This window comes from Burkholderia torrens (genome assembly GCF_984668525.1).
Genome location: NZ_OZ480212.1, coordinates 572043 through 629713, shown reverse-complemented (window position 1 = coordinate 629713; position 57671 = coordinate 572043). Strand labels below are relative to the sequence as shown.

Below are 57671 nucleotides of genomic sequence, written 5' to 3'. Positions count from 1 at the left end.
GCAGGTGGTTGTCGGTACCGCCCGTGACGAGATCGACGCCGCCGGCCTTCAGCACTTCGCCGAGCGCCTGCGCGTTCGCGAGCACGTTGTCGATGTAGGTCTTGAAGTCCGCATGCAGCACTTCGCCGAACGCGACGGCCTTGCCGGCGATCACGTGCATCAGCGGGCCGCCCTGCAGGCCGGGGAACACGGCCGAGTTGATCTTCTTCGCGATGTCCTCGTCGTTGGTCAGCACGAAGCCGCCGCGCGGGCCGCGCAGCGTCTTGTGCGTGGTCGAGGTGACGACGTGTGCGTGCTCGACCGGGTTCGCGTGGCGGCCCGCGGCGATCACGCCGGCGATGTGCGCCATGTCGACCATCAGCTTCGCGCCGACGCTGTCGGCGATCGCGCGGAAGCGCGCGAAGTCGAGCGCGCGCGGGTACGCCGAGAAACCGGCGATGATCAGGTTCGGCTTGTGTTCATGGGCCAGCGCCTCGACCTGGTCGTAGTCGATCCGCATCGTGTCGCGGTTCACGCCGTACTGGACCGCGTTGAACCACTTGCCCGACAGTGCCGGCTTCGCACCGTGCGTCAGGTGGCCGCCGGCATCCAGCGACATGCCGAGCACCGTGTCGCCCGGCTTGGCCAGCGCGAGCATCACCGAGCCGTTCGCCTGCGCGCCCGAGTGCGGCTGCACGTTCGCATAGCCGGCGTTGAAGATCTGCTTCACGCGCTCGATCGCCAGCGCCTCGACTTCATCGGCGAATTCACAGCCGCCGTAGTAGCGCTTGCCGGGATAGCCTTCCGCGTACTTGTTCGTCAGTACCGAGCCCTGCGCCTCGAGCACGGCGCGTGACACGATGTTTTCCGACGCGATCAGCTCGACCTGCGACTGCTGACGCTCGAGTTCCTTCAGGATGGCGCTGCGCACCGGCGCGTCGCGCTCGGCAAGGGGCTGCGAGAAGAAAGGCTGGGTATTCGACATAGTGCGTCCGTGACGAAGAATAAAGGGCTGCAACCAAAGCTCAAGGCCCGCCCTGCCTGGGTTTCCCGCTGCGCCAGTGCAAGGTTGCCGACGGCTCTATTCTTGTCGTTCGGATTTTCGGCGGATTGATGAATTTAGACGCGTTCTTTGCCTTTTCCGCCATGCGCGTCCGTTTTATACAAGTGACCGGTCGTGCTTTTTCGGATGACCCACCAAAACGGTGTCGGCTGTTCACCTATGGACACGCACACCGGCAGTGCGTTTGCCGCGCGTTCGGAGTGCGGCGTCTCCCGGATACGGTGCAATGCAACATCGACCCTGGGCCCAGACAACGTATGGAGCTAGGGTTTAGCCGTATGGCACGCTTGTTGCGCTCGCTCACACAATACCGCAGCCCGATCCGTGCCCCCGGGCGTATAGCTATTAGAGATTCTAGGAACGCTCCCCATGTCGCCCGACCGCACAGCGTCGCTGTCCCACTTCGCGTTCATGCCATTACCGAATTTCACGATGATCGCGTTCACCAATGCGATCGAGGTGCTTCGGATGGCGAACTACCTGAGCGGCCAGCCGCTGTACCGCTGGTCGGTGATCAGCCCGGACGGCGGCCCGGTCACGGCGAGCAACGGTCTGACGGTCGATACGGGCCCGGCCGAATGCGCGGGGCAGCCGGACATCGTGTTCGTGTGCGGCGGCGTCGACGTGCAGCGTGCGACCACGCCGGCCCATCTGTCGACCCTGCGCCGCTTCGCGCGCTCGGGCATCCCGCTGGGCAGCCTGTGCACGGGCACCTATGCGCTTGCGAAATCGGGGTTGCTCGCCGGCTACGCGTGCGCGATCCACTGGGAAAACATGTCGGCGCTGAAGGAAGAGTTTCCGGACACGCGCTTCCTGAAGGAACTGTTCGTGATCGACCGCGACCGCATCACGTGCACGGGCGGCGTCGCGCCGCTCGACATGATGCTGAACCTGATCGCCGCGCGCGTGGGCACCGCGCGCGTCACGCAGATCGCCGAGCAGTTCATCGTCGAACACGTGCGCGACACGAGCGCGCAGCAGCGCATGCCGCTCGTCGCGCGCCTCGGCTCGGCGAACAAGTCGCTGTTCGAAGTGATCTCGCTGATGGAGAACAACATCGAGGAGCCGCTGTCGCGCGAGGAGCTCGCGCGGCTCGCGAACATGTCGCAGCGGCAACTGCAGCGCCTGTTCCGCGAACACCTCGGGATGACGCCGACGCATTACTACCTGACGCTGCGGCTGCGCCGCGCACGCGAGCTGCTGCTGCAGACCGACATGTCGATCATGCATATCACGATGGCGTGCGGCTTCCAGTCGGCGTGCCACTTCAGCAAGAGCTACCGCGACGCGTTCGGCGTCGCGCCGACGCGTGAGCGCCGCAAGCAGGTCGCGCCGCTCGCGCAGGGTGCGGCGAGCGCGGCCAGCCCCGTATTTCCTGCTCATGTGCTGCATGCGTGAACCACGCTGCGCGTGACGCATGAAAAAAAAGCGGCCGAGGCCGCTTTTTCTTTGCACTTTGACCCGTCCTGAAATAGGTTGACACTTTTTCGCCGAAGCGAAGAGGTGCCAAGTGGAGCAAGGGATCAAGCGAACGCAGCGAGACTACAGCCTGGCTTTTAAATTGTCGGTGGTAGCGCAGGTTGAAAAAGGCGAACTGACGTACAGAGAGGCGCAGCAGCGCTACGGTATCCAGGGACGCTCGACCGTGCTGGTATGGTTACGTAAGCACGGCTTGCAGGATTGGGCCGATCCATCCGGCCGTGCGCGATCGGGTTCCACCATGCCAAAGCCAGACTCAAAGCCACTCACACCGGAGCAGCGCATCAAGGAGTTGGAGGTGCAGTTGCGCGAGGCGCAGGAGAAAGCGGCGCTGTTCGAAGCCGTACTCGACGTGATGCGCAAGGACTACGGGATCACCGTAAAAAAGCCTTCGGGCAGGTCGTCGCGCAAAGGCGGATCGAAAAGCTGAGCGTCGAGCGAGCCTGCCGCTACATGGGCATCAGCCGCCAAGCGTATTACAAGCGATGTCGCAGCGAGAAACGCCGCTGTTCGCAAGCCGAGACTGTGACGGCACTGGTACGCGACGTCCGTTTGCGCCAGCCCAGGCTTGGGACGCGCAAACTGCATCATCTGCTTGGGCCGGCGTTGGTCGAGCGCGGCATTAAGCTGGGGCGAGATGGGCTGTTCGAGATGCTGCGCGCGGCGCGGCTGCTGGTCGTGCCGCACCGGGCGTATCACAAGACGACGCAAAGCCACCATCACTACCGGCGTCATCCAAATCTGCTGAAACGCGGGCCTGAGCAAATCGTACCCACCGGTCCCGAACAAGTGTGGGTAGCCGACATCACATACCTGCCGACGGCGGGCCGGTTTGTGTATTTGAGCCTCGTCACGGATGCGTTCTCGCGCAAGATCGTCGGACATCACGTCCACGACAGCCTGCAGACCGAGCAGGTCAGTCAGGCGCTGAAGAAGGCGTTGCGCAAGCGCCAGACCTGTCAGCCACTGATCCATCACTCCGATCGTGGGATCCAGTACTGCTCGACCTACTATCAGGACATCCACCGACGTCACGGCCTGCGCTGTTCAATGACGGACGGCTACGACTGCTATCAGAACGCGCTGGCCGAACGGGTCAACGGCATCCTCAAGGGGGAGTTCCTGCTGCAGCGTCCCGCGGACCTTGAGCAGGCTGCCAAGATGGTTGAACAGTCGGTACGCATCTACAACCATGAGCGGCCACATACCGCCCTGAAATACAAAACGCCCGATGCGGTGCATCGGGCGTTCTAGCGTCTGGATACTGTCAACCTATTCCAGGACTTGACACTTACGATCCCCACACCTGCATTTCATCGAGCGAATACCCCCACTGCGTCGCCCGCTTCGTGCCGAGCATCCGCACGTAGCGGCCGTGCCCGTTCAGGTTCGGCAGCGTCACGTGGCCGTACGACACGCCGTTGCTCGTCGAGTAGATCGTCGACCAGTTCGCGTTGTCGTTCGACGTCTGGATCTGGTAGACGAGCGCGCCCGCGTCCCAGTACAGGTCGATGCTGCTGATGGTCTTCGTCGCACCGAGATCCACGGAAATCCATTGCGGATCGACGCCCACGCCTTCCGGCGAATCCCAGCGCGTGCTCGTCGTGTTGCCGTCGAACGCCTTGTCCGGCGTAAGCGATGCGTTGTAGCTCGCCGACGCGGCGGCCGGGCGCCCTTGCGACAGCAGCGTCGGCTGCGCGACGGCCGGGCCGCCGTAGTAGCTCGACCCGAGCTTCGCCTTCGTCGTGTCGGCATTCACGCCGAACTGCGACAGGCTCCAGCGCTGGCCGGTCGTCACGTCGCCCACGTACAGCTGATAGCCGCCCGCCGTCGTCGACGAGAAGAACAGGTAGTTCGTGCCGTTCACCGGCGCCGGATCCGAGTTGTTGCTCACGCAGTCGTTGAGCGCCAGCGCGCTCGGCGTCGAGGCCGGGTCGGCCGTCTTCGCATAGATCTGGTCGGCCCCGCCGCTGTCCTTCCAGCGCGCGTAGTACACCATGCCGTCCGCACGCACGATCGGGTAGTAGGTCTGCAGCCCGGCCGGATGATCGAACACGGCGGTCGCGCCGGTCGCGATCGTGCGCTTCATCAGCCCCATGTTCGAGCCGGTGCCGGTCGCGTAGTACACGGCGCTCGCGTCCGGCGCGAGGAACGGCATCGAATATTCGGCACCGGACGGCGCATTCGTCAGGCTCACGACTGACGTGAACGTCGGGCCCGCGCTCGTGTACGACAGCGTTGCCTGCTTGACGTCGCCGTTCTGCTTGAACACGAGCGACTTGCCGTCCGCGCTGAACTTCGGATCCTCGTTGCGCGTCGCGCCCGTGCTGTTCGTCATGTTGACGGGCGGCGTGCCGGCACCGAGCTGCAGCATGAACACGTTCCATGCGCCGTTGCTGATGCCCATGAACGCGAGCCACTTGCCGTCGGGGCTGAACACGCCGTTCATCGGATCGGTAATGCCCCACGTGCTCTTGCTCAGTTGCGTCAGCGTGTGGGCCGAGAAGTCGTAGAGGAACAGCTGGCTCGTGCCGTCGCCGTATTTGACGTAGCTGTGATAGACGAGCTTGCCGGTCAGTGCGGCGGGAAACGTCGCGTTCGGCTGGGCCGCCGGATTGTTGATGCAGGCCGCGGCTGCAACGCCGCTGAACAGGTTGAGTGCGATGCCGGCCACGAGGCCGGCGGTGAGAATCTTCAATTTCACGCTGGTTGCTTCCGGATAGGGTCAGGACGCCTTAGACCGCAACCCATGCGACACGCGCGTGGGGCACGGAGCCGCCGCCATTCGGCGAGGATTCCGTCTCGGTCGGGCGCCGGGAATGAAACGTGCTAGAGGATGCCCGCTCGTCAGACGAAATAACAGCATCAGAGCAGTCAAAAAACATACGGATCAGCGAATGGGGGCGCGCTTGCACGCGACGGGTGCCGTGCCCTACTCTTTTTGTCAGCGAGGCTTCGAGCGGCCGGGAGGCAGGCATGAAGCGATATGCGGCGCTGGCACAGACGATCGCCGACGCGATCCGGCGCGGCGACCTGGCGGCCGGCGCGCGTATCCCCACCGTGCGCGCCGCGTGCCGCGCGTATGGCGTGAGCCCGTCCACCGTGTTTCGCGCGTACTACGCGCTCGAAAGCGAGGGTCTGATCGTCGCGCGAGCACGATCCGGATATTTCGTTGCGAACCTCGAAGACAAGCGCGTGCGGTTCGGTCACGATCCCCCGCGCAAGCCGGCCGCCGCGCCGGCCGGCGACGACGATACGCTGCTGCGCCTGCTCGATTCCCTCAAATGCGAGGACATCGTGCCGCTCGGCTCGGCATTCGCCAGCTATTCGCTGTTCCCGATGAGCAGCCTGTGGCGCTACGCGGCGTCGGCGGCCCGCAACATGGACCGCACGAAACTGCTGTCGGGATTGCCGCCGGGCAATGACGCGTTACGCCGCCAGATCGCGCTGCGCTATCTCACCGCGGGCGCTGCGTTGCCGATGGACGAGATCGTCATCACGACCGGCGCGCTCGAAGCGCTGACACTCTGCCTGCAGGCGCTGACACGCCCAGGCGACATCGTCGCGATCGAACGTCCCGCATTCCACGCCGTGCTGCACGCCGTGCAGCGCCTGCACCTGAAAGCCGTCGAGATCCCGGTCGACCCGCGCACGGGCCTCGATCTCGACGCGCTCGCGCAGGCGCTCGACACGCATCCGGTGCGCGCGTGCTGGTTCATGACGTCGTTCCACAACCCGACCGGCGCGACGTTGACCGACGAACGCAAGCGCGCGCTGATCGACCTGCTTGCGTCGCGCGGCGTGCCGCTGATCGAAGACGATGTGTATAACGAATTGCATTTCGGCACGGCGCCCACGCACCCCGCGAAACTGTATGACGACAGCGGGCTCGTCCTGCATTGCGGGTCGTTCTCGAAATGTCTCGCGCCGGGGTTCCGGATCGGCTGGGTCGCGGCCGGGCGCTACGTGCAGCAGATCCGGCAGGCGACGGGCGCGAGCGCGCCGGCCGCCGACGTACCCGCGCAGCTGGCGATTTCGAGCTACCTGAGCGACGGTGCGTACGACCGCTTCCTGCGCAAGCTGCGGCGCAATCTCGCCGCGCACCAGGCGCAGATGCTCGCGGCCGTGCGCGCGTATTTTCCGACGGATACCGAAGTATTCGCGCCGCGCGGCGGGTATTTTCTGTGGATCGAACTGCCGCCGCGCATCGATGCGATGCACCTGTTCGACGCCGCGATGGACAGCGGCGTCAGCATCGCGCCGGGGCCGATCTTTTCCGCGACCGGCGGATTCCGCCGCTTTCTGCGGCTCAACTACGGTCGGCCGTGGACGCCGGCCGTCGAGCACGCGATGGAGACCATCGGAACGCTCGCGGCCCGGCAGCGGCACGACAGGTAGTACGAAACACGCGGGTCGCGACGTTCGACATGCACCTTGCGTTTCACGCGCAAGCGACAAAGAATGAAGCGGTAGGCAGCGGCGGACGAAGGGGTTCCACGCGTCCGATGTTATGGAGAATCGCATGAACACCGAACGCGAACGACAGTCGACGTGTGCTCAGTCGATGGCGCCGGCCCGCCGCTGACGATGCGCGTCCTGCCCAACCGGAATGTTCGCATGCGCGATGCATGGCGCGCCGTGTTGAACGCGCGCGCCGAATCGCGGCACGCCACGCGCTGCTGCTGCAAGGAATGCGGATTCGTCGCGCCCCGCGCACTCGAGCGTTGCCCGGCCTGCGGCCAGTGGGACTGGCCGTTCGATCCGATTCGTCATACGCCCGCCCCTGCGCACGGCGCATACGCACCGCGTGCCGTCCGTTCGCGGTCGTCGCGCGTCGCGCGCTCGCTGCGCGACGCGGCGTTCCGGCGGCCGAGCGCATCGAGCGCGCCGATCCTGAGCCTCCTGACGCTCGTGCTGATGGTCGGCGGCTATGTGTTGGTCGACCGTACATGCAGGGCCGATCCTGTCTGTCGCGGTTCCGGTACGCCGGCAGCCGCCGCGACCGAACCCGGCCTGCCTGCCGTGAACGAGCCGATGCTGCCGGTATTGCCGACGCCCGTTTTTCCGTTTCATTCGCCCGACGGAACGCCGCAACTGGCAGCCGTCCCGCCGCACGGCGACGCGAACGCCAGCCCACCTGCAGGCGAGACGCAGGTTGCGCAAGCCGCACCGTCGATGCGCGCACCCGACCGGACACGCGCCGGCGTGGTTCGCGTGGCGGACTGGAAAGGCAGGCACGATGCCGCACATCGCACGCACCCGACTCGACGCGTGAGCCTCCATACGCGCCACCGGCGGTACACCGCGTCCGGCAACGCCGAGGCTGCGAGACTCTATCGCGGCCACTGAGCGCGGTCCGCGCCGTCCCATCCGGCGATGCGTGTTACTGAACTGCCCGTTAAGTAGCCCCGCTTGTATCGCGACGAAAGCATGCGTCACCACCGTCACCCCACCCGCAACGAAAACGGGCGGCCCGTTTCCTGAGCCGCCCGTTTCCTTCAGCGCATGGCGAACGAGCGCCGGCGCATCATGCCGCCAGCAACCCGTGCGGGTCGATGACGAATTTGCGCGGCGCGCCGCCGTCGAACTTCTTGTAGCCTTCCGGCGCCTGGTCGAGCGAAATCACCTCGACGTTGACGATCTTCGCGATCGGCAGCCGATCGAACAGGATCGCCTGCATCAAGTTGCGGTTGTACTTCAGCACCGGCGTCTGGCCCGTGAAGAACGAGTGCGACTTCGCCCAGCCGAGGCCGAAGCGGATGCTCAGGCTGCCGTGCTGCGCAGCCTTGTCCTTCGCGCCCGGGTCGTCCGTCACGTACAGGCCCGGGATGCCGATCGCGCCGGCCGGGCGCGTGATTTCCATCAGCGAGTTCAGCACCGTCGCGGGCGCTTCCTCCGAATGGCCCGACGAGCCGTGGCCATGCGCCTCGAAGCCGACGCAGTCGACCGCGCAGTCGATCTCAGGCACGCCGAGGATCTGCTCGATCTGCTCGCCGAGCGATGCGTCCTTCGACAGGTCGACCGTCTCGAAGCCCATCGCCCGCGCATGCGCGAGACGTTCCGCGTTCATGTCGCCGACGATCGTGACGGCCGCGCCGAGCAGGCGCGCCGATGCGGCGGCCGCCATGCCGACCGGGCCCGCGCCCGCGATGTAGACCGTCGAGCCCGGTTTCACGCCCGCGCTCACCGCGCCGTGATAACCGGTCGGCAGAATGTCGGACAGGCAGGTCAGGTCGCGGATCTTCGACATCGCCTGGTCGCGGTCCGGGAATTTCAGCAGGTTGAAGTCGGCGTACGGCACGAGCACGTATTCGGCCTGGCCGCCGATCCAGCCGCCCATGTCGACGTAGCCGTACGCGCCGCCGGCACGCGACGGGTTCACGTTCAGGCACACACCCGTATGGGTGTCCTTGCACATCGCGCAGCGGCCGCAGGCGACGTTGAACGGCACCGACACGAGATCGCCGATCTTCAGCGTCTCGACGTCGCGGCCCACCTCGACCACTTCGCCGGTGATCTCGTGACCAAGCACGAGGCCGACCGGTGCGGTCGTGCGGCCGCGCACCATGTGCTGGTCGGAACCGCAGATGTTCGTGCTGACCACTTTCAGGATCACGCCGTGGCCGATCGCGCGGCCGCTCGGGTCGACCATCTTCGGATAATCGATTTTCTGGACTTCGACCTGGCCCGGCCCAAGATAGACGACACCTCGATTGCTGCTCATCGTATTGTCTCCATGTCTCGTTGGATGGCGCCGCGGCGCGCCGGCCCATGCGGCGCACGCGCAACGCGCTGTTCGAGAGTAGTCCCGGAGGCAGGGGCGCCGATGTCTCAAACGCGACATGCGTTTGATCGGCGCCGACATCGATGGCGGAAATACGAAGGTCGGGCGGGAAGCGACGGGGAAGTCCGGATAGGACGCGCTGGGGGCGGACTGCCCCTCGCGGCCGGCCCTGCCCTTCTCCGACGGGCGTTACCCGCCCTGATTCTCGCGAACGATCGCGGCAGCGGCCGCTTCCGCGTCGCTCGCGACGCCGTCGTGCACGCGCGTGCTGACGGCCGGCGTCGGCGGCTCGCTGTCGAGCGCGTGGCCGTTGCGGTCGTGCGTGTCGACGGTTGCGCGCATCGACAGCCCGACGCGCAGCGGATGCGCGGCGAGATCGCGCGAATCGAGCGCGATCACGACCGGCACGCGTTGCACGACCTTGATCCAGTTGCCGGCCGCGTTCTGCGACGGCAGCATCGAGAACGCGCTGCCCGTGCCGGCAGAGAAGCCCTGCACGCGGCCGCGATAGGCCACGCGCGAACCATAGAGATCCGACACGACCTCGACCGGCTGCCCGATGCGCATGTGACGAATCTGCCCTTCCTTGAAATTCGCCTCGATCCACAGCCGGTTGAGCTGCACGACCGACATTAGCGGGACGCCGGGCCCGACCTGCTGGCCGACCTGCACCGAGCGCTGCCCGATCGTGCCATCGACGGGCGCGACGATCGTGGTGCGCTTCAGGTTCCGGTATGCGAGCTTGAACTGCGCGGCCGCCTGCACGACGGCCGGGCTTTCGTCGACGGGCAGCTTGCTACCGAGCGCGCGCGCCGCGTCGAGCTGGGCCTGCGCGGCAGCGAGCTTCGCCTGCGCGCCGGCCACCGCCGCACGCGCTCGCGCCAGTTCCTCCGGCGCGACGATCTCGACCGACGCGCCGGAGCGCGCGGCAAGTGCGCGCTGCGCGAGCAACAGGTCGGCACGCCGCGCATTCACGGCCTCGACGTACATCGTGTTCGAGATCCTGGCGTTCGCGACCTGCCGTACGGCTTGCGCGAGCTGCGCCTTCGCCTGCGCGAACGCGACGGACGCCTCGGTATCGTCGAGCTTCACGAGCGTCTGGCCGGCGCGCACGGCTTGCGTGTCGGCCACCAGTACGTCGGTCACGGCACCGGGGATCTGCGCGGCGACCTGCACGATGCTGCCCGCGACGTACGCGTCGTCGGTATCTTCGTAGTAACGGTCGCTCAACAGCCAGTATGCGATCCACGCGATCGCGGCCAGCAGCACGATCGCGAAGAACACGGTGAAGCGCCTGCGGCGCGTCGCGCGGCGCGCGTCGAGTGCCGGATCGGTGTGGGCGGCCGGCGGCGCGGCGGTATGAAGGTTGTCGTGGTGCATCAGTCGCTTTGCGTAACGATCAGTCGATCGTGCTGGAACAGGGGGATCGGCTGGGTGACCGCCGCGGCCGGCGCCGCAATCGCCGCGTCCGTACGTGCGAGAACGGGCGTGCCGCGGGATGCCGCGCCGGAGGCAGTCGCACCGGCCGTCGACGGGCGCGCCGCACCGTCACGCCGCGCAAGCGCAGGTAAGGGCGCTGGTACGGGTGCGGCTGCGACACTCGCCGTGGCTGCGGCCGGTGACATGGCCGCATTTCCCGCACGCGCATCGATCGACTGCCCAGCCGCAACTGCGCGGTTCGCCGACACGGAAGCCTCCGAAGCCGACGCCCCACGCCTTGCCGCCCCGCTGCGCGCGCGATGCATGGCCGGCGTCTGCGCCTGCGCCACCGTTGCGCCCGCATCGAACCCGCCGCCGAGCGCGCCGATCAGTCCCACGCGCAGCGTCCGCTGTCGGCCGAGCAACGCGATCATCTGCGTACGCTCGTCGATCAGCGTGAGATCCGCGACATCGACATCCTTCTGCATCAGCACGCCGCGCCGGTGACGGTCGGCCGCGATCTGCACGATCTTCTGCGCGGCCGCGACCGCGTCCTGCTGCTGCGTCACGAGCGTCTGTGACGTCTGCAGCGACGTGACGAGCTGCGCGACCTGCCCGAGCGCGTCGTCGACGGTCTTGTTGTACAGCCCGATCGCGACGTCGGCCTGCGCGACATCCGCGCCGAGCTTCGCCTTCAGCCGGCCGCGATCGAAGATCGGCAGCGAGATCGCCGGGCCGACGGAGCCGGCAAGCGAATCGCGCGAGAACAGCGACGCGGGCGTCAGCGCAAACACGCCGCCGAGCGCGACGAGGTTCACGTCCGGATAGAACTGCGCGCGCGTCGAATCGGCGTTCGCGAACGCGGCTTCGACACGCAACCGCGCGGCGACGATATCGGGCCGGCGGCCGAGAAGATCGGCCGGCAGCCGCGCGGGCACGGCGCCGCCCGCGAACGCGCCGACGCGCGGCCGCTGCAGCGCGAGCCCGCGCTCGGGGCCGCGGCCCGACAGCACGCCGAGCTGCAGTTGCGCGAGCTTGATCTGCTCTTCGTTCAGCGCGATCTGTTCGAGCAGGCGGCTGCGCTTGATCGATGCGTCGCTCGCGTCGTACGCGTTGTCGAGGCCGCGCGCGGTGCGCTCGCGCAGCACGGCCGTCACACGCTGGCTGATCTTCAGCTTCTGTTGCAACAGGTCGCGCACCGCATACGCCTGGTCGAGCTGGCAGTACACGGTGACGATCGCGACGGCGAGCGTCAGCCGCACCTGTTCGGCCTCGACGCCCGCCGCGTCGCGCAGCGACATCAGGCTCTTCGTCGCCGCACGGTTCCTGCCCCACAGGTCCAGCTGGTAGTTCAGCCCGACGAAGATCGACGACGGCGAAACGTTCGGATCGCCGAAGATCTGCACCGGCACGCGATAGCCGCCGGCCGTGACGTCGGCGATGTCGCCGGGCTTCGGCATCCGCGCGCGGCTGACCGTCGCGCCGGCCGTGCCCGTCAGCCCGGTCAGAGAATCGAACTGCTGAAGCTGCGCCTGCGCGATCCGCAAACGCGCCTGTGCGACCTGCACATCGGGACTGTTCTGCGACGCCTCGGCCACCAGGTCGTCGAGCTGCGGATCCTGGAGCTGTTTCACCCAGTCCGGTGCCGGCCACGCGCCGTTCGCGCCGGGGCCGGCCGTATGTGCAAGCGCGTCGACGGCCGGCGCGCGCAGCGACAGCGACGGCAGGAAGCCCGACGGCACGCAGCCGCCCAATGCGAACAGCACGGCCACCGCCGCGATCGTCGAGCCGCCCTTCACGCCGCGCGCCGAACCCGCCGCTTTCCTCGATCGCCGCATCGTCACCCCTGCTGAACGCGCTGCGCACGCGCGGCCAGACGCGGCCGCGTGCGCTCGAGCGGGCCGAGCCGGCCGAACAGCCCGTCCGCGACGCCGAACAGGATGCCGGCGAGCTTCGCGCGCTTGTCGCGCTCGACGAGCGCGATCTGCACGACCTGCCACACGGTCAGCAGGTTCGGCACGATCGCCACCGGAAAGCGCAGCCCGTACTGCATCCCGAGCTGCACTGCGTTGCGTGCGCTGTAGTAGCGCCGTTGCCACGAATGATTCATCGACGTCATTTCGAAAGGGCCGATCGCGTGCCGCTGCTTCGCGCCGATCCGGTGCTGCAGCACCAGCGACGGCACGACATAGAGCGGCACGTTGCGCGACAGTGCGCGGAAGCTGTACTCGGTGTCGACGTGATCGATGAACAGCGTCTCGTCGAAGCGGCCGAGCAGGTCGAACGCGTCGCGCGACACGACGCAGCCCGACGAGATCAGGAATGCGCAGCGCTGCAGCGGCGCGCCCGGCTCGATGCGCAAGCGGCGCAGCCCGATGCCGTTGGTGGCGAGTTCGGGCAGGAAGCTGCGCGCGTTCTCGTCGAAGATGCGCGGGCCGGCCAGGAACGCGCGCCCCGCGAGCCCCGCGCAGACGTCGCGCATCACCGGGAAATACGCGGCCGGCACCGACGAATCCTGGTCGAACAGCGCGACCGCGTCGACACGGTCGCGAAACAGCGCCGCGAGCCCCGCGTTGTACGCACCCGCGATGCCGCCGCGATTGCCGTGATGCAGCAGCGCGATGCCTTCCCTGTCGCACAGCGCGCGCGCCTGCGCATCGGGTTGCGGCGTGTTGTCGACCACGAGCAACGCGTCGCACGCATGCCGCCACGCGCGGAGCGCGTCGAGCTGCGCATCGCTCGGGTGATACAGGATCACGAGTGCGCCGAGTGTCGTCATGGTCTTCTCCTCAATGTCCGAACGACGCGGCCGCACCGCGCTTCGGCCGCGTCAGCCACATCATCGCCGCGAGTGCGAGACACGTCATGCTCGCCATCCAGAACATATCGTTGGTCGCCATCATGTACGCCTGCTGCATCACGACCTGATGCAGCGTGGACAGCTCGCGCACGCCGTCCACGCCCATCGCGTTCAGCGAATGCACGAAACGCTGCGTGTTCGCCGATGCGTGCGTGACCGATTGCGACACGACGTTGTAGTGATAGGTCGCGCGGTTTTCCCACAGCGTCACGCTCATCGCGGTGCCGAACGCGGCGGACAGCGTGCGCAGGAAGTTCGACAGGCTCGATGCGGCGGCGAGCCGGTCGTCGGGAATGCGCGACAGCGTCGCGGCGGTCAGCGGAATGAAGAAGCACGGCAGCCCGATCCCCTGGATCAGACCCGGCGCGGCGATCTGCGCGAACGTCATCTTCAGTGTGAAATTCGCATCCCACGCGAGCACGGCCGCGAACACGAGGAAGCCGAACGTCGCGAGCACGCGCGCGTCGAAACGGTGCGCGTGAATCCCGACGAGAATCGAGAACACGAGCGCGAGCACGCCGAGCGACGCAGTCGCGAGCCCCGCATGAAACGCGTTGTAGCCCATCACCGCCTGCATCCACAGCGGGAACACGACGCCGACCACCGAGAAGCTCATCATCCCGAGCGAGATGATCAGCACGCAGAACGAGAACGTGCGGTCGCGAAACAGGCTGAGATCGATGACGGGATGCGCCTCGCCGGCCTCCCAGATCAGCAGCGACACGATCGCGAGCGTCGCGACCACCGCGAGCGTGACGATCAGCGGCGAGCCGAACCAGCCGCGATCGTGGCCGAGGTCGAGCATCGCCTGCAGCGAGCCGACGCCGATCACGAGCAGCACGATGCCCGGCACGTCTACCGGGCCGGCTGCGCCGCGCTGCGCGTCGGGGCGCAGCATCGCGGTGCATACCGCGAACGAGAACAGCCCGATCGGCAAGTTGATCAGGAAAATCCACGGCCACGAGAAGTTGTCGACGATCCAGCCGCCGACCACCGGCCCGAAGATCGGCGCGAGCAGCACCGTCATCGCCCACAGCGCGAGCGCGATCGTGCGCTTGTCCGGCGGAAAGGTACGCAGCAGGATCGTCTGCGACAGCGGCACCATCGGCCCCGAGCACAGCCCCTGCAGCGCGCGGCAGATCACCAGCACGTGCAGGTCGCGCGCGAGCCCGCAGAGCAGCGACGTCAGCGTGAACAGCAGCACCGCGCCGACGAACAGCCGCAGCTCGCCGACGCGGCGCGCGAGCCAGCCCGTCAGCGGCACCGCGATCGCGGCCGCGACCGAGTACGAGCTGATCACCCACGTGCCCTGGCTGTTCGATACGCCGAGGCTGCCGGAGATCGCCGGCACCGCGACGTTCGTCACGGTCGAGTCGAGCACCTCGATGAAGGTCGCGAGCGACAGCGCGAACGTCAGCAGCGCGAGCCGGATACCGCGCACCGGCTGCGCGGCAGGCGCGGGCGCCGGCACGTCGAATGCGGACGGCGCGACGGGCCCGTCGTGAAGCGGCGATGCGGTGCTCATGCGCCGGCCGCCGCGAAATCGGCCCGTGCGGCCACGCGCCCGCGCACCGGCACGAACCGTTCGATGAAATCGGCGGCCGCCTCGCAGCCGTCCGGCGCGGCCGCGAGCAGCGCGCGCGTGCGCTCCGCATGCACCGCGAACGCCGGTTCGTCGAGCACGTGTGCGAGCGCCGCGCCGAGCCGTGCGCCGTCGACCGGGCCGTCGACGCGCACGCCGCAGCCGTTCGCGACGACGCGTTGCGCGTTGTCGAACTGGTCGTGCGCGAACGGCGTGACGACCTGCACGATCCCGGCTTCGCACGCGAGCGCCGCGGTGCCGATCCCGCCGTGATGCACGAGCGCGCGGCAACGCGGCAGCAAGGTGCGCATCGGCACGAAGCGGCGCACGAGCAGCCGGCCATCGTCCGGCGTCGCATCATGCGGCGTCAGCAGGATCCCGCGCGCGCCGGTCGCGCGCAGCGCGTGCGCCACCGCGCGCGCGTATGCCGCGTGATCGACGCGTGTCGAACCGGCCGTGAACACGACCGGGGGCTCACCGGCCGCGAGAAACGCATCGAGTGCCACATCATCGTCAGGTGTCGCAATATCGTTGAACAGCGGAAAGCCGCTTTGCAGATGGTTCGACGGCCAGTCGGGCTGCGGCGGCGCGAACCAGCCGGGAAACAGGCACAGCACGCCGTCGGTCGAATGCAGCCAGCGGCCGAGCACGCGCCGCGCGGGCGCAAGCCCGAGATCACGGCGCACCGCGTTGAGCGCCGGGCCGCACACGCGGTCGAGCACCTGCCGCTCGATCAGCGTCATCAGCGCCGACTTCACCGGCAGCGGCCAGCGCGCGGGAATCGTCAGGCGCGGGTGCGTGGGCGGCGCATGCGCGGACAGCAGCGTCGACGGCGACACCTGCACCGACACGTACGGCGTGCCGTGCCGCTCCTGCATGAAGCGCGCCGAGAACGCCCACAGCGTGCCGACGAGCACCGTGTCGGCATCAGTCAGCGCGTGCAGCGCGTCGTAATGGGCGCGCAGCGTCGGCGCGATCACCTGCCACAGCGTGCGGAACGACGTGCGCGGATCCCACAGCGCCGGATTCTCCATCGCGGCGTCGTATTCGGCCGCGGTACCGACCGGCACGAACGCGAACCCGCAGCGGCGCACGGCCGCCTCGAACGGCGCGTGCGTGCAGAACACGACGTCGTGACCGCGCGCCGCGAGCGTGCGCGCGACGCCCAGCAACGGATGCACGTCGCCCGCCGAGCCGATCGCGGTCACGATCATCTTCGCCATCGCGCGCCTCGCGGGAATCAGTAGAAGCCGGGAATCAGCGCCGCCACTTCGCGGCGATACTGCGCGTACGCCGGCCCAAAATACCCGGTCAGCCAGCTTTCCTCGACGCGCACCTTGTACGCGAGCGACGCGAACACGAGCAGCACGCCGATCGCGCCGCGCCATTCGCCGCCGATCAGCGCAGCACCGACGAGCGCGATCAGGCAACCCGTGTAGATCGGGTGACGCACCAGCGCATACGGCCCCGTGCGGACAAGTTCGTGGTCTTCCTTCAGCGTGACCGACACGCTCCAGTTCGTGCCGAGATGCAGCCGCGCCCAGACCGAGAACAACAGTCCGGCCACCAGCACCGCGAGCCCGCACTGCGCCTGCAGCCCGAAGCGCTGCCAGTCGGGCACGAGCGCCTGCCACGACGGATCGGGCAGGATGATCAGCGCGCCGCCGACGATCAGCGGAATCGACTGCAGCGTGCGCGAGCGCGATGCTTCCTTGCGCACGGTCGTCTTCACGCCCTGCGACGTGGCGATCCAGTAGGCGAGCCATGCGGCCCACGGAACGACGATGGCGATGGTCTGAACGATATTCACGGCTGGCCTGCCTCGTTGGGATGGGAATCGGGATGCGCGGGATCGACCCGCTGCACGACGGTGGGCGTCACGACGACAGCGCGTGCATCGGCACGCAAGCATGCGCGGCCGCCCGCGCCATGCCGGCCGCGACGGGCGCCTCGCCGCAGAAGAAGTCGAGCAGCGCGGTGCGCGTGGATTCGCGCTGCGCGCGGCCTTCGATGTCGAGGAAATGGCCGGCATCCGGCACCGTCGCGAACCGCGCGCGCGGCACGTGCGCGCCGAGCTGGCGCACGTCGGCCGGCGTCGTGTATTCGTCGCGCTCGCCGTTCAGGAACAGCAGCTCGCAGCCGATGTTCGAGAACTCGCTGAAGTAGCGCTCCGGCTGCAGCGACAGGATCTGGTCGACATGGAACGCGACCTGGTCCTGCTCGTCGCGCGGCAGGCGCGTGAGATACCGGTAGTTGTACAGCTTCATGATGCGCGGCAGGTAGCGGCCGACGGTGTCGTTCAGCAGCTGCGCGGCCTTCAGGTTCTCGCCGGCCGCGATGTGGTCGCGCGCACGCGTCACGTAGTCGACCATCGCGTCGTTCAGGAACGGCGAGAACGAGCAGATCGCCGCGCGCCGCACGCTCGGGCAGCCGCGCGCGAGCGCGAACAGCGATGCGACGCCGCCCCACGACACCGACACGAGAAACGCCGGCGCGAAATGCTCGACCAGGTATTGCAGGATCGCGGCTTCGTCGTCCTTGGTCAGGATGTAGCAGCCCGGGTTGTGCTGGCGCGACTGGCCCGCATACGGCAGGTCGAAGCAGATCGTGTTCATCCGCTCGCCGAGGTACTGGACGGTCTGCCCGAACGACGCCGTCGTCGCGAGCGCGCCGTTGACGAGCATCGCGGTGTCGAACGCCGGGTCGAACACGTTCCGTTCGACGTAGACCTTCAGACCATTCGGTAGCGGGACCACGTGTTTTTCGGTCGGCATCGTCGTTCTCCGGTGAATGCGGCGTCTCGACGTCGCGGCATGCTGCAGGTGCGCAATGGCAGGTGACGGCCGCGTGCGCGGTCCGTCATCGCGCCCATTGCCGACGCACCGCGGCAAATGCCGGCGGTGCCCATTCATTCCTCATGGTGCGGCGCCATACTAATACGGTCGATATTACTTACTCAAGTCATTCCAAAAATCCTTCTACACGGTCCGGAAATACGCCGAATTCAAATTTATTTATCGATTTCTATGGTAGGAGGAATCTCAAAAAGAAGGATCGCAATCGTTTGCGAGCAATTCGCTCCAGTGTTCATGAAACATGAATTATTATTTATATTCAATAACTTATCTAGTTTAAATCGCCTGATTTAAACGGTTTTTAGAAAATTGAACACCTTCACAATCCGATTTTGCGATTTCATATCGTGAATAATTTTGCAGAACTCGACACTCTTTCTATTTGTAATGAAATCAAGCCCGGAAATGGTCCTCCGCATTACGTCACATCTTCACGAACCGTTTTAAACAGATTCAAACTTAATTAACCTTCTTTCAATTGTTTTTCCGCACCTGCACATGGCTCCGGACGGGAGGAATCCTCCCCCGTTTAGAACGCGGCATCCTGTTCGACCCCACTTTTTTATTGATTGAACGATCAATAAAAAACCGCTAAGCTCTCGACTTCCATGGACGGCCCGTCCGGGCGAAGGGAGTCGCGATGCCGAAAGTCGGAATGCGGGAGATTCGCCGCGCACAGTTGATCGATGCCACGCTGCGCTCGATCGACGAAGCGGGCCTGCCCGGCACGACGCTCGCATCGGTCGCGCAGCGCGCGAACATCTCGACGGGCATCGTCAGCCACTACTTCGGCGACAAGGACGGCCTGCTCGAAGCCACGATGCGGCACGTGCTGCGCGACCTGTGGTCGGCCACCACGCGCCGCCGCACGGCCGCGCGCAAGGATCCGCGTTCGCGGCTGCGCGCGGTCGTCGCCGCGAACTTCGACGACACGCAGGTCAGCGCGCCCGTGATGAAGACGTGGCTCGCGTTCTGGTCGCAGAGCATGCACGACCCGATGCTCAAGCGCCTGCAGCACGTCAACACGCGGCGCCTCCACTCGAACCTGTGCGCCGAATTCGCGAAGGCGTTGCCGCGCACGAAAGCACGCGAAGCCGCCAGCGGCCTCGCCGCGCTGATCGACGGCCTGTGGCTGCGCGGCGCACTCGCCGGCGGCCCGATCGACACCCGGGCTGCATTGAAACTCGCCCACGATTACATCGACCTGCTGCTCGCGTCCGCCTGACGCGTCACGCAGTCGCCCTCAAGGAGATCCTCATGTCCGTATTCGGTTTGCAGCGCCTCTACATCGGCGGCGGTTACGTCGACGCCACGAGCGGCAAGACTTTCGACACCTTCGATCCCGCCACCGGCGAACTGCTCGCGCAGGTGCAGCAGGCGAGCGCGGCCGACGTCGACCGCGCGGTCGCGTCCGCACAGGAGGGCCAGCGCGAATGGGCCGCGATGACCGCGATGCAACGCTCACGCATCCTGCGCCGCGCGGTCGACCTGCTGCGCGAGCGCAACGACGAGCTCGCCGCACTCGAAACGCGCGACACCGGCAAGCCGATCGGCGAGACGCTCGCGGTCGACATCGTGACCGGCGCGGACGTGATCGAGTACTACGCGGGCCTCGCGACCGCGATCGAAGGGCTGCAGGTGCCGCTGCGCGCCGAGTCGTTCGTCTATACGCGCCGCGAACCGCTCGGCGTGTGCGCGGGCATCGGCGCGTGGAACTACCCGATCCAGATCGCCTGCTGGAAGACGGCGCCCGCGCTCGCGGCCGGCAACGCGATGGTGTTCAAGCCGAGCGAAGTCACGCCGCTGACCGCGCTGAAGCTCGCGGAAATCTATACGGAAGCCGGCGTGCCGGCCGGCGTGTTCAATGTCGTGCAGGGCGACGGCTCGGTCGGCGCGCTGCTGACGGGCCACCCGGACATCGCGAAGGTGTCGTTCACGGGCGGCGTCGAGACCGGCAAGAAGGTGATGTCGCTGGCCGGCGCGTCGTCGCTGAAGGAAGTGACGATGGAACTCGGCGGCAAGTCGCCGCTGATCGTGTTCGACGATGCGGATCTCGACCGCGCGGCCGACATCGCGGTAACCGCCAACTTCTTCAGCTCGGGCCAGGTCTGCACGAACGGCACGCGCGTGTTCGTGCACCGCTCGGTCAAGGACGCGTTCACGCAAAAGGTGCTCGAACGCGTGAAGCGCATCCGCGTCGGCAAGCCGACCGATGCCGACACCAACTTCGGCCCGCTCGTGTCGGCCGCGCAGCTCGACAAGGTGCTCGGCTTCATCGAAAGCGGCAAGGCCGAAGGCGCGAAGCTGCTCGCGGGCGGCACGCGCCTGACCGACGGCCACTTCGGCAGCGGCCAGTACGTCGCGCCGACCGTGTTCGGCGATTGCCGCGACGACATGAAGATCGTCCGCGAGGAAATCTTCGGGCCGGTGATGAGCATCCTCGATTTCGAATCGGAAGACGAAGTGATCGCCCGCGCGAACGACACGCACTACGGCCTTGCGGCCGGCGTCGTGACCGAGAACCTGTCGCGCGCGCATCGCACGATCCACCGCCTCGAGGCCGGCATCTGCTGGATCAACACGTGGGGCGAATCGCCGGCCGAGATGCCGGTTGGCGGATACAAGCAATCCGGTGTCGGACGCGAGAACGGCATCACGACGCTCGAGCACTACACTCGAATCAAGTCGGTGCAGGTCGAGCTCGGCCGCTACAACCCGGTATTTTGAGGATCACGAAAGGAGATTCACCGTCATGACGACACGCGAATACGACTACATCATCTGCGGCGCAGGCTCCGCGGGCAACGTGCTCGCAACGCGCCTGACGGAAGATCCGGACGTCACGGTGCTGCTGCTCGAAGCCGGTGGTCCCGACTACCGCTTCGACTTCCGCACGCAGATGCCGGCGGCGCTGGCCTACCCGCTGCAGGGCCGCCGCTACAACTGGGCGTACGAGACCGACCCCGAGCCGCACATGGACAACCGCCGGATGGAATGCGGCCGCGGCAAGGGGCTCGGCGGCTCGTCGCTGATCAACGGGATGTGCTACATCCGCGGCAACGCGCTCGACTACGACAACTGGTCGACGCACAAGGGCCTCGAGAACTGGACGTATCTCGACTGCCTGCCGTACTTCAAGAAAGCCGAGACGCGCGACGTCGGCCCGAACGACTATCACGGCGGCAACGGCCCCGTGTCGGTCACAACCAGCAAGCCGGGCGTGAACCCGCTGTTCGAGGCAATGGTCGACGCGGGCGTGCAGGCCGGCTATCCGCGCACCGACGACCTGAACGGTTACCAGCAGGAAGGCTTCGGCCCGATGGACCGCACCGTCACGCCGAAGGGCCGCCGCGCGAGCACCGCGCGCGGCTACCTCGACCAGGCAAGGGCGCGGCCGAACCTCGAGATCGTCACGCACGCGCTCGCGGACCGCGTCCTGTTCGACGGCAAGCGCGCGTCGGGCGTCACGTACCTGCGCGGCAGCGAGCGCGCGACCGCGCATGCGCGCCGCGAAGTGCTCGTGTGCAGCGGCGCGATCGCGTCGCCGCAGCTGCTGCAACGCTCGGGCGTCGGCCCCGGCGCATGGCTCAAGGCACTCGACATTCCCGTCGTGCTCGACCTGCCCGGCGTCGGCCAGAACCTGCAGGACCATCTGGAGATGTACATCCAGTACGAGTGCAAGGAGCCCGTCTCGCTGTACCCGGCGCTCAAGTGGTGGAACCAGCCGAAGATCGGCCTCGAATGGATGCTGAACGGCACGGGCCTCGGCGCGAGCAACCACTTCGAAGCGGGCGGCTTCATCCGCACGCGTGACGACGATCCGTGGCCGAACATCCAGTATCACTTCCTGCCGGTGGCGATCAACTACAACGGCTCGAACGCGATCGAGATGCACGGCTTCCAGGCGCACGTCGGTTCGATGCGCTCGCCGAGCCGCGGCCGCGTGAAGCTGCGCTCGCGCGACCCGAACGACCATCCGAGCATCCTGTTCAACTACATGGCCGAAGCGCTCGACTGGCGCGAGTTCCGCGATGCGATCCGCGCGACGCGCGAGATCATGCGCCAGCCCGCGCTCGACCGCTATCGCGGCCGCGAGCTGAACCCGGGTGCCGACTGCAAGAGCGACAAGGAACTCGATGCGTTCGTGCGCGCCCGCGCGGAAACCGCGTTCCATCCGTCGTGCTCGTGCAAGATGGGTTACGACGACATGGCGGTGGTCGATGAAGAAGGCCGCGTGCACGGGCTCGAGGGGCTGCGGGTGGTCGATGCGTCGATTATGCCGATCATCACGACCGGCAACCTGAACGCGCCGACGATCATGATCGCCGAGAAGATCGCCGACAAGATCCGCGGCCGCCAGCCGCTCGCACGCGTCGACGTGCCGTACTTCGTCGCGAACGGCGCGCTGGCGCGCAATGTCGCGAAGGCCGTGCGGCAGCCCGAGACGGTCTGACGACGGCGGGCGCACTGCCCGAACTTCGATGGTGTCCTGACGAAACGCCGCCGACCGTGAGGGTCGGCGGCGTTTCGCTTTCATGCGTCAGCCGCTGTTCACTTCCCGCTTCAAACGCTCGACGTCGACGTTTTCCAGGTAGTTCGTGATGTTCCGCCAGATCGGATGGAACCCGTAGCCGCCGTGCTGCAGTTCGTCGAGCGCCTGCTCGCGCGTCCAGCCCTGGTACACCATCCGGTACAGCGCCGACACGAGGCCCGTGCGATCGGCGCCGTGCTGGCAGTGGATCAGCACCGGGCCGTCCTGGTCGGCGGTGCGCAGCGCCTTCAGCGCGGTGACCATGTCTTGGTCGCGGATGTCCCATGTGTTGATCCGGATGCGCTGCATCCTGATCTGCGTGCCGGCCAGGATGGTGTCGTCCGCATGAAACGAACGGAAGCTGATGACCTTGCGGATACCGAGCTTCTGCAGTTCGGGCACGTCCGCGCGCGACAGCTGCGCGCTGCGGTACAGCGTCGGCGTGATGCGATGCAGGTTGTTCACGTGCGCATCGGTCACGCTCTGCGCCCACTTGATCGGCCGGGCCGACACCCCGGAGGCCGGCACTTCGGAGGTCGCGTCCGCGTGGGCCGGCTGCACGAACGCGGCAAGCGTGACGGCGAGCGAGGCAATGAAGGCGATTTTCATGTCGGTTCAATAGAATGCGCGCTTGCGCTCGCGGGACAGGATGAACAGCACGATCGCGGCGGTGCTCATGGTCCAGTAGTCGGTCGGCGCCACACCCAGCCAGTGGATATGCCACGGCACGTTGGCCGGATTGAAGCGGGCAAGACCATACGCAGGATTCAGCACGAACCACAGGAAATCCTCGGTCAGCCAGAACACCATGATGCACGCGATGATCCGCGCTTCGATGCGCCACGACCACCGCCCGTTGAAGATCGGCGGCAGGTGGAAGAACAGCGCGACGAACGGGAACACCCATGCGTGGTAGCCGGTCATCGGCCGCCCGCCCCAGAAGATGTCGAGCAGCCAGTGATGCTCGATGCGCCAGGTCGGCAGGTTCGCGGCCCAGCCCGCGCTGCCCTCGATCTGGATCTCGACGTTCGCGAAGAAGTACGCAAGCAGCATGACCCACGCGACGACGAACAGCGTATGGCGCGTCGGGATGAAACGCCCGACGCTCATGCGGCAGGCTCCAGGCCCAGCACGCGGTCGAGCACGAAACGGCCGGCCAGCGGCCGCCCGAGCGGCGCGAGACGGCGGCGCATGTCGTCGAGGCGCTCCGGCGCCTGCAGCAGCGCGCGGATCCGGTAGACGAGCGCATCGTCGTCGATGGCCTTCAGCGCGACACCCTGCTCGAGCAGGAAATCCGCGTTGCGCTCTTCCTGGCCCGGGATCGGCGAATTGACGATCATCGGCAACTGCATCGCGAGGCATTCGGACGTCGTCAGGCCGCCCGGCTTCGTGATCACGAGATCGGCGCACGCCATCAGGCGTTCGACTTGCTGCGTGAAACCCTGCGGAAACAGCCGGCCCGGATGCCGCGCGGCGAGCGCCTGCAGCGACGCGAGCATCGCCTGGTTCTTGCCGGCCAGCGCGATCAGCTGGAAATCGGCATCCATCTCGAGCAGCCGCGCGGCCAGCACGTCGAGCCCGCCGAGGCCCGCGCCGCCGGACATCATCAGGAACGTCCGGCGCGCGGGATCAAGGCCGAACTCCGCCGCGCAGGCCGCACGATCGAGCGGCTGGCCGAACGCCGGCATGATCGGGATGCCGCTCACGTGCACCGTTTCCGGCGCCATGCCGCGTGCATGCATGCGCCACGCGATCTCGTCGTTGGCCGCGAAGTAGCCTCGCATGTGCGGTACGACCCACATGCTGTGCAGGTCGAAATCGGTGACCTGCACCCACACCGGCGTGTCGATGCGCGCCTTGCGGATCTCGCGCGACAACAGCTCGGCCGGCAGGAAGTGCGTGCAGATGATCGCGTCCGGGCGCTGCCGCTCGATCTCCGCGAGCAGCTGGCGGCAGTTGAGCCGCTCGATCGCGCGGCGGATCTTCTGCGATGCCGCGGCCGGATCGGCTTCGTCGGTCTTCTGGTACAGATAGCCCCACAGTGCCGGCTGGCTGCTGACGAGCTTGATGTAGAGATCGGTGTACAGCTTGCGGAAGCCGGTGGACACGAAGTCCATCACGTCCAGGTGCGTGGCTTCGACGCCGGCCGGATGGTGATCGGCGAATGCGCGAATCGCTTCGGCCGCGCGGGTATGCCCGGCGCCGGCGCTGACGCTCAGGAGCAGGATTTTCTTGTTTTGCTTTGACATCTGACTGACCGTTTCAATGAAGGTGGTCCGGATGCGGGTTCGCGGCGGCGCTCTCACGCGGCGGCTGTTTGCGTCCGGCTTACAACAAGCTTGGCAGATCTTCGACGGTGCGGGCGGGCGGCTATATCGAAGCGACCGCCGGCATCGTCTGCGGAATCATACTGCGTTCGGTCGGCGGTGCCCGGATCGGTCGTCGATCAGGCGATCAGGAAGGATGGATGGCGTGGACGGCGTGGCGCGCGGCCAGTGCGACGCACCAGCCGGCCGTGCCACACGTGTTCCCCGAATCAGGGCGTTGCAACACCCCGCTTTCGCGTCCGCTTCCCGCGAACGATCGGATTCCATCGCGACGTCAGGCTCATTGCGCCGCGCAGCCGTTCGAACGCGACGTCCTCCTGCTGCCCGAAGCGGCTGACCGCCGGCCACGCGAGCACGTGATCGAGCCAGCCCTGCCACTCGTCGCCATGAAAGCGGCGCCCGACTTCCCGCACGGCGTCGGGTGCCGCGATCACGATGCCCGCCAGCAGGTAGTAGGCCCAGAAGCTGCCCGCGCCGACGAGCTGATCGAGCCGGCACACGGATAACGCCGCGAGCAGCCCGTCCACCGTCGAGAGATCGGCACGATTCGTGCGAATCGCCCGCGCAATGAGGTTGTGCTGATCGCCATACGCGGCAACAGAGGTCCCGTCGCCGGCGGCGAGCACGGCCGAGAACGTCACGAGCGCCGCCATCTCGTCGATGCGCGATGCATCGTCGCGCGGCCCGCACACGCGCAGCACGAGCGCGTCGATGACGGCACCCGGCATGCCCGACGTTTCTCCACTCGCCGCCGCGACGACGGCCAGCCTGTCTCTCAGGTTCTTCGCAGGCGGCGCCTCGCCCTGCGCGCCCGTCTCATGTTCGGTACCTTCGCCGTCATCGCCCCCGTTGCATTTGATACCGCCGGCAATCCTCTCGAGCGCGGCCCAGCCGACATCGGGGTCGTCGAATGCGCATGCATCGATCACGCCGTACGCGGTGTCGAACACGGCACGCGAACCGGGACAGCTGCGTTCGGCTTCGGCGAGTTGCTGCATCGAGGGCGCATGCGAGCACGCACCGAGCGGGTTACTCAGGTCGCATGCGCAGATGCCGCCGTCCGATGCGATCCACGGCGCGAGCCGGGAAAGCATCGCTGTCGCTTCTCGGGACAGGGTCGCGCCGTCCCGCATGCGTATCGCGTGCGACGCGATGACGGTCGTGCCGCCGGCGTCACCTGCCTGCGCCGCGCAAGCGGCGGCGTCGAGTCGTTCGATCAGGTACTGCAGCCACGCGGCCGTGCGCAGCCGGTCAGGCGTCGCGCCGCGGGCATCTCCATACTTTGCTGGATCGGTAAGCATGGGTCTTCCGGGATAGTTCTGGTCAATTGGAATAGTTTTGTATCAATCGAATCGAGTGGCGCGGCACGCCGCGCCATCCCTGCATGTCCACCCGGATCGGATCGCGACGCGGGCGGCCAGCCGGCCGTCGCGCCGATACGCGCGACGACACGAATGCAACTAAAAATGAAGCGTCCGCCATGCATATCGCACGGCCCTCGTACGCAACGGGCACCTGTTTCGATTCGCGAGGCTCTTACTGCACGTGGAGCTTCGGCGTCGCCATGAGCGTGCCGGAAAACTTGCAATCCGGTGTCAATTCAGCGCTGCTGAAAGTCATTGAGGAATTCGAATCGTTCCATTTCGCCACGATCTTGCTCGGCCCGCACGCTCCAAGCACCTTGAAGTCCACCTGAGCGTTGTTGACCGAAAGCTGTGTCGCGCTGTCCACCTGCCCTGTCCACGGCGAAGAGCCGCTCGCGCTGCCGCTGACCAGCTGACACACGCTGCCCCCGCTGAACTGCACCGACGCGATATTGACGATACCCGCCGGCGTAATCGTTCCATTGAACGTCGCGGTACAGTTCGCGATGATCTGCTTGATGGTAAGCGCTGTCAGCCCCGTCGCCGAAAACGGCTCACCGTTCGGATTCATCGGCTGGCCGTCCACGCGCGAAACGGTTACCGCAAATGCCGGCGCAGCCGAAACCGCGGTAAATACCACTGCAGCAGCAAGCGATGCAATTCGACGAATTTTCATCTGTACGGCCCTCTCTCTTGATATATGGCGGCCTTACCCGAGAAACGCGACCGCTCTGCGGAGCGAATCCGGCCGCCGCGCCGATACACGCGACGGCACGAACCCATCGAAACCGCGAATGCCCGCCGCGCATACCACACTGCCCTCGCGCGCGACGGGCACCCGCTTCGATCCACGACGCTTACTGCACGTGGAACTTCGGCGACGTCGTGACCGTGCCTGACACCGTGCAGTTCGGCGTCAGGACCGAGTTATTGAACGTCAGCGACGAGTTCGCATCGTTCCATGCCGTCACCACCTTGCTCGGGCCGCATGCGCCGAGCAGCGTGACGTTCACCTGCACGTTGTTGATCGACAACTGCGTCGTGCTGTCGGCCTGGCCCGTCCACGGCGACGTGCTGCTTGCCGTGCCGCTGATCAGACCGCACGTGGTACCGCCGGCAAACTGCGTCGAGGTGATGTTGACGATGCCGGTCGACGTGATCGTGCCGTTGAACGTCGCGTTACAGGTTGCACTGATCGCTCCCTTGCTGAGGTTGGTCAGCCCCGATACGGAGAACGGCTCGCCGTTCGGGTTCATCGGCTGGCCGTCGGCACGTGAAACGGTGACAGCGAAAGCAGGCGCGGCCGAAACCGCGGTGAAAACCACTGCAGCAACAAGCGATACGATTTTGCGAATGCTCATTTGAACTGCCCCCTCTCTTCACAAATGGCGGCATGCCGCCAGGAACGCGACCTCCCGGCCGAAATGGTCCGGCCAGCCGGTCGCAGGAAACCGCCGGTGCGCATCATGCGCACCGGACGACTCAGAACTTGTAGGAAATCCCGACGAACGTGATCAGCGGGTCGGCCTTCAGCTTCGTGCGCGTGGTCGCGAGCGTCGAGCCGTCGGCCGCCTTGATCACGAGCGACGAGTAGGTCTTCAGCGGCATGTACGTCAGCGTCGCCGTCAGCCCCCAGTGCTTGTCGATCGCATAGCTCGCGCCGACGTTGTAGACCGGCGTGAACGACGACGACGCCTTGCCCTCCACCGAAGTCGGCCCCGGCTTGCCGGCGCCGGCCGCGAGCACGCTGCCGAGGTTCTGGTTGATGTCTTTCGCAAAGTTGCCGTTCAGCTCGATGTTGCTGAACCAGCTGTAGGCCACGCCGATCCCGACGAACGGGCGGAACCGCGCCGTCGGCGAATTGAAGTAGTACTGCAGGATGACCGTCGGGCTCCACTGCCGTGCGTTCTTCACCGCCGGCTGGTTCGCCGGGTCGTCCATGTTGACGCTGCCGAGCGCCCCGGCCGGGCCCGGCGGCTTGATCGTGCCGTGCCCGGTCAGCGTGAACTCCGGCGGCACACCGAGCACCGACGTGACCGCGATGTGGTCGGTGAAGAAGTGCGTGAGCGTGAGGCCGACGGTATCGGCGTTGTTGACCGTCAGGCTCGTGCCCGGCGACGTGAACGACCCGGGCAGGCGCAGCGGCCCGTTGATCGGCATGCCCGCGAGATTCGTCGTCAGCCCGTTGGTCGAATCCTGCGGCATGATGTGCAGCCAGCCCAGCGTCGCGACGTTGTCGCCCGCCTGCTGGGCCGATGCGAGCGTCGACACGCCTGCGACGACACCCGCGACAATCAGCTTCTTCATGAAGTCTCCCCTCATTCTGTCCGGGCGCCGCGCATCCGCGCGCGGCGCCACCGTGTCTCCATCCAGGCGTGCGTTACTGCACGAATGCGCCGACCGTGAAGTACGGGTTGCTCGTATCGTTCATGTCGAGGAACCCGAATACGCCGCCGGTGAACGCGAACTTGCCGGTTGCAGGCCCCGACGCCGCATCCGCATGCACGGTCGTCACGATGCCCGGCACCTTCTGCGTGTAGTCGAGGTTCAGCGCGCGCGTGAGCGCGGCCTGCGACGCGTTGAATGGATCGAGCAGCGTGGCCTGTGCGCCGACGAGCGCGGTCGCGCGGTAGTTGAACGCGCTGTCGACGCCCGTGTACTCGCCGTCCTGCGAGCCTTGCGTGATCGCCGTCTGCGGGCTCAGGAACGAGATGCCCGATTCGTCGTCCGCGCTCGGCGGGCCTTGCGTGAGGTCCGCGTTCGCAGCGCCGGTGCGGATGAAGATCGGCACGAGCTGGTTGCGCAGCTTGCCGACGATCAGGATCCCCTTGCCGGCCTTCGCCGGATCGAGCGCCGCAAGCGTCGGCGGAATCTGCGGCTGGTAGTTGAGCGACTGGAATGCCGGCGCGTCGGGACGCAGCGTGAACGGCTGGTTCATGGTCGCGCTCGATGCAAGCGGCTGCCCGCCGTTCTTCTTGCCGAAGTTGTCGGTTTCCGTATAGCTGCCGTCCGCGTTGATCGTCACCTTCTGGTCGAGCGCCACTGGCTGGAAGTTCTGCGACGGCACCTGGTGATAGCCGAGCTGGTTGTACGTGCCGGCGATCTTCGTCAGGTCGGTTTCGAGCGACGAGAAACTGATGAACGGGTAATACGGGAACGTCGTCTGCGGAATCTTGCCAACGCCGATCACGCCGTTGAACTGGATCGTCGCGCCGGGAATCGCGCCACCCAGCACGCCTTCGCCAAGGAACAGCCGCGCGGGCCGGCTCGGGTCGAGGCTCGCGTTCTGCATCCGGAACGTGCACTGGTTCAGCTTCACCGTCGGCAGTCCCGTTTCGTCGGCCAGCGTGCCGTCGACCACGTTGGCGGGTGCCGTGTCGCGCGTCGGCTGCACGGTGCCCGTGGTGGTCGGCACCGGCGAAGCGAGGTAGGTCATCCGGTACGTCATCTTCGTCGTGTCGAGCTGCACCTTCACGAGCTCGCCCGACCCCGACCCGCCGATGAACACCGTGTTGTAGTCGATCGTCTGCGGGCACAACCGGACCACCGGCGCGGGCGGCGGGTCGCCGTCGCCACCGCATGCGGCCAGCACGGGCGCGAGCGACGCCGCGACCATCCATTTCTTCAAATTCATAGGAATCCTCTTGAAATTCGATTCGCCGGCGGCGACGCATGCGCCGCCGGTGTTACGTGTTCAATGCAGGGTGTTACTGGACGAACGCGCCGACCGTGAAGAACGGGTTGACCTGGCTGTTGTTGACGACCATCGCGTAGACGTTGCCGGCCGTGACGACCCAGCCCGTATCGCCCTTCTTGAAGATCGCCACATTGCCGTTCGAGCCCTTCGCGTTGAAGTCCTGCGTGGCCGTGACCTTGATCTTGCCGGGCGTCGCCTGGGTGTAGTCGAGCCCGAACTGCGAGGTCACCGACGACGTCTGCGGATCGATGAAGGCCGCGGTGCTGCCCTGGAACAGCGTGGACGTGTAGTTCGCGGACATCGTCGATACCGCGGTGCCGTCGTTGCAACTACCCGCCTGCGCCAGGAAGAACGTGCCGTTGAAGCTACCGGGCAGCTCCGGGTGCGGCACGTTGTTGTTGAAGCTCGGGCCCGAGTTGGCGATCGCGAAAGTCGCGGTGCTGGGCGCCACGATACCGCAGGCGGATGCGCTCGTTGCGCCGATGAAGCCGCCCTTCAACGAGTTGGCCGCGATGGCGGTCGTCGACGAGAGCATCGAGATCCCGACTTCGGCATCGGCGACCGATGCGAGCGCATTGCTCGAATCGACATGCGTGTAACCGACCCGAATCACGATCGGCACCCGCACACCGTTCAGCTTGCCGACGATCATGATCCCCTTCGCCTGGCTCGGCGTCGCGATCACGATGCCCGGCGCCTGCCCGGCCACCGGATACACGACCGCACCGAACTGGTTCGGCACCGCGTTGCTCACGAACACGTTGTCAGCCGAACCGTCCGCGTTCTTGCGCAATGTCCACGGCGATCCGGTAGTCTGGCACGAGTAATCGCTATTCGGCGTGATCGTGCACGAACCGTCCGCATTGAAGGTCTGGTTCCAGTTGACGACGTCGGGCTCCCAGCCCGCCGCCCCGGCACTGCTCTGGGCGCTGCCGCCGACAGGCGACAGGTGAATCCCCACTTCGTTGTAGTTGCCCGCGACCTGCGTGAAATCGGTTTCCGTTTGCGTGAAGCCGATGAACGGGTAGAAATCGAACGTGCGCGACGGCACGACGCCAAGCACGAAGCCCGGGAACGGTTCGATCCCGGCGAACGCGATCGTCGCCCCCGGAATCCCGCCGCCCACCACGCCATTGCCGACGAACAGCATCGGCGGATCCGCACGATTGATCGTCACCGCATACGTACCGTCACTCGTTGCGCCGCTGTCGAGCACGAACGCGCAGCGGTTCTGCTCGGCGGTCGGGAGCGTGGTCGGATGATGGAACGCGCCGCTGATCGTCAGGCCCGCGCGGGTATTGTTGACTTGCCCCGCCGACGTCGGCACCGACGATTCGAGGAACTGCATCTGATAGGTCAGCTTCGTCGTGTCGAATTTCACCTTCACATATTCGCCGCTGCCCGAACCGCCCGTATACGTCGTCGTGTAATCGAGCGCATCAGGACACAGCTTCGTCACGACCGGCGGCGTCGTTTCGGCACCGCTCGGCCCGCACGCACTGCCCGAGCACTGCGGCACGTTGATCGGCCCCGGATCGTCGCCGCCGCCGCAACCGGCGACGAACGGCAGCGCCAGCACCGCGCACGACAGGATCGCTTTCCGCCATTCAGGAATGCAAAGCATCAACCCCTCCTTTTCAGGTACGACAAGTCTCGTCCGGCCGGGCTGCATGGCCTGCCGGTTGGTATCGCGCCGCCGCACGAATGCGCGGCGCATGACGGTGCGCGCAAGACGGCCGCGATGCCGGTCAGGCAGATGCGGCACACGCCGCGGCGGCAGGCAAGCGCGCTCCCGCAGCGCCGTCATGCGGCACGGCGCCGTCGGAACGATCGAAACGGAAAGTGGTTCGCCGCTACACGGCGAAGTGACGACGCAGGCATGCGAACTGCGTCGCGCCTGCATTCAGCGAAAAATCGGGAAACGGCAGTCCGGCTGGCCCCGCGGATACGCGTCTCATGGTGTGGTCTCCATCCGTACGCTTGATTCGTTATCGTGATGCGTCGTTTGTCGAGACTATGATCGGACCATTCAAACAAGTAAATGGATGCAGAGTTCCAAACGAATGAAACCGCGCGATCCTAGCGTTTGTACGGTATTTAACAGATTTTCAAACAGCCTTCATTTTATTTGCTCAGACAAATACCGGGCCCGTGGAACACGCGTTTGAACGGCGCAGGCCAATCCGCGTCGAATCAAGCCTGCCGGCCTTCAGCGGCCCGCACGCATGTTGCGGCGCACCCTCAAACGTCGATGATCGCGAGCGTGCCGTGGCTGCCGGGCAGCACCGCATGGCGCGTGCCGGCATGCGCGAGATACATCTGCCCCGCGCCGACCACGACCGTTTCCGCTTCGACTTCGAGCATCAGCACGCCGTCGAGCACCAGCAGCCCCTCGTTGTAGTCGTGCACTTCCGCTTCGTACGGCTGCGCATCCATGCGCAGCACCTTGATCCGGGCCGGCCCGACCTCGCCGACGATCGTGGATTTCCAGGCGGCGGCCTGCGCGTCCGCCACGGACTTGAAATTGATCAAAGACATGCGCCCCGCTCCGTGAACGATGAAAGGAACGCATTATCGCGAGCGCGATGCGCGCCGTCCCGGTACGGCGCAAGGGCGTTCGGGCAGCACAGTCGGCACGCCGCATGCGCGGAAACACGGTCACGGCCCGATTCGCGGAAAATGCCCCGAATTGTTCGCTTGATTCAAATAAAATCAGTCTTTATTACAGAATTTCCGCTCAACTCACGCAAATCCGGCACCGGCAACACGCGGCTTTTCCATCAGAATGCATTTCGATCTGCCGATTGCTAATATGGCGGTCCCGCGATCCCGCACCACCACGCCGTTCGACACGACGCCCGTTCGCCACGCCGTCCCCGGCCCCGGCCGCTTCCCAGCGGCGGCGGCGGGCACGTGCAGCGCACCGCGTCGCGCCGGCCGGCCGTGCCATCCGTGAGCATGCAACCGATCCTTTCCGTCTCCGACCTCTCCAAGACTTACGCGTCCGGCTTCCAGGCGCTGAAGCACGTGACCCTCGACATCCGCCCCGGCGAGATCTTCGCGCTGCTCGGGCCGAACGGCGCCGGCAAGACCACGCTGATCGGCTCGATCTGCGGCATCGTCACGCCGACCGAAGGCCGCGTGACGGTCGGCGGCCACGACATCCGCGATCAATACCGCGCGGCCCGCGAAATGATCGGCCTCGTGCCGCAGGAGCTGACCACCGACGCGTTCGAGACCGTCTGGGCGACCGTGTCGTTCAGCCGCGGGCTGTTCGGCAAGGCGCCCGATCCCGCGTACATCGAGAAGACGCTGAAGGCGCTGTCGCTGTGGGACAAGCGCGACAACAAGCTGATGACGCTGTCGGGCGGCATGAAGCGCCGCGTGATGATCGCGAAGGCGCTGTCGCACGAGCCGCGCATCCTGTTCCTCGACGAGCCGACCGCCGGCGTCGACGTCGAGCTGCGCCGCGACATGTGGAAGCTCGTCGATTCGCTGCGCGAAAGCTGCGTGACGATCCTGCTGACCACACACTACATCGAGGAAGCCGAAGAGATGGCCGACCGGATCGGCATCATCCTCGGCGGCGAGCTCGTGCTCGTCGAGGAAAAGCGCGAACTGATGCGCAAGCTCGGCAAGAAGCAGCTGACCGTGCAGCTCGAGCACCCGCTCGCGGACGTGCCGCCCGCGCTCGTGCCGTTCGGGCTTGAACGCGCGGACGACGGCGCCGCGCTCGTCTACACGTACGACTCGCAGCGCGACGACGCGAGCATCGCGAAACTGATCAACGCGCTCGGCTCGGCCGGCATCGGCTTCCGCGACCTGCACACGACGCAGAGCTCGCTCGAAGACATCTTCGTCAGCCTGATCGACAACCGCCGCAACGGCGCGCAAGGAGCCTGACGTATGAACTGGCATGGAATCCGCGCGATCTACCGCGCAGAAATGGCCCGCACGCGCCGCACGCTGATGCAGAGCATCATCGCGCCGGTGATCTCGACGTCGCTGTATTTCGTCGTGTTCGGCTCCGCGATCGGCTCGCGCATCAGCGACGTGAACGGCATCGGCTACGGATCGTTCATCGTGCCGGGCCTCGTGATGCTGTCGCTGCTGTCGCAGAGCATCTCGAACGCGTCGTTCGGCATCTACTTCCCGCGCTTCACGGGCACGATCTACGAGATCCTGTCCGCGCCCGTGTCGTACTGGGAAATCGTGATCGCCTATGTCGGCGCGGCCGCGTCGAAGTCGATGCTACTCGGCGTGATCATCCTCGCCACGGCCGGCCTGTTCGTGCCGCTGCACATCCTGCATCCGTTCTGGATGGTGCTGTTCCTGGTGCTGACGGCGATCACGTTCAGCCTGTTCGGCTTCGTGATCGGCATCTGGGCCGACAGCTTCGAGAAGCTGCAACTCGTGCCGCTCCTGATCATCACGCCGCTCACGTTCCTCGGCGGCAGCTTCTATTCGGTCGACATGCTGCCGCCCGCGTGGCGCGTCATCACGCTGTTCAACCCGATCGTCTACCTGATCAGCGGCTTCCGCTGGTCGTTCTACGGGCTCGCCGACGTGCACGTGTGGATCAGCCTCGCCGCGACCGGGCTGTTCCTCGTGATCCTGCTCGCGATCGTCGCGTGGATGTTCCGCACCGGCTACAAGCTGAAGAACTGACGTGGCACGCGCCGCCCGCCAATGACGCATTTGAGCAAGCAGGCGGCGTTTTTCCTCTGATGCGGCAGTTTGTGGTCGCGTCTACTGAATGTGAAGCACCGGGGCCCTGGAGCATGCGCTGCGCGGCCCCTTTTTCATTTCAGAGGACGCCATGCCCGCCGCCACCGCTCCCGCCTCCGCCGCCGCCCGGCTCGAACGCCTGCCGTTCTCCGGCTATCACAAGCGCATCTTCTTCATCATCGCGATCGCGTTCTTCTTCGACTCGGTCGACCTCGGCACGATGACGTTCGTGCTCGGCTCGATCCGCAAGGAGTTCGGACTGTCGACCGCGGCCGCCGGCCTCGTCGCGAGCGCGAGCTTCTTCGGGATGGTGCTCGGCGCGGCCGTCGCCGGCCTGCTCGCCGACCGCTTCGGCCGCCGGCCCGTGTTCCAGTGGAGCATGGTGCTGTGGGGCGCGGCGTCGTACCTGTGCTCGACCGCGCAGAGCGTCGACGCGCTGATCGTCTACCGCGTGCTGCTCGGCATCGGGATGGGGATGGAGTTCCCGGTCGCGCAGACGCTGCTGTCCGAGTTCGTGCCGACCGAGAAGCGCGGCCGCCTGATCGCGCTGATGGACGGTTTCTGGCCGCTCGGCTTCATCACGGCCGGCATCGTCGCCTACTTCGTGCTGCCGCAATTCGGCTGGCGCACCGTGTTCGCGCTGCTCGCGATTCCCGCGGTGTTCGTGCTCGTCGTGCGCCGCATCGTGCCCGAATCGCCGCGCTGGCTCGAACATGCGGGCCGGCATGCGGAAGCCGATACGGTGATGCACACGATCGAGGCGAAGGTGATGCGCTCGGCCGGCGTCACGACGCTGCCGCCGCCGTCGCGGCTCGCGGAGCCGGTCGTGGCACGCGGCCACGGCGCGCTGCGCGAGATCTGGAGCGGCGTGTACCGCCGCCGCACGGTGATGGTGTGGCTGCTGTGGTTCTTCGCGCTGCTCGGCTTCTACGGCCTCACGTCGTGGCTCGGCGCGCTGCTGCAGCAGGCTGGCTTCGAGGTCACGAAATCGGTGTTCTACACGGTGCTGATCTCGCTCGGCGGCGTGCCGGGCTTCCTGTGCGCCGCGTGGCTCGTCGAACGCTGGGGACGCAAGCCGACCTGCATCGCGTCGCTGATCGGCGGCGGCGCGATGGCGTATGCGTACGGCCAGAGCGCGCTGTACGGCGGCAGCACGACGCTGCTGATCGTCACCGGCCTCGCGATGCAGTTCTTCCTGTTCGGGATGTGGGCCGCGCTGTACACGTACACGCCCGAGCTGTACGGCACCGGCGCGCGCGCGACGGGGTCGGGCTTCGCGTCGGCGATCGGGCGCATCGGCTCGCTGATCGGGCCTTACGTGGTCGGTGTCGTGCTGCCGGTGTTCGGCCAGGGCGGCGTGTTCACGCTCGGCGCGCTGTCGTTCATCGCGGCGGCGATCGCCGTGTGGACGCTCGGGATCGAGACGAAGGGCCTCGCGCTGGAACAACTGGCGGCAGGCGACGAGACGGGCGGCAACGGCCGGTATCCGGCGGCGGCAGCGGACAAGCTGTCCTGACCAACGGGAGTCGCTTGCAAGCCGGGACGGCGTTCAGCGCCGTTCCCGGCTGCTGCGCATCCTGCCGATGCGCGGCCGGCCGATCATGCACGACATCCCGCGCGTGCTCGACGGTGCGATAGCACACCGCGAAGCCGCCGTCGCGCAAGCCGCGGCGGCGGCCATCCAACGGGGTATAGCCGGTGCCGGTCAGGCGCCGGCGACGACGAACTCTTCAGCCGCCTTGCGCTGGACCGCGGCCATCACGGCCAGTTCGCGCTTGCTGCGCGTGTCGCCGGACACGACACCCGTCGCGTGCTTCGCCTTCGCGCCCAGCGGGAAAAACACAAACGACGCGCCGGCCGGCGCTGCCGGTTCCGCACGCAGGCGTTTGTTCAGGATTTTCAGGTACTTTTTCTTCGAGACTTCCTTAGCAGCCATGGCACCCTCCGCGTCAACGTGGTGAGGACCAGCATACCAGTTTTGGCGGCGCGCTCCGCGGCGGCGGCGGCCGGCTCGCCCGTCACCGAAAATTCTTCGCGCGTGCTGTCGATTCGCGCCATTCCCGCGCGTCGTGTTGTCGTAACCGATCGTTTTGCCGTCGCGACGGCCGACGGTTTCCCCCGATTCATTATTCAGGAGATATGACAATGCGCGTCATGGTCATCGTCAAAGCCACCGCCGAGTCCGAATCCGGCCGGATGCCGGACACCGAATGCATGGCCGAAATGGGCCGCTTCAACGAAGCACTGGCGGAAGCCGGCATCCTGCTCGCGGCCGATGGTTTGCACCCGAGCATGCGCGGCAAGCGCGTCCATTTTTCCGGCAAGAACCGCTCCGTCATCGACGGCCCGTTCGCCGAAACGAAGGAACTCATCGCCGGCTACTGGCTGTGGCAGGTGAAATCGATGGAAGAAGCCGTCGAATGGGTGAAGCGCTGCCCGAACCCGATGCCGGGCGACTCCGACATCGAGATCCGCCCGCTGTTCGAGGCCGAGGATTTCAGCCCCGCATTCACGGCCGAACTGCAGGCGCAGAAAGCGCGGCTGAGCGCGCAAGCCGACGCGCGGCAGAAGCCTTGAGCAGTGGGCAAGCGCAAGCCGCGCGCGCCCGGACGAACCGGTTGACGAGTACCAGCTCAGTAACGTATCGTTTTGATACGTTACTGAGCATCCCCCATTCGTCATGCATTCCCGTTTCGACCGTTTCCGCACGACCGCGCTCGGCGTCCAGCTCGAAGCACTGATCGAACAGCCCGAGCGCTATCTCGAGTTCGCGGCGCTGTCGCGCGTCGGCGTCGCCGCGATCGGCGCGATCCAGGACGAGATCGCGCGCACATTCCCCGAAATCGAAGCCGACACGACGGCCCGCCAGTTTTGCGGCGCGATGGTCGCGGAAGTCATGCGCCGCCACGGCCACGAGGTCGTGCAGGCGCGCGGGCGGCTCGGCGGTGCGCTGTTCAGCTATGGCGCGGTGTTCAGCGCATTTCCGCATCAGCTGCCATTCGCCGATGTCGTGGCCGCGCTGGCGCGCATGCCCGAGAGGCTCGCCGCCTACGCCGCGCATGTACCGGCCGCGCTGGCCAAGCGCCGCCCGGCCGGCACCGGCTTCTCGCTCGTCGAGCATGCGTGCCATTTGCGCGACCTCGATGCGGTATTCGCCGAACGCATCGACACCGTGCGCACGGCCGAGCTGCCCGTGATCGACTCGATCGACGGCACCACGCTCGCCGCGCAGCGCGACTACCTTGCGCAGCCGCTCGCGTCTGCCGTCGATGCATTCCGCGCGTGCCGCGCCGCGCTATGCGCCACCGCCGCCGCACTGGACCCGTCGCAGCTCGCACGTTGCGGGCTGCGCGACGGCATCCGCCGCATGTCGCTCGACGAACTCGTACGCGAACTGCTCGACCACGACCGCACGCACGTGCTCGAACTCGACGAACTGCTCGCCGAACTCGAATTGCCGCCGCTTCCTCCAGCCCACGCCGAATGACCCAGCCCACGCCCGTCATCTTCATCCACGGTTTCATCGGCACGTTCGACGTGCGCGGATGGAGCGGCCCGCATCTCGCGCCCGACCTGCTCGGCTACGGCGCGCATCGCGCGGCGCCATTCGACACGATCACGCTCGCCGCACAGGTCGAACATGTGCGGCAAACCGTCGACGCGCACTTCGGCGCGCGGCCGGTCGATATCGTCGGCCACTCGGTCGGCGGCGCGATCGCGATGCTGTTCGTGCATGCACACCCTGAGCGCGTGCGGCACGTCGTCAACGTCGAAGGCAACTTCACGCTCGACGATGCGTTCTGGTCGGCGTCGGTCGGCCGCATGACACCCGGCGAAGCCGACGCGATGCTTGACGGCCTGCGCGCCGCCCCGCTCGACTGGCTGCGCGGCGCGATCGACGCGCCGTCGCCGGGCCAGCTCGACGACGCCCGCCGCTGGCTCGCGCATCAGCCGGCATCGACGCTGCGCGCGATGGGCCGCTCGGTCGTCGCGACGACCGGCGAACCGGGCTACCTGCAGGCACTCGCGCAAGTCTTCGAGCGCCACCCTGTCTGGCTGATCGCCGGCGAGCGCTCGCGTGCCGGCTGGCACGTGCCCGGCTGGGCACTCGCGCGCTGCGCCGGCTTCGACACGATCGCAGGCTGCGGGCACCTGATCGCGGCCGAACGGCCCGATGCGTTTCGCGCCGCCATCGAGCGCATCGTATGCAAGCCGCCTGCCTGACAACCCGTAGGATTCGCCGAAATATGGTTGAAAGGCGCGGTTGCTAGAGTCGTCGGAACAGGGTTTTCCCGGCGTCCAGCGCCGGACTGGGTCGACACATGCACGGATCGATGCACCTGGCACGTACTTTCTGGCTGCTTCTGCTGCTGGCCGTCACGAGCCCTGCCTTCGCGTTTCATGCGCGGGTCGTCGCGATCCCGAGCGCCGCGATGAGCGAGACGCTGAAGGCGACGGTCGTGCTGCCCGACGATTACGCGCGCGGCAACCGCGGCGACGAACGCTATCCGGTCGTCTATCTGCTGCACGGCTCGGGCGGCGACCATACCGACTGGACGTCGAACACGCGCATCGCCGCGCTCGCCGACCGCTATCACGTGATCCTCGTGATGCCTGACGGCGGGCACGAAAGCTGGTACATCGACAGCCCGTTCGATTCGGGCAGCCGCTACGAAACCTTCATCGGCGATGAAGTCGTGTCCTACGTCGACCTGCACTTCCGCACGATCGCGACGCAGCACGCGCGCGCGATCACCGGGCTCAGCATGGGCGGCTTCGGCGCACTGCGCATCGCGCTCGACCGGCCCGACACGTTCGGCGCGGTCGGCAGCATCAGCGGCGCGGTAGATCCGCGCTGCTGCGCGGACGAGCCCGGCATCGACCACGTATTCGGCGATCCCGAACGCCACCAGTCATTCTGGAACCGCAACGTGATCGTCGAAAGCGCGCGCGCGTTCGTGCGGGCGCATCTCGACCTGACGATCGATTGCGGCCGCGACGATTCGTTCGTCGGCTCGAACCGCACGCTTCACGAACGGCTTCTCGCGCTTGGCGTGCCGCACGACTACACGGAACGCCCCGGCGGTCATACGTGGGATTACTGGGCGAACGCGATCCGCTACCAGATGCGGTTCTTCGCGACGTCGTTCCAGCATCGCGGCTACGCATACCGTGCCGCACCTTCCGCACCGGGCATGACGCGCGCAGGCTGATGCGCGCCCAAGGCGGCTATCGGGCCGAGGGCGGCGAGGGCTGACGTCGAAAATCGAAACAGGATAGTGAACCGGCATGCCGGGCAGCGCACCCGGCAAGAAGATGAACGCGCGTCGTCCGACGCACGAAAAAGCGGAACGACGAATCGGTCAGTTGCCGTGCGTAGCGCCTGCGCCGACGACGCGATCGAAGAATTCCTGCGCACGCGCCAGCTCGTCGAGTGCGCGATCGAGCCGCGACATCGCGCGTGCGTATTCGGCCGACGAACCGTCGTCGTCGCTTTCGCCGCGGACCGCGCGAAACGCCTGATCGACGTTGCGCGTGGCTTCGACGAAGCGCTGTGCGGCCTGCGCTTCTCGCGAACAGATGTGGGTCGACATCGACACTCCTCCCTCAGGATTGCAGTGTGAAGCACGCCGACGCTCAGTGTGCGTGGCGCGCATGTCGGCGGCGTGAACCACGACCCATCGAGTGTCGACGCATCGGCCGCCGCGCAGCGCGCTTCGTGCCGATTGTCCCTCCGCGCTCGCCGATCCGCTACGGCGAGATTGCAACAAATTCTTGCGCGACCTGCGTCGCGCGGTTCGTCACGCGCGCCCGACGCGCGGATGCGCAAGCCCCGCGAATGCAGCCGCCTCGCCCGGCGACAGGTCGAACAGGTCGCCGGTGCGATCGCGCGGATGCTCGGCCGCCGGCCGGTTGCGCAAGCGCGCGACATGCGTGGGCGCAACATACGCGGCCGCCGTTTCGATCGGCGGCATGTCGAACAGATCGCGCGTGACGCCGCGCACGGCGTCTGTCGGCGACCGGCCGCGCAGGCGCGCGACGAGTTCGACGAAGCGATCGAAATCGCCTGCGCGCGTGGCCTTGTTCACTTCCGCGAGATCGCGCGCCTTCAGCACGCACGGCTGCGCGAGCCGCACGAAATACGGTGCTTCGAGCTCGACCGACAGCGCGAGCGGATAGCTCTTGCCCGTCTGCTCCTTCGCGCGCCCGACGCAATCGACCACGGCCGCACCTTGTGCGGCGCCGAGCGGCTTGCCGGTGCTCACGCTGCGCAGATGATCGGGAAACACGCGCAACTGCGTGCCGACCGTCAGCGCTGTGGATGACGCGCACACGAGTGCGTAGTGCTGTTCGCGACGCCGGCCCGACGGCAACGTCGCGCGGCTGGCGATGAACGTATGCGGCGGTAACGGCCGCACCTGCCCGCTCGTGTCGACCCACGCGTTCCACAGCAGCGCGTCCTTGCGCTCGCTCGCGCGCGGTCGCGATGCGACCGGCGAAAACAGCGCGAGCAGCGAGCCCGTGCGATGCGCGGCGACTTGCGCGCTGCTGCCGAGCGGCTGGTTGATACCCCACAGAAAACGCCCGCCCCCGAGCCGGCGCTCCCATTCCTTGCGGAGCACGACGGTCGGCAGTTCCTCGCCGGACTCGGTACCGATCTTGGTCCAGCAGAACGTGGGTGGGAGGTGTTTCAGTGTCATCAACTTTCTCGGGATACAGCCTCGCTGGTGACAGCAAGCCCATTCAACAGCCGTAACTGTATAGGTATAATGCATCGCATGGAAGCCCCGGACCAAGATTTTCCCGTTCAAGACCTGTTGCGCCGCTTGATGGCAGATACACGCTCGTCCAGCGAAATAGCGCGACTTTCCGGGGTCAGCCAGCCGACTGTATCGCGCCTGAGGCTGTCGAACGGGCGGCGGCTGCGCCGCAGCACGCCATTCACTAAGCTATGCAGTTTTTACGGTGTCGATACGGAGCCGTCGCGCCGCCGCTACAACGACCTGCTGCGCGATGCGATCGTCGACGCGTGGGACGGGTCGGACGAGCACGGGCGCGCGCTGCTGGTCGTGATTCAGGGGTTGAAGGATTTGCAGGCGAAGGCGGATGACGGGTGATGGCGGTGACGTGCCCTGTCACTCATCGAGATTGAACGCGATCGGCATGCGCGCCCGCATCGGCGACGGCACGCCGTGCTCTACATGCGCAGTGCAGCGGCTCGCCAGCACCGCGTCGCGCGCCGCCGCATCGAGTCGCGGATAGCCGCTGCCGGTCACGATACGCGCGGCGACAATCCGGCCCACCACGAGAACGGCATGAAGAGGATTGCGTATCGATCGCCTCGCTCTTCCCCGTCGCGGTGTTCACCGCGCCCTGTCAGCCGTCGCACGTTGCGCCGCATTGCGCGAGCGAATTCTCCCTGCTGCGAAAGACCAGCGGCTGTTCGTCGCGCGGCGCGCGAAGTCGCGCGAATTGCACGGCCTGTTCGACCTGGCCGTGATGGGCGGACTTCGCGCACACCGGATCGGCCTCGTTCGGGTCGCCGGCCAGCAGGTATGCCTGGCATCGGCAACCGCCGTGATCCGCATGCCGCTCGTCGCATGTGCGACACGGCTCGCGCATCCAGTCGTCGCCACGAAACGCGTTGAACGCATCGCTGTCGTACCAGATGTCCCGCAGCGAACGGTCGCGCACGTTCGGCAACGCGAGCCCCGGCAGCGACCGCGCGGCATGGCACGGCAGCGCGGTGCCGTCCGGCGCGACGCCGAGGAACACCGAGCCCCAGCCGTTCATGCACGCCTTCGGGCGGCGCTCGAAATAGTCGGGCACGACGAACAGGATCTTGCAACGCTCGCCGATCAGCTTGCGATAGCGGTTGACCGTGTCCTCCGCCTCGCGCACCTGCTCGACGGTCGGCATCAACTGGTCGCGATTGAGCATCGCCCAGCCGTAGTACTGCGTGTTCGCGAGTTCCAGATAATCGGCGCCGAGATCGAGCGCCATCTCGATGATTTGCCCCACGTGCGGCAGGTTGTAGCGATGCAGCACGCAGTTGAGCACCATCGGGTAGCCGTGCGCCTTGATCAGCCGCGCGACGTCGCGCTTCAGTTCGAACGTGCGCGTGCTGGTCAGGAAATCGTTCAGCTCGCGCGTCGAATCCTGCAGCGACAACTGGATGTGATCGAGCCCGGCGGCCTTGAGCCGCTCGATGCGCGCGACGTTCAGCCCGATGCCAGACGTGATCAGGTTCGTATAGAAGCCGAGCCCGCGCGCATGCGCGACGAGTGTCTCGAGGTCGCCGCGCTGCAGCGGCTCGCCGCCCGAGAAGCCGATTTGCGCGGCGCCGAGCGCGCGCGCATCGCTGATGACCGTGCGCCATGCGTCGGTGTCGAGTTCCGCACCGTGCGTCGCGAAGTCGACCGGGTTGTAGCAGAACGCGCAGTGCAGCGGGCAGCGGTACGTGAGTTCCGCGAGCAGCCACAGCGGCGCGGACGGACGGGAAGTATCGGGCGCCATGTCAGTCCAGCCAGCCGCGCAGTCGCGCATGATCGAGAAAACGGTACACGTCGGTCGCGAGATCGGATTGCATGAACAGGCGCTCGAGTTCGCCGATGATGTCGTCCAGTTCGCGCGTGCCGTCGCAGCGCGCGAGAATCTCGCCCGCACTCGGGTTGAGCTTGACCATGCCCTCCGGATAGAGGAGCACGTACGCATCCTGGGCCACCTCCCATTGCAGGCGGTACATGCCCCTGAGGCAGGGACGCAGCGGCACGCCGCTGGCGGCTTCGATCGCGTTCATAACGGGTAGGCCTTTTCGACGGCGTCGAGCATCGACCACAGGATGTCGAGCTTGAATTGCAGAATGCCGAGCGCGCGCTGCTGCGCCTCCGGTGTCGTGAAATGCTCCAGCGTGACCGCGAGCCCATGCTCGACGTCGCGCTGCGCGAGCGGCACGCGGCTGCGGAAGTAATGCAGCCCGGCCGGCTCGATCCACGGGTAATGCGACGGCCAGCCCGCGAGCCGGTCGAGATGGATCTGCGGCGCGAACATCTCGGTCAGCGACGAGCACACGGCTTCCTGCCAAGGTGCGCGCCGCGCGAAATTCACGTACGCGTCCACCGCGAAACGCACGCCGGGCAGCACGTGTTCGAGCGACCACAGTTCGGCACGCGCGAGGCCGCATGCCTCGCCGAGCCGCACCCACGCCTCGATGCCGCCTTCGTTGTCGCCCTGCCCGTCGTGGTCGACCAGCCGTTGGATCCAGCGCCGCCGCGTCTCGCGATCGGGACAGTTCGACAGGATCGCCGCATCCTTGAGCGGGATGCAGATCTGATAGTAGAAGCGGTTCGCGACCCAGCCGCGGATCTGCGTGGGCGAACAGGCGCCGCTGTTGAGCCGCCGGTTGAACGGATGATGGATGTGATAGCGCGATTCGAGCGCACGCAGGCGCGCCTCGAATTCGGTCGCGGTCCAGGGCGTCGCGTGCAACGCCGTAGCGGGGATCGGTGCGTTCATCGTCAGACCTGGAATTGCATGCCGTCGTGTGCGACGTCGATGCCATGCGCGCGCAGGTGCGCGTGCTCGACGGAATGCGGATCGAGAATCGGGTTCGTGTTGTTGATGTGCGTGAGCACCTTGCGCGTCCGCGCGGGCAGCCTGTCGAGCCAGTCGATCATGCCGGGCCGCCCGGGTTCCGCGCACTGCGCGAGATGCCCCATGTCGGCCGCGTGCTTGCCCGACAGGCCGAGATCGATCATCTCGGTTCCGGTCCAGAACGTGCCGTCCACCAGCACGAGGTCGGCGCCGTCCATGGCCGCGCGTACGTCGTCGGTGACCGACGCAAGCCCCGGCGCATAGAACGCGCGCCGCCCGCTCGCGACGTCTTCGATCGACAGCGCGATGTTGTCGCCGGGCGCGGCCGACGCGCGCCGCGGCGAATACGGCGGCGGCTTGCTGTCGACGGCGATCGCGGTGAAACGGATCCCGTTCGCCGCCGGCACCGCAAACGGCTCGCCGGGCACGATCGTGTGCGCGGCGACGCCGCAGTAATGGCCGAGCAGCGGCACGAGCGGCAAGCCGGTCGACAGGTCGTCGAGCACCGGCGCGCTCGCGTAGAGCGGCAGCGGCGTCGAGCGCTCGCGCAGCATCAGCAGGCCCGTCACGTGATCGATCTGCGCGTCGCACAGCACGACGGCGGCGATGCCGCTGTCGCGGATCGCGCGCGCCGGCTGCAGGTCCGGATCCGCGCGCAACTGGGAAAGAATGTCGGGCGACGCGTTGACGAGGACCCAGTCGATGCCGTCGTCGCTGACCGCGATCGACGACTGCGTGCGCGGCAGCACGTGGCCGCTTCCGCTGCGCGCACGCCGGCAGTTCGCGCAATTGCAGTTCCATTGCGGCAGCCCGCCGCCGGCTCCCGAGCCGAGTATCTTGATCTTCATGGGCGTCAGCTCCCGAGGCCGCCCGCGCCGACCATGGCGGAACGGGCGGCACGCACGGCGATCAGCGGTTGGCGATGTACATCGTGATTTCGAAGCCGAAGCGCAGGTCGGTGTAAGACGGTGTCGTCCACTGCATGGTGTGTCTCCTGTCGAGTTGATGATTGATGCGTTGCTGGATGAGTCGAACAACCGCGGCAATCGAGCGGTCGGTTCCTCTTCAGCAAGGAGCGTGCCGAAGCCGTACATTCGCCGCCCCGCGGCGGTAGACGGCGCTCATCCGGGCATCGGGACGCATGCCTTACGAACAGCCTACGAGATTCGCGCGAATGCGGTCCGCCACTCCGGCGGCACGATGTCCGCGAGTGGTGACAGGTGTTGAATCGTTGAACACCGGTGTTGCAACTTGACACACCGGCTGTGACAGGTCGCGCATGGCGCGACGAGCGCGTCAGCTCTCGTCCGACGGATGGCGCCCCGCGTCGGCGGCCGGCATCTTCCGGTAGATCGTATTGCGCGAGACGCCGAGCGCGCGCGCCGCGGCGGACACGTTGCCGCCATGACGAGCGAGCGCGGCGGCGATCGCGGACGCGGCGACGTCCTGCAGGCGCGCGTCGGCGGGCGGCAGCGCGTCCGCGACGCAGGGCCCGGCGCTCGCCGCGGCGGGCGAATCGGGCATGACATGTGCAGCCGGCGCATCGCCGCGCCGCAGGTCGTCGAAGAAGTCGTCGGGCAGGTGCTCGCGCCGGATTTCGCCATCGTCGTCGACCATGGCCGCCGCCGTGCGCAGCAGGTTGCCGAGCTGACGGAAATTGCCCGGCCACGTGCAGCGCACGAACAGCGCCATCACGTCCGGTGCGACGGACAGCGGCGGTCGGCCCGGGTCCGCGAACGCTTCCCGTTGCAGCATCTTCTGCACGACGACCGCGAGATCCGTGCGGTCGCGCAACGGCGGCAGGCGTACCACGAGGCCGTTCAGCCGGTAGTAGAGATCCTCGCGAAAGCGGTTCTGCGCGATCATGTCGCGCAGATCGCGGTGCGTCGCGCAGATGATCGCGATGTCCACGGCGATCGTTTTCGTCGACCCGAGCGGGTTGACGAGGCGCTCCTGCAGCACGCGCAGCAGTCGCACCTGCAGCGGATACGGCATGTCGCCGATCTCGTCGAGAAACAGCGTGCCGCCGTTCGCCTGCAGCAGCTTGCCGATCGCCCCCTTGCGGCGCGCGCCGGTGAAGGCGCCCTCCTCGTAGCCGAACAGCTCGGACTCGATCAGCGTCTCCGGAATCGACGCGCAGTTGACTGCGACGAACGGGGCGTCGCGCCGCGGCGAGTCGTTGTGGATCGCCTGCGCGAGCAGCTCCTTGCCGGTGCCGGTCTCGCCGGTGATCAGGATCGGGATGTCCTTGCCGATCACCTTGCGCACCTTCGCGATCACGCACGCGACCTGCGCATCGCCGGTGTCGAGATAGTTGAGCCGCGACAGGCCGGCCGACGTGCCCGCAGCCGGCGCGGGCACCGCGTTCGCGCGTGCGGCCGGCGCCGCCGCCGCGTGGACGTCCGTCGGCCGGCTGCCTTCGGCGAGCGTCGAGCGGCGAAAGTGCACGCGCGCGCAGACCACCGCGCCGTTGACGAGATTCAGCATCAGGTGCCGGTCGGTGCTCGCGCGCATGCGGTCGATCAGTTGCGCACTGGTGATGTCGAACAGCGACGACAGCGTGTGCGCGCGCAGCGCGGCGAGCGGCATGCCGAGCTGGAACTGCGCGCTGCGGTTGGCCGACAGGAAGCGCCCGTCGGCGGTGAACGCGACGATCCCCTCCATCAGCGTGCCGAGGAACTCGGGGCGTCCGTGGAACGACACCTGCAGCGTTTCCTGGAAGGTCGTCGTAAACAGATGATTCTCGATCATCTGCACCGACATCTTCGCGAGCGCCATCGTGTGCTGGTGATAGCTGCGGTGGTCGCCCGTCACGTCGAGCACGCCGATCGCGTCGCCGTACGGATCGAGGATCGGTACGCTCGAACAGGTCAGGAAGCGGTTCGCGGCCAGGAAGTGCTGGTCGCCGTGGACGACCATCGGGCACAGCTCGGCCAGCGCCGTGCCGATCGCGTTGGTGCCCTGCCGATTCTCCGCCCAGTTCGCGCCCGGGCGCAGCGCGACCTTCTCCGCGCGGCGCAGGAAATCGTCGTCGCCGATCGAATGCAGGATCAGCCCTTCCGCATCGGTCAGCACGATCATGCTCTGCGTGTTGACGATCTGCTCGTGCAGCGTCTCCATCACCGGCATCGCGTGCACGCACAGCACCCGGCTCTGCTCGCGCTTCAGCACCAGCGCCGAGTTCGACAGCACGTCGTAGTCGGGCCGTGCCGAGACCTGCAGGCCGAACGTCTCCGAGCGCTCGTGGGCCTTCTGGATCGACGGCGCGGGCCAGCCTGCGGGATGCGCGGCCCGTGATCCGGCCGCCTGCTCTACGTCATCGCGCATTGTCTCCTCCGGGGGATCCTTCCGGTCAACTGCCGGACTCTTTGCCGTCATTACAAGCAAGCATCGGGCCATGCCGGCGCCCCGGCACACATTGAAAGCACAATGTAATTAATCACCTGGGCGCGGCGGAGCGTGTCGCGTCGCGCGACGGCCAAGCCTTCGTGATACCGTGATTTCCCGCCGCATGACTACCCGTGCGAATCCCGATCCGCGCGCCCGGCTCGCTTCTCGCTTCGTCGCAGGGCAGCCCCGGCAACCGTCCGGCCCCCGACGATTCCCCTCGAACCCTATCGACATGACGCGTCGCCCGACTCGATCCACGCCGTCGCCCGCGCCGCGGGCCTTGCCCGACGCGCCGGCGTCGCCGGTCACGCCCGTTCACCGGCGCCTGCACCGCGACGCGCAATCGATCGCATTCGCCGTGGCCGGCGCCGCGCAGGGCCATCCGGTCGTCGTGCTGCACGGCGGCCCCGGCAGCGGCAGCCAGGCCGGCATCCTGCGGCTGTTCGACCTCACCCGCGTGCGCGTCGTGCTCGTCGACCAGCGCGGCGCAGGCGCGTCGGCACCGCGCGGCGGCACGCGTCACAACGACACCGCACGGCTGATCGCGGATCTGGAGGCAGTGCGCGAGCAGCTCGGCATTGCACGCTGGGGCGTCGTCGGCGGCTCGTGGGGCGCCGCGCTCGCGCTCGCCTATGCGGGCACGCATCCGCAGCGGGTGACGGGTGTCGTGCTGCGCGGCCTGTTCCTGACGTCGCCACGCGAAGTCCGCGGGCTCTTCACAACTTCCCGCACGCGTGCGCCGCGCGAGTGGCGGCGCCTGCATGCAGCGGCCGGCGGCGGCCGCCCGGATCGCCTGCTGCCGCGCTGCGCGCAGCGGCTGCGCCGCGGCGGGAGCACGGCCGGGCAGCGCGCAGTGGCGCTCGCGTGGCACGCGTACGAAAACGCGATCCTCGCGTCGGTGCGCACGCGCCGCTCGCCCGTGCGTGCGATCCGCTCGAACAAGACCGTCGGCCGGCTGATCGACAAATACCGGATTCAGGCGCACTACCTGCAACACGATTGCTGGCTCGGCGAGCGCCGCGTGCTCGCGCTCGCGCGACGGGCCGCGCAAGCCCGCGTGCCGTTGTTCGCCGCGCATGGGTTGCACGATCCCGTTTGCCCGGCCGGCAATGTCGAGCGCCTCGCGCGAGCCGTCCCCGAAGCGGAAATCGAACGCGTGAAGGCCGGACATCTGGCAAGCGACCCGGCATTGGCGCGCAGCGTCGCGCGCGCCGTGAACGCAATGTTCGCGACGGTGCCGTTCACGTGACGGCCGCGCGCTCGTTCGTGTCGCGACGCGACCGCACACCGTTCAGTCCCACGCATAGCGCATGCCGACCCACGCGCCGCGCGGCGCGCCCGGCCCGACGAACTGTTCGTTCACCGGATTGGCGCCGTCGAACGTGTGATTCGGTCCGTTGAAGAAATTCCGGCCGAGTGCGCCGAAGCTCGCGTAGCGCTTGTCGAACAGGTTCGTCACGCTCGCGAATACCTCGAACCGCTTCGTGACCCGGTAACGCATGTCGAGATCGACCAGCACGTAGCCCGCGATCCGGCCGTCCACGTCCGCGTTGTTCTCGTCGCCGCGCGCATATACGCCGCTGCGCCACGTGACGTTCGTGCCGATGTCCCACGCGGGCGTCGCCGCGTAGTCGAGCCGCAGCTTCACCGTATGCGCGGGAATGCCGGGCATGCGGTCGCCCGGCTTGACCGCCACGTTGCCGTTCGCGTCGGCCGCCGAATTCGCCGGGCTGTGCTCGGTCCACGACGATCGGTAGGTCGCATCGACGTAGCTGTACGACAGCCCGGCACCGAGCGGGCCGAAGCGCGTACGGCCTGCGAGCTCGATGCCCTGCCGGCGCGTATCGCCGACATTGCGGAAGTAGCCCTGCGCGCTGGCCGGGCTGCTGATGAACTGGATGTCGTCGGTCAGCGTCGTGCGGTAGGCCGCGGCACTCCAGGTCGTCGCGGCGCCGATGCGGCCGCGCACGCCGGCTTCGAACGTCTTCGAGATCACGGGCTTGAGCGCCGGGTCGGCGATGAAGTCGTTCGGCAGCGAACACGGCGCGGCCGGGTCCGCACATGCGAGTTCGATCGCGGTCGGCGAACGCATGCCTTCGTTGTAGGCCGCATACGCGGTGAAGCCCGCAACCGGGTTCCAGTTGAGCCCGACGGCCGGGTTGAAGCGCGAGAACACATGGTTGCCGTCGAGCAGCGGTTGCACGCCGCTCTCGTCGCCGATCTGCGCTTTCGACCAGTCGTAGCGGCCCGACAGCGTCAGCGTCCAGTGCGGCGTCAGCGACAGCGCATCGCTCAGGTATGCACCGAAATTCGCGTTGCGCGTCTTCGCACTGGTCTGCCGGACGAAATCGCCGATGCCGATCGCCGCGCGCGCATCGGTGAAAGACGCGTCCTGCGACGACGCGACGTAGCTCGAGTTCGCGACATCGGCCGAAACGCCCGCGACCAGCCGGTTCGCCATCCCGCCGAGCTTGCCGAGCAGCGTGAGCTGCACACTGCCGCCATAGCCGTCGGTGACGATCGTCGATTGCGCATTGCTGCCCTGCACCGTGTCGACCGTGCTGTCCTCGTTCACCGATCCGTAGTCCGTATTGTTGTTGCTGCTCGTGTTCGCGTTGCGCAGGTGCCGGTAGTACGCGTTGCCGCTCAGCTCGACGTTCTCGCCGAAAAAACGGTCGCCCGACAGCGTCAGGTAGCCGGCGCTGTTGCGGTTCCGGTCCGGATACGTATACGCCTGCTTCGGGTTGTCGAGGAACGAGCGCGGGATCGTCTGCGTGCCAGACAGCGTGTTGTCCGCGCCGCCTGCGGCAATCGACAGCGTCGTATCCGCATCGGTATAACGCAGCTTGCCGAACGCCTGCCGCACGCGGCTCGCGTTATGGTCGGCCCAGCCGCCGTCGTTCGCGACGTTCGCGGTCGCGTAGTAGTCGAGGTTCGAGCCGATCGTCCCGCCCTGCTCGACGCTGGCGGTCTTGCGGCCCCACGCGCCGCCCGACACCTCCGCTTCGCCACCCTGGTCCGACCTGCCGTTCTTCGTCGTGATCGCGAGCGCACCGCCGAGCGTATTGAGCCCATACACCGGGTTGGAGCCCGGAATCAACTGCACGCGGTCGATCGCCTGGGTGGGCAGGATGTCCCAGTTTACGACGTCGCCGAACGGCTCGTTCACGCGCACGCCGTCGACGAACACCGACAACCCCTGCGGCGTGCCGAGCAGCGGCGACGCGGTGAAGCCGCGATAGTTGACGTCCGTCTGATACGGGTTGCCCTGCGCATCCGAGATCGTCACGCTCTGCAGGTTCGCGGCGAAGAAATCGGCGAGCGTCGCGCGGTGTTGCACGTCGAGTTCCGCCGCGCGCACCGTCTGCACGTTCGCCGGCACCTTCGACAGCGGCGTGCCGATCCCGAGCAGTGGCGCCGTACCGACGACGACCACCGCGGGCAGCACGACGGCCGGCTCGGGCGGCGCGATCGCGGCGCCATCCGCCTGCTGCTGCGCGCGCACGCTGCCGGGCGGCAGGCCGAACAGCGCGAGCACGCCGACGGTCGTGCCGATGCATCGCGCACGCCGGCCACGCCGCGTCGCGCCGTCACGCGCGGCTGCCTTTGGTCTCCTGATCATTCCGTTGTCTCCGCACTTGTATTCCGCCGCCCCGTGCGATGCACCGCGCGGCGCCGAGTTGTCGCGAAGCCCGCTCGCGAGAACCGTGCCAACGCCGCAACGACGAGCAGTGCGCGCTGCGCCGCACATCGCTTTGGACAGGCATGCGTGAAACCGGCGGCCCGCCGTTCCGCGGACTGCACCACCTGTCATGTTTGGCAACACTTCGCGCGCGACGGTGTACCTGAATGCAACACCTGCGTCGACGCCATGGCGCGCGTCGTCGCTCGACGCATCACCGGCGATGCGCCGGTGTGCCGCGCCACCCCGGCTTCCGGCCGCGATGGCATGCGACTTGCATAACGGGCAGTGCACTCGGCCCGGAACCCCACCGTGCCGGCGCGACGAATCGTTCGCGGCGGTGCGACCACAATGACCCAGGAGACAACCATGAAGAAACCCTCGGCTTCAGCGAGCCGGCTGGCGGCGTTCGGAATCGCGGTGGCGGCCGCCGTCGCGCTGAACCCCGGCCTCGTCGAAGCGGCCGCGGACTACCCGGCCGTGACCTACCAGCGCCTGACCGATGCACACGGCGATCCGGGCTGGCTGACCTACTACCGCACCTACGACGGCCGCTCGCATTCGCCGCTCAAGCAGATCGACACGTCGAACGCGAAGGATCTCAAGCAGGTGTGGGCGTACAAGTTCCCCGCCGACCTGAAGCAGGGTTTCGAGGCCACGCCGATCGTCAACGGCAACTACCTGTTCGTGACGACGCCAAAGGACAACGTCTACGCATTCGATGCGAAGACCGGCAAGCAGCTGTGGAAATACGAGCCGAAGCTCGGCGCGGCCTCGTTCAAGACCGCGTGCTGCGACGTCGTCAACCGCGGCGTCGCGCTGTACGGCAAGAACGTCTACATCGCGATGCTGAACGGCGAAATCGCGGCGCTCGACGCGCAGACCGGCAATCTCGTGTGGAAGAAGCAGATGTTCGAGCCGGGCCTCGGCTACGCGTTCTCGCTCGCGCCGCTCGCGATCGACGGCGCGATCGTCGTCGGCACGTCCGGTGGCGAATACGGCATTCGCGGCTACATCGCCGCGCTGAATCCGGAGGACGGCTCGCAGGTCTGGAAACGCTACACGATCCCCTCCGCCGGCGAGAAGGGCGCGGAAACCTGGCCCGACGGCATGCAGAGCCATGGCGGCGGCGCCGCGTGGCTGACCGGCACGTACGACGCCGCGTCCCGCACGCTGTACTGGGGGGTCGGCAACCCCGGCCCGTGGCTCGCGGCGCTGCGCCCCGGCGACAACCTGTATTCCGACTCGCTGCTCGCGCTCGATGCGAAGAGCGGCAACCTGAAGTGGCACTACCAGTACACGAACAACGACACGTGGGACTACGACGGCGTGAACGCGGCCGTCCTCGCGGACATCAAGTACAAGGGCAAGGACTACGACGCGATCATTCACGCCGACCGCAACGGCTTCTTCCACGCGATCGACCGCACGACCGGCAAGCTGATCTACGCGACGCCGTTCGTGAAGGCGTTGTCGGTCACCGGCTACACGGACGACGGCAAGCCGATCCAGGACGCATCGAAGTTCCCGAAGGCCGGCACGACGATCGAGACGTGCCCGAGCTTCCTCGGCGGCAAGAACTGGTGGTCGATCTCGTACGACCAGGAACGCAACATCGCGGTCGTGCCCGCGTTGCACGCGTGCATGAGCCTGACCGGCAAGTCGGTCAGCTACATGGAAGGCCTGCCGTATCTCGGTGAAGGTTTCGAGATCAAGCCCGAACCGGGCAGCGAAGGCTACGGCGAACTGACGGCCATCGACGTGAACACCGGCAAGAAGCTGTGGAGCCACTGGTCGAAGAAGCCGTGGAACGGCGGCGTCGCGACCACGGCGAGCGGTCTCGCGTTCAGCGGCTCGCTCGACGGCCACCTGTACGCGTTCGACACGGCGACCGGCAAGGTGCTCTGGGAAAGCCCGCAACTGGCGAGCGGCATCATCTCGCAGCCGTCGGTGTACGAGGTCGACGGCAAGGAGTATGTCGCCGTGCTCGCCGGCTATGGCGGTGCGAACCCGATCTGGGGCGGCCCGATGGCCGACATCGCGAAGGACGTTCCGCGCGGCGGCACGCTCTACGTGTTCGCACTCAACTGAACAGGCGTCACGCCTGGGTCGCGCCCGCATGCGCCCGATGCGGGCGCGACGCCCCACCCGCCTCAACCGGACAAACGACCATGAATACTCGTCTCACTTCCGTCACCGTCGCCAGTCTGCTCGCCGTGGGCGTGGCGCTGACACCGGCAGCCGCGTCGGCCGGCGTGCGCGTCTGCACGCTGCCCGGCAGCCCGACCACCGCGCTCGACCGCTCCGTCGCGCGCGAAGTGTTCCGCACCGCGGGCATCGCCGCAACCTTCAGCAAGCGCGGCGTCGACGACAACGGCGACGACGACGGCATCTCCGCCAGCGAGCTGACGAAATCGCTCGAACGCGATTGCGACGTGATCGCCGGCTTCCCGCGTTCGGCGATCGCCGATGCGTCGGGATCGAAAATGACGTTCTCGCAGGGCTATCTGCGCTCCGGCTACGTCAGCGTGTCACTGCGCGACGCGCAAGCGTCGTCCGGCGCCAAGGAAACGATCGCGGCCACGTACGGCAGCCCGTCGCAACTGATCGCCGCGCAGCAGCCGAATGCCCGCTTCGACCTCGAAAACACGAGCGAGAAGACGATCGGCGCGCTCGCCGCTGGGCGCGCGCAGCGCGCGATCGTCTGGTATCCGAGTGTCATTGCGTACGAACGTGCGCACCCGAAACAGCGGTTCCAGGTGGCGGCGACGTCATCGCCGTACTCCGACTGGCAACTGTCGTTCGCGTTCGGCCCGGGCAAGGACGCCCTGCAAAAACGCATCGACGCCACACTGTCGACGATGAACGGCAACGGCCGTCTCGCGTCGCTCACGCGCGGCTGGACGCTTCCCGATGGCATCGCGCAAGCCGCCGCCACGCCCGTGCCCGGCCGGTTTCTCGACGGCGCGATCGCGTCGGCGCAGCGGCCGGCAAAAGGCGGCTTCATCAAGGTTTCGACGAGCGAAGGCAGCGGCGTCCCGTCGTTCGACCAGGCGCAGGTGCAGCACGGCAAGAAGCTCTACGGCGATGCATGCGCGAAATGCCACGGCGACCAGCTCGAGGGCAATACCGCGCCCGCGCTGAGTGGCGAATCGTTCGCGCCCGAAGGCAAGTCGCACATTACGGTCGGCGGCATCTTCCTGTACATGTCGAGCAACATGCCGGCCGATCGCCCCGGCAAGATGACCGCGCAGGAATACGAGGACCTGATGGCGTTCCTGCTCTATTCGAACGGCTACGACGCGTCGCAGAGCAAGCTGACCGCCGATATCGCCAAAGCATCGAAAGCGCCGCTCATCGCCGGGCCGCGCAAGTAGCCTCTCCACCCGCTTTCGTTTCGATCGACCGCCGCGCCGGGCAGCATGCCAGGCGCGCGGGCCAGGTTTTTTCTTTTCATTTCATTCAGGACGACATCATGATCTCCCGTCATCGCAGAACCTTCTTCGTGCAGGCGGCCGGCCTGTGTGCCGCCCTCGCAGCCGGCACCCGTGCATTCGCGGCCGCACCGCCCGTCGACGAGAACGACGCGGCAGCGAAGACGCTCGGCTACCGCGCAAAGGCGACGACCGTCGACGCCGGCAAGTCCCCGAAGTACCAGGCCGGCCAGACGTGTTCGAACTGCCGCTTCTACAAGGCTGCCGCCGGCGAATCCGTCGGCACGTGCCCGATGTTCGCGGGCAAGACGGTTGCCGCCGAAGGCTGGTGCAACGTCTATGCGAAGCTCGCCTGACGCCGGGCCCGCTCGCGACCGCGCGTCGCGGCGCGGCGCGGACGCAGAAAGCGCGGCGCATCTGCATGCGCTGATCGCGCTGGGTATCGACCGCGGATACGTGACGCACGGCGAAATTGCCGATGCGTTGCCCGATGACGCGGTCGACGGTGCGGATGTCGACGCCGCCGCGTCGATGCTGCGCGAGCTCGGCGTCGACGTTCGCGAGCATGTCGGCGCGCACACCGCGTGGACGCTCGACGGCCATTTTGCGCAGGCGTCGGAAATCGCGACGCCGCTCGCCGATGCATCGACGCCGCTCGCGGCCGACGACCTGCTTGCGGGCCGGACCAACGACCCGATCCGGCTCTATCTGCGGGAAATGAGCGCGACGCCGCTGCTCGAACGCGACGAAGAGATCGCGCTCGCGCTTCGCCTGGAAAGCGGCCGCGCGGCGTGCATCGACGCATTGAGCCACGATCCGGCGGCACTCGCCGTCGTCGCGGCGATTGCGGACGACATCCGCGCCGGCAAGGTGGCTGCGTCGGTTTACGTGACGGGGCTCACCGGTGACGCCGAGCCGCCCGCGAGTGCGCCGACGATTCTGCCCGACGATCCGACCATGGAATCGCCCGCGCCGGATGACGCCGGTCTTTCTCTCGACAGCCCGGCGTGGCGCGATACGGTCGTCGAAGCGCTCGAGCGTATCGGTGCGCTGGCACCGGCAATGCAGCAAACATTGCACACCGACGGCCTCACGTCGGTCCGTTACCGGGCGCTGCTGCGCGAGACCGCCGCAGCGACCGGCAGGATCCGCTTCACGTCGCGCGCGATCGAGCGTATCGGTCATGCGAACAGCGAGCGCGCGACTCGAGCGCGCGCGTTCGAAAAACGGCTCGTCGACACGCTGGCCGCATCGGGCATACGTGTCGACTCGGCGCGCCACGACCTCTTCACGCGGTGCGACGACGTACGCGCATGGCTGCACGCATGCAGCGCCGCGCATCCCGCATGCGCGGCCGCCCTCGACCGCCATGCGCCGGCGCTGATCGAAACGCGCAGCGCGCTCGCTTGCCTCGCCGGCCAGTCGCCGTTGCCGCTCGACATCGCAATAGCGCTCGACGCGCGGTTCTCGCGTATCGAGCGTGCGATGCAACCCGCGCGAACGAAGCTGTTCCAGAGCAATCTGCGGCTCGTCGTCTCGGTCGCCAAACGCTATGCCGATCGCGGCCTGCCGTTCTCCGACCTGATCCAGGAAGGCAACATCGGCCTGATGAAGGCCGTCGATCGCTACGATCACCGGCGCGGCTTCAAATTCTCGACCTATGCGACGTGGTGGATCCGGCAGGCGATCACGCATGCGCTCGCCGACCTGGGGCGCACGATACGCGTGCCCGCGCACACGGTCGATGCGCTCAACAAGCTGTCGCGGCTCGCGCGAATCCACCGGCAACGGACCGGCGACGTCGCCGACGCGCGGGCGCTCTCCTCGCAGATGCGGCTGCCGGTCGACAAGGTGCGCGAGCTGATGAGCATCGTGCGCGAACCGATCTCCGCCGACCTGCCGGTTTCGCCCGATCACGACCTCACGCTGTGCGACGTCACTATCGACCCAGACGCGCCGACGCCGGAAGAAGCGGCGAGCGCCGGTCAGTTGCGCGCGGCGGTTGCCGCACTGATCGACCGCCTCCCGGTGCGCGAAGCGTGGATTCTTCGCCTGAGGTACGGAATCGACGTCGAAAACGAGTATTCGCTGCGCGAGATCGGCCGGCAACTTAACCTGTCGGCAGAGCGCGTCCGTCAGCTCGAGGTAGCGGCGCTCGAACGCATCCGGCAATTCAGGCACGCACCGGCGCTGCGCTCGCTGCTCGCCTGACGCGGCCGTGCCGGGCGACCGCCTTGCGACTTGCACATTTATTGCTCAGGACTGCAACACGAACTGCTGCATTTCTGAACGCAGCGTCGCACCGCGCTGCCGTTCTCGACGCCACGGGGCCGCTCGGATCAGGCGCCACATGCCCGGCTGTCGCGGCTTTCGCCGCAGGCACGCACCGGTCGTACAACTGGCATGCATGTTGCGTTTTCCCGAGGGCTGTCAGGAATCACATGAACGCATGGAGACACGCTTGTCCAAGATTGAATCGGTTCTTCACGAAACCCGTCAGTTCGCGCCGCCCGCGGCGCTCGAGAAGGCGGCCACCATTTCCGGCATGCCGGCCTATCGCGCGCTCGTCGCCGAGGCCGAGCAGGATTACGAAGGCTTCTGGGCGCGTCTCGCGCGCGAAGGCCTCGCGTGGCACAAGCCGTTCACCAAGGTGCTCGACGAGCGCAACGCGCCGTTCTACAAGTGGTTCGACGACGGCGAGCTGAACGCGTCGTACAACTGCCTCGACCGTCACGTCGAAGCCGGCAACGGCGAGCGCGTCGCGGTGATCTTCGAGGCCGACGACGGCACCGTCACGCGCGTCACCTACGCGGATCTGCTGGCGCGCGTGTCGCGCTTCGCGAATGCGCTAAAGAAACGCGGGATCGGCAAGGGTGATCGCGTCGTCATCTATATCCCGATGT

52 protein-coding genes (2 of these 52 cut by a window edge) are annotated in these 57671 nt (G+C 67.0%); 21 read left to right on the top strand and 31 right to left on the bottom strand.

Translation table 11 applies throughout. The features are described from left to right. Positions 1-964, bottom strand: partial view of a serine hydroxymethyltransferase gene (locus AC5LXX_RS19110; protein WP_059239231.1) — the 5' portion only. The gene continues 311 nt to the left of window position 1, outside the view; only the first 964 of its 1275 coding nucleotides appear in the window; its start codon is at positions 962-964; the stop codon falls past the left edge of the window. A gap of 447 nt (positions 965-1411) precedes the next feature. Between AC5LXX_RS19110 and AC5LXX_RS19105 the strand changes: the two genes are divergently transcribed. Next, positions 1412-2440 (top strand): GlxA family transcriptional regulator, encoded by a 1029-nt coding sequence (locus AC5LXX_RS19105; RefSeq protein WP_124455246.1) that lies wholly within the window; start codon positions 1412-1414, stop codon positions 2438-2440. 112 nt (positions 2441-2552) lie between these two features. Next, a protein-coding gene (locus tag AC5LXX_RS19100; RefSeq protein ID WP_493411022.1) for an IS3 family transposase occupies positions 2553-3775 on the top strand; the annotation gives its coding sequence in 2 pieces (ribosomal slippage) (positions 2553-2918 and positions 2921-3775; 1221 coding nt in all). A 37-nt stretch (positions 3776-3812) separates the two neighbouring features. Here the strand turns inward: AC5LXX_RS19100 and AC5LXX_RS19095 are convergent. Then, the gene (locus AC5LXX_RS19095) at positions 3813-5225 is read right to left on the bottom strand and encodes a discoidin domain-containing protein (RefSeq protein WP_493412682.1); all 1413 of its coding nucleotides are present in this window, start codon (positions 5223-5225) and stop codon (positions 3813-3815) included. 272 nt (positions 5226-5497) lie between these two features. Between AC5LXX_RS19095 and AC5LXX_RS19090 the strand changes: the two genes are divergently transcribed. Together AC5LXX_RS19090 and AC5LXX_RS19085 are read left to right on the top strand one after the other, a co-directional pair. Next, positions 5498-6919: an aminotransferase-like domain-containing protein gene (locus AC5LXX_RS19090; protein WP_493412681.1), complete on the top strand. Its 1422-nt coding sequence runs from the start codon at positions 5498-5500 to the stop codon at positions 6917-6919. A gap of 189 nt (positions 6920-7108) precedes the next feature. Further along, positions 7109-7870, top strand: coding sequence for a hypothetical protein (locus tag AC5LXX_RS19085; protein ID WP_493413380.1), 762 nt, complete (start codon positions 7109-7111; stop codon positions 7868-7870). A 178-nt stretch (positions 7871-8048) separates the two neighbouring features. On the opposite strand, the gene fdhA is transcribed toward AC5LXX_RS19085, so the two are convergent. The 8 genes from fdhA to AC5LXX_RS19045 form a co-directional block, all read right to left on the bottom strand. After that, positions 8049-9245, bottom strand: a complete 1197-nt coding sequence (gene fdhA, locus AC5LXX_RS19080; protein ID WP_059239222.1) for a formaldehyde dehydrogenase, glutathione-independent — start codon at positions 9243-9245, stop codon at positions 8049-8051. A gap of 249 nt (positions 9246-9494) precedes the next feature. Beyond that, positions 9495-10685 (bottom strand): HlyD family secretion protein, encoded by a 1191-nt coding sequence (locus AC5LXX_RS19075; RefSeq protein WP_493412680.1) that lies wholly within the window; start codon positions 10683-10685, stop codon positions 9495-9497. Continuing rightward, a complete protein-coding gene (locus tag AC5LXX_RS19070; RefSeq protein WP_493412679.1) occupies positions 10685-12562 on the bottom strand; it encodes an efflux transporter outer membrane subunit in 1878 nt (625 codons plus the stop codon). The genes AC5LXX_RS19075 and AC5LXX_RS19070 overlap by 1 nt, the downstream gene beginning before the upstream one ends. 2 nt (positions 12563-12564) lie before the next feature. Next, positions 12565-13503, bottom strand: a complete 939-nt coding sequence (locus tag AC5LXX_RS19065; RefSeq protein WP_493412678.1) for a glycosyltransferase family 2 protein — start codon at positions 13501-13503, stop codon at positions 12565-12567. A gap of 10 nt (positions 13504-13513) precedes the next feature. Then, positions 13514-15109 (bottom strand): DHA2 family efflux MFS transporter permease subunit, encoded by a 1596-nt coding sequence (locus tag AC5LXX_RS19060; RefSeq protein ID WP_493412677.1) that lies wholly within the window; start codon positions 15107-15109, stop codon positions 13514-13516. Beyond that, entirely contained in the window at positions 15106-16389 is a 1284-nt protein-coding gene (locus AC5LXX_RS19055) for a glycosyltransferase (protein WP_493412676.1), read from the bottom strand. The genes AC5LXX_RS19060 and AC5LXX_RS19055 overlap by 4 nt, the downstream gene beginning before the upstream one ends. A gap of 17 nt (positions 16390-16406) precedes the next feature. Next, entirely contained in the window at positions 16407-16976 is a 570-nt protein-coding gene (locus AC5LXX_RS19050) for a methyltransferase family protein (RefSeq protein ID WP_011547084.1), read from the bottom strand. A gap of 67 nt (positions 16977-17043) precedes the next feature. Beyond that, positions 17044-17940, bottom strand: a complete 897-nt coding sequence (locus AC5LXX_RS19045; protein WP_493412675.1) for an alpha/beta fold hydrolase — start codon at positions 17938-17940, stop codon at positions 17044-17046. Between the two features lie 721 nt (positions 17941-18661). Between AC5LXX_RS19045 and betI the strand changes: the two genes are divergently transcribed. Genes betI through betA form a run of 3 tightly spaced genes read left to right on the top strand, consistent with a single transcriptional unit; the run spans position 18662 to position 22474 of the window. Further along, positions 18662-19246, top strand: coding sequence for a transcriptional regulator BetI (betI, locus tag AC5LXX_RS19040; protein ID WP_322084645.1), 585 nt, complete (start codon positions 18662-18664; stop codon positions 19244-19246). 32 nt (positions 19247-19278) lie between these two features. After that, entirely contained in the window at positions 19279-20748 is a 1470-nt protein-coding gene (gene betB / locus AC5LXX_RS19035; protein ID WP_176048389.1) for a betaine-aldehyde dehydrogenase, read from the top strand. A 25-nt stretch (positions 20749-20773) separates the two neighbouring features. Next, positions 20774-22474 carry a choline dehydrogenase gene (betA, locus tag AC5LXX_RS19030; RefSeq protein ID WP_493412674.1) on the top strand — a complete coding sequence of 567 codons (1701 nt, stop codon included), beginning with the start codon at positions 20774-20776 and terminating at the stop codon, positions 22472-22474. Between the two features lie 87 nt (positions 22475-22561). On the opposite strand, the gene AC5LXX_RS19025 is transcribed toward betA, so the two are convergent. The 10 genes from AC5LXX_RS19025 to AC5LXX_RS18980 all read right to left on the bottom strand — a co-directional run bounded on the left by AC5LXX_RS19025 (position 22562) and on the right by AC5LXX_RS18980 (position 32478). Continuing rightward, positions 22562-23161 carry a dual specificity protein phosphatase family protein gene (locus AC5LXX_RS19025; protein ID WP_493412673.1) on the bottom strand — a complete coding sequence of 200 codons (600 nt, stop codon included), beginning with the start codon at positions 23159-23161 and terminating at the stop codon, positions 22562-22564. Positions 23162-23167: 6 nt separating this feature from the next. Then, a complete protein-coding gene (locus tag AC5LXX_RS19020) occupies positions 23168-23662 on the bottom strand; it encodes a hypothetical protein (protein WP_493412672.1) in 495 nt (164 codons plus the stop codon). Then, positions 23659-24801 (bottom strand): MGDG synthase family glycosyltransferase, encoded by a 1143-nt coding sequence (locus AC5LXX_RS19015; protein ID WP_322084649.1) that lies wholly within the window; start codon positions 24799-24801, stop codon positions 23659-23661. The genes AC5LXX_RS19020 and AC5LXX_RS19015 overlap by 4 nt, the downstream gene beginning before the upstream one ends. A gap of 287 nt (positions 24802-25088) precedes the next feature. Continuing rightward, a complete protein-coding gene (locus AC5LXX_RS19010) occupies positions 25089-26180 on the bottom strand; it encodes a hypothetical protein (protein WP_493412671.1) in 1092 nt (363 codons plus the stop codon). 235 nt (positions 26181-26415) lie between these two features. Continuing rightward, complete coding sequence (locus tag AC5LXX_RS19005) at positions 26416-26919, bottom strand: PraA/PraB family alkane oxidation protein activator (RefSeq protein ID WP_493412670.1); 504 nt, start codon at positions 26917-26919, stop codon at positions 26416-26418. Between the two features lie 181 nt (positions 26920-27100). Then, positions 27101-27604, bottom strand: a complete 504-nt coding sequence (locus AC5LXX_RS19000; RefSeq protein WP_493412669.1) for a PraA/PraB family alkane oxidation protein activator — start codon at positions 27602-27604, stop codon at positions 27101-27103. 121 nt (positions 27605-27725) lie between these two features. Beyond that, complete coding sequence (locus AC5LXX_RS18995) at positions 27726-28550, bottom strand: OmpW/AlkL family protein (RefSeq protein ID WP_493412668.1); 825 nt, start codon at positions 28548-28550, stop codon at positions 27726-27728. Positions 28551-28623: 73 nt separating this feature from the next. After that, positions 28624-29877, bottom strand: a complete 1254-nt coding sequence (locus tag AC5LXX_RS18990) for a DUF2957 domain-containing protein (RefSeq protein WP_493412667.1) — start codon at positions 29875-29877, stop codon at positions 28624-28626. A gap of 73 nt (positions 29878-29950) precedes the next feature. Next, entirely contained in the window at positions 29951-31564 is a 1614-nt protein-coding gene (locus AC5LXX_RS18985; protein ID WP_493412666.1) for a DUF2957 domain-containing protein, read from the bottom strand. 617 nt (positions 31565-32181) lie between these two features. Beyond that, positions 32182-32478, bottom strand: coding sequence for a cupin domain-containing protein (locus AC5LXX_RS18980; protein WP_493412665.1), 297 nt, complete (start codon positions 32476-32478; stop codon positions 32182-32184). 420 nt (positions 32479-32898) lie between these two features. On the opposite strand from AC5LXX_RS18980, the gene AC5LXX_RS18975 reads away from it, so the two are divergent. The 3 genes from AC5LXX_RS18975 to AC5LXX_RS18965 all read left to right on the top strand — a co-directional run bounded on the left by AC5LXX_RS18975 (position 32899) and on the right by AC5LXX_RS18965 (position 36184). Continuing rightward, on the top strand, positions 32899-33843 hold the full coding sequence (locus tag AC5LXX_RS18975; protein ID WP_493412664.1) for an ABC transporter ATP-binding protein: 945 nt from the start codon (positions 32899-32901) through the stop codon (positions 33841-33843). A 3-nt stretch (positions 33844-33846) separates the two neighbouring features. Continuing rightward, positions 33847-34608 carry an ABC transporter permease gene (locus tag AC5LXX_RS18970; protein ID WP_059239178.1) on the top strand — a complete coding sequence of 254 codons (762 nt, stop codon included), beginning with the start codon at positions 33847-33849 and terminating at the stop codon, positions 34606-34608. Between the two features lie 151 nt (positions 34609-34759). Then, positions 34760-36184: an MFS transporter gene (locus tag AC5LXX_RS18965; protein WP_493412663.1), complete on the top strand. Its 1425-nt coding sequence runs from the start codon at positions 34760-34762 to the stop codon at positions 36182-36184. A gap of 189 nt (positions 36185-36373) precedes the next feature. Here AC5LXX_RS18965 and AC5LXX_RS18960 read toward each other — a convergent pair whose 3' ends face one another. Further along, entirely contained in the window at positions 36374-36604 is a 231-nt protein-coding gene (locus tag AC5LXX_RS18960; RefSeq protein ID WP_034186060.1) for a hypothetical protein, read from the bottom strand. 209 nt (positions 36605-36813) lie between these two features. On the opposite strand from AC5LXX_RS18960, the gene AC5LXX_RS18955 reads away from it, so the two are divergent. The 4 genes from AC5LXX_RS18955 to AC5LXX_RS18940 all read left to right on the top strand — a co-directional run bounded on the left by AC5LXX_RS18955 (position 36814) and on the right by AC5LXX_RS18940 (position 39881). After that, positions 36814-37245, top strand: a complete 432-nt coding sequence (locus AC5LXX_RS18955; RefSeq protein ID WP_493412662.1) for a YciI family protein — start codon at positions 36814-36816, stop codon at positions 37243-37245. 103 nt (positions 37246-37348) lie between these two features. Further along, positions 37349-38155 (top strand): DinB family protein, encoded by an 807-nt coding sequence (locus AC5LXX_RS18950; protein WP_493412661.1) that lies wholly within the window; start codon positions 37349-37351, stop codon positions 38153-38155. Continuing rightward, complete coding sequence (locus AC5LXX_RS18945) at positions 38152-38892, top strand: alpha/beta fold hydrolase (RefSeq protein ID WP_493412660.1); 741 nt, start codon at positions 38152-38154, stop codon at positions 38890-38892. Before AC5LXX_RS18950 ends, AC5LXX_RS18945 begins: the two co-directional genes overlap by 4 nt. A gap of 110 nt (positions 38893-39002) precedes the next feature. After that, positions 39003-39881, top strand: coding sequence for an alpha/beta hydrolase (locus AC5LXX_RS18940; RefSeq protein WP_493413379.1), 879 nt, complete (start codon positions 39003-39005; stop codon positions 39879-39881). A gap of 150 nt (positions 39882-40031) precedes the next feature. Here the strand turns inward: AC5LXX_RS18940 and AC5LXX_RS18935 are convergent, their stop codons facing one another. Both AC5LXX_RS18935 and AC5LXX_RS18930 read right to left on the bottom strand, forming a co-directional pair. Continuing rightward, positions 40032-40262 carry a hypothetical protein gene (locus AC5LXX_RS18935; RefSeq protein WP_124455277.1) on the bottom strand — a complete coding sequence of 77 codons (231 nt, stop codon included), beginning with the start codon at positions 40260-40262 and terminating at the stop codon, positions 40032-40034. A 207-nt stretch (positions 40263-40469) separates the two neighbouring features. Continuing rightward, on the bottom strand, positions 40470-41369 hold the full coding sequence (locus tag AC5LXX_RS18930) for a hypothetical protein (RefSeq protein ID WP_493412659.1): 900 nt from the start codon (positions 41367-41369) through the stop codon (positions 40470-40472). 78 nt (positions 41370-41447) lie between these two features. On the opposite strand from AC5LXX_RS18930, the gene AC5LXX_RS18925 reads away from it, so the two are divergent. Further along, complete coding sequence (locus tag AC5LXX_RS18925; protein ID WP_493412658.1) at positions 41448-41786, top strand: helix-turn-helix domain-containing protein; 339 nt, start codon at positions 41448-41450, stop codon at positions 41784-41786. Between the two features lie 18 nt (positions 41787-41804). On the opposite strand, the gene AC5LXX_RS18920 is transcribed toward AC5LXX_RS18925, so the two are convergent. From AC5LXX_RS18920 to AC5LXX_RS18890, 7 genes are all read right to left on the bottom strand, one after another. Next, entirely contained in the window at positions 41805-41945 is a 141-nt protein-coding gene (locus AC5LXX_RS18920; RefSeq protein ID WP_493412657.1) for an energy transducer TonB, read from the bottom strand. Positions 41946-42045: 100 nt separating this feature from the next. Then, a complete protein-coding gene (pqqE, locus tag AC5LXX_RS18915) occupies positions 42046-43185 on the bottom strand; it encodes a pyrroloquinoline quinone biosynthesis protein PqqE (protein ID WP_493412656.1) in 1140 nt (379 codons plus the stop codon). A 1-nt stretch (position 43186) separates the two neighbouring features. Beyond that, complete coding sequence (gene pqqD / locus AC5LXX_RS18910; RefSeq protein ID WP_124455280.1) at positions 43187-43468, bottom strand: pyrroloquinoline quinone biosynthesis peptide chaperone PqqD; 282 nt, start codon at positions 43466-43468, stop codon at positions 43187-43189. Beyond that, a complete protein-coding gene (gene pqqC / locus AC5LXX_RS18905; protein WP_493412655.1) occupies positions 43465-44184 on the bottom strand; it encodes a pyrroloquinoline-quinone synthase PqqC in 720 nt (239 codons plus the stop codon). Before pqqC ends, pqqD begins: the two co-directional genes overlap by 4 nt. Before the next feature lie 2 nt (positions 44185-44186). Then, the gene (pqqB, locus tag AC5LXX_RS18900; RefSeq protein WP_493412654.1) at positions 44187-45110 is read right to left on the bottom strand and encodes a pyrroloquinoline quinone biosynthesis protein PqqB; all 924 of its coding nucleotides are present in this window, start codon (positions 45108-45110) and stop codon (positions 44187-44189) included. 61 nt (positions 45111-45171) lie between these two features. Further along, positions 45172-45246: a pyrroloquinoline quinone precursor peptide PqqA gene (pqqA, locus tag AC5LXX_RS18895; protein ID WP_006485436.1), complete on the bottom strand. Its 75-nt coding sequence runs from the start codon at positions 45244-45246 to the stop codon at positions 45172-45174. 312 nt (positions 45247-45558) lie between these two features. After that, a complete protein-coding gene (locus AC5LXX_RS18890) occupies positions 45559-47589 on the bottom strand; it encodes a sigma-54-dependent Fis family transcriptional regulator (protein WP_493412653.1) in 2031 nt (676 codons plus the stop codon). Positions 47590-47884: 295 nt separating this feature from the next. Here AC5LXX_RS18890 and AC5LXX_RS18885 point away from each other — a divergent pair, with 295 nt between their 5' ends. Further along, the gene (locus AC5LXX_RS18885; RefSeq protein WP_493412652.1) at positions 47885-48901 is read left to right on the top strand and encodes an alpha/beta fold hydrolase; all 1017 of its coding nucleotides are present in this window, start codon (positions 47885-47887) and stop codon (positions 48899-48901) included. Positions 48902-48943: 42 nt separating this feature from the next. Here AC5LXX_RS18885 and AC5LXX_RS18880 read toward each other — a convergent pair whose 3' ends face one another. After that, positions 48944-51274: a TonB-dependent receptor gene (locus AC5LXX_RS18880; RefSeq protein ID WP_493412651.1), complete on the bottom strand. Its 2331-nt coding sequence runs from the start codon at positions 51272-51274 to the stop codon at positions 48944-48946. A 429-nt stretch (positions 51275-51703) separates the two neighbouring features. On the opposite strand from AC5LXX_RS18880, the gene AC5LXX_RS18875 reads away from it, so the two are divergent. From AC5LXX_RS18875 to acs, 5 genes are all read left to right on the top strand, one after another. After that, positions 51704-53425: a methanol/ethanol family PQQ-dependent dehydrogenase gene (locus AC5LXX_RS18875; protein ID WP_493412650.1), complete on the top strand. Its 1722-nt coding sequence runs from the start codon at positions 51704-51706 to the stop codon at positions 53423-53425. Positions 53426-53505: 80 nt separating this feature from the next. Next, the gene (locus AC5LXX_RS18870) at positions 53506-54711 is read left to right on the top strand and encodes a c-type cytochrome (RefSeq protein WP_493412649.1); all 1206 of its coding nucleotides are present in this window, start codon (positions 53506-53508) and stop codon (positions 54709-54711) included. A 98-nt stretch (positions 54712-54809) separates the two neighbouring features. After that, entirely contained in the window at positions 54810-55124 is a 315-nt protein-coding gene (locus AC5LXX_RS18865) for a high-potential iron-sulfur protein (protein WP_493412648.1), read from the top strand. After that, positions 55108-56979 carry a sigma-70 family RNA polymerase sigma factor gene (locus tag AC5LXX_RS18860; RefSeq protein WP_493412647.1) on the top strand — a complete coding sequence of 624 codons (1872 nt, stop codon included), beginning with the start codon at positions 55108-55110 and terminating at the stop codon, positions 56977-56979. The genes AC5LXX_RS18865 and AC5LXX_RS18860 overlap by 17 nt, the downstream gene beginning before the upstream one ends. A gap of 250 nt (positions 56980-57229) precedes the next feature. Beyond that, positions 57230-57671, top strand: the start of a protein-coding gene (gene acs, locus AC5LXX_RS18855; RefSeq protein WP_493412646.1) for an acetate--CoA ligase. 1541 nt of this gene lie beyond the right edge of the window; the window shows 442 of its 1983 coding nt (coding positions 1-442); it begins with the start codon at positions 57230-57232; the stop codon falls past the right edge of the window.

Coding starts and splice junctions, on each gene's coding strand:
- AC5LXX_RS19085 (WP_493413380.1), top strand. CDS start 7,109: ATGCGCGTCCTGCCCAACCGGAATGTTCGCATGCGCGATGCATGGCGC.
- pqqE (WP_493412656.1), bottom strand. CDS start 43,185: ATGGCGCCCGATACTTCCCGTCCGTCCGCGCCGCTGTGGCTGCTCGCG.
- AC5LXX_RS19020 (WP_493412672.1), bottom strand. CDS start 23,662: ATGAGCGTCGGGCGTTTCATCCCGACGCGCCATACGCTGTTCGTCGTC.
- AC5LXX_RS19070 (WP_493412679.1), bottom strand. CDS start 12,562: ATGCGGCGATCGAGGAAAGCGGCGGGTTCGGCGCGCGGCGTGAAGGGC.
- AC5LXX_RS18870 (WP_493412649.1), top strand. CDS start 53,506: ATGAATACTCGTCTCACTTCCGTCACCGTCGCCAGTCTGCTCGCCGTG.
- AC5LXX_RS18865 (WP_493412648.1), top strand. CDS start 54,810: ATGATCTCCCGTCATCGCAGAACCTTCTTCGTGCAGGCGGCCGGCCTG.
- AC5LXX_RS19025 (WP_493412673.1), bottom strand. CDS start 23,161: ATGAAAATCGCCTTCATTGCCTCGCTCGCCGTCACGCTTGCCGCGTTC.
- AC5LXX_RS18965 (WP_493412663.1), top strand. CDS start 34,760: ATGCCCGCCGCCACCGCTCCCGCCTCCGCCGCCGCCCGGCTCGAACGC.
- AC5LXX_RS19000 (WP_493412669.1), bottom strand. CDS start 27,604: ATGAGCATTCGCAAAATCGTATCGCTTGTTGCTGCAGTGGTTTTCACC.
- AC5LXX_RS18890 (WP_493412653.1), bottom strand. CDS start 47,589: ATGCGCGATGACGTAGAGCAGGCGGCCGGATCACGGGCCGCGCATCCC.
- AC5LXX_RS19055 (WP_493412676.1), bottom strand. CDS start 16,389: ATGGCGAAGATGATCGTGACCGCGATCGGCTCGGCGGGCGACGTGCAT.
- betA (WP_493412674.1), top strand. CDS start 20,774: ATGACGACACGCGAATACGACTACATCATCTGCGGCGCAGGCTCCGCG.
- AC5LXX_RS18930 (WP_493412659.1), bottom strand. CDS start 41,369: ATGACACTGAAACACCTCCCACCCACGTTCTGCTGGACCAAGATCGGT.
- AC5LXX_RS19105 (WP_124455246.1), top strand. CDS start 1,412: ATGTCGCCCGACCGCACAGCGTCGCTGTCCCACTTCGCGTTCATGCCA.
- AC5LXX_RS18860 (WP_493412647.1), top strand. CDS start 55,108: ATGCGAAGCTCGCCTGACGCCGGGCCCGCTCGCGACCGCGCGTCGCGG.
- AC5LXX_RS19015 (WP_322084649.1), bottom strand. CDS start 24,801: ATGTCAAAGCAAAACAAGAAAATCCTGCTCCTGAGCGTCAGCGCCGGC.
- AC5LXX_RS18955 (WP_493412662.1), top strand. CDS start 36,814: ATGCGCGTCATGGTCATCGTCAAAGCCACCGCCGAGTCCGAATCCGGC.
- fdhA (WP_059239222.1), bottom strand. CDS start 9,245: ATGAGCAGCAATCGAGGTGTCGTCTATCTTGGGCCGGGCCAGGTCGAA.
- AC5LXX_RS18940 (WP_493413379.1), top strand. CDS start 39,003: ATGCACCTGGCACGTACTTTCTGGCTGCTTCTGCTGCTGGCCGTCACG.
- AC5LXX_RS18925 (WP_493412658.1), top strand. CDS start 41,448: ATGGAAGCCCCGGACCAAGATTTTCCCGTTCAAGACCTGTTGCGCCGC.
- AC5LXX_RS18885 (WP_493412652.1), top strand. CDS start 47,885: ATGACGCGTCGCCCGACTCGATCCACGCCGTCGCCCGCGCCGCGGGCC.
- AC5LXX_RS18880 (WP_493412651.1), bottom strand. CDS start 51,274: ATGATCAGGAGACCAAAGGCAGCCGCGCGTGACGGCGCGACGCGGCGT.
- pqqB (WP_493412654.1), bottom strand. CDS start 45,110: ATGAAGATCAAGATACTCGGCTCGGGAGCCGGCGGCGGGCTGCCGCAA.
- betB (WP_176048389.1), top strand. CDS start 19,279: ATGTCCGTATTCGGTTTGCAGCGCCTCTACATCGGCGGCGGTTACGTC.
- AC5LXX_RS18980 (WP_493412665.1), bottom strand. CDS start 32,478: ATGTCTTTGATCAATTTCAAGTCCGTGGCGGACGCGCAGGCCGCCGCC.
- AC5LXX_RS19010 (WP_493412671.1), bottom strand. CDS start 26,180: ATGCTTACCGATCCAGCAAAGTATGGAGATGCCCGCGGCGCGACGCCT.
- AC5LXX_RS18990 (WP_493412667.1), bottom strand. CDS start 29,877: ATGAATTTGAAGAAATGGATGGTCGCGGCGTCGCTCGCGCCCGTGCTG.
- AC5LXX_RS19005 (WP_493412670.1), bottom strand. CDS start 26,919: ATGAAAATTCGTCGAATTGCATCGCTTGCTGCTGCAGTGGTATTTACC.
- AC5LXX_RS18945 (WP_493412660.1), top strand. CDS start 38,152: ATGACCCAGCCCACGCCCGTCATCTTCATCCACGGTTTCATCGGCACG.
- pqqC (WP_493412655.1), bottom strand. CDS start 44,184: ATGAACGCACCGATCCCCGCTACGGCGTTGCACGCGACGCCCTGGACC.
- AC5LXX_RS19075 (WP_493412680.1), bottom strand. CDS start 10,685: ATGCACCACGACAACCTTCATACCGCCGCGCCGCCGGCCGCCCACACC.
- AC5LXX_RS18970 (WP_059239178.1), top strand. CDS start 33,847: ATGAACTGGCATGGAATCCGCGCGATCTACCGCGCAGAAATGGCCCGC.
- pqqD (WP_124455280.1), bottom strand. CDS start 43,468: ATGAACGCGATCGAAGCCGCCAGCGGCGTGCCGCTGCGTCCCTGCCTC.
- AC5LXX_RS18935 (WP_124455277.1), bottom strand. CDS start 40,262: ATGTCGACCCACATCTGTTCGCGAGAAGCGCAGGCCGCACAGCGCTTC.
- AC5LXX_RS18875 (WP_493412650.1), top strand. CDS start 51,704: ATGAAGAAACCCTCGGCTTCAGCGAGCCGGCTGGCGGCGTTCGGAATC.
- AC5LXX_RS19090 (WP_493412681.1), top strand. CDS start 5,498: ATGAAGCGATATGCGGCGCTGGCACAGACGATCGCCGACGCGATCCGG.
- AC5LXX_RS18950 (WP_493412661.1), top strand. CDS start 37,349: ATGCATTCCCGTTTCGACCGTTTCCGCACGACCGCGCTCGGCGTCCAG.
- AC5LXX_RS18995 (WP_493412668.1), bottom strand. CDS start 28,550: ATGAAGAAGCTGATTGTCGCGGGTGTCGTCGCAGGCGTGTCGACGCTC.
- AC5LXX_RS19065 (WP_493412678.1), bottom strand. CDS start 13,503: ATGACGACACTCGGCGCACTCGTGATCCTGTATCACCCGAGCGATGCG.
- AC5LXX_RS19060 (WP_493412677.1), bottom strand. CDS start 15,109: ATGAGCACCGCATCGCCGCTTCACGACGGGCCCGTCGCGCCGTCCGCA.
- AC5LXX_RS18960 (WP_034186060.1), bottom strand. CDS start 36,604: ATGGCTGCTAAGGAAGTCTCGAAGAAAAAGTACCTGAAAATCCTGAAC.
- betI (WP_322084645.1), top strand. CDS start 18,662: ATGCCGAAAGTCGGAATGCGGGAGATTCGCCGCGCACAGTTGATCGAT.
- AC5LXX_RS19045 (WP_493412675.1), bottom strand. CDS start 17,940: ATGCCGACCGAAAAACACGTGGTCCCGCTACCGAATGGTCTGAAGGTC.
- AC5LXX_RS18985 (WP_493412666.1), bottom strand. CDS start 31,564: ATGCTTTGCATTCCTGAATGGCGGAAAGCGATCCTGTCGTGCGCGGTG.
- AC5LXX_RS18975 (WP_493412664.1), top strand. CDS start 32,899: ATGCAACCGATCCTTTCCGTCTCCGACCTCTCCAAGACTTACGCGTCC.